Source organism: Actinoplanes sp. NPDC051388, assembly GCF_055586225.1.
Map to the genome: position 1 here is coordinate 56,747 of NZ_JBVJIP010000017.1, position 56,338 is coordinate 113,084.

Genomic DNA, 56,338 nt, shown 5'->3' on the forward strand with positions numbered 1-56,338 from the left:
GCGATGTCGCCGGCCTGCGAACCGATGGTGTCGTTGCACCCGAGGATCACGTCGTCGACAGCGCCGGGATCGACCCCGGTCCGGGAGACGAGCTCCGCGATCACGTGTCCTGCCAGATCCGCCGAGTGCATCCCGGACAGCGAGCCGCCCCGGCGTCCCAACGGGCTGCGGACGGCTCCGACGACGTAGGCCTCGCTCATGGGTGTCCTCTCACGGGTGCTGGCTGGAGACCGAGACGACTTCGCCGGTCATGTAGGAGGAGTAGTCCGAACCCAGGAAGACCATCACGTTCGCGACCTCCCACGGCTCCGCCGCGCGGCCGAACGCCTCGCGACCGGTCAGCTCCGCGAGCAGTTCGTCGGTGGTCACCTTCGCGAGGAAGGCGTGCATCGCGAGGCTGGGCGAGACCGCGTTGACCCGGACGCCGTACGGCGCCAGATCGAGCGCGGCGCAACGGGTCAGCGCCATCACCCCGGCCTTCGCCGCGGCGTAGTGCGCCTGACCCTGCTGAGCGCGCCAGCCGACGACCGAGGCGTTGTTGACGACGACGCCACCGCGGCCGCGGTCGCGCATCAGGCGTCCGGCGGCCCGCACGCACCGCATCGTGCCGGTCAGGCTGACGTCGATCACCCGGTGCCACTGCTCGTCGCTCACGTCGAGGACTGAGTCCGTGCCGCCGAGGCCCGCGTTGTTCACCAGCACGTCGACGCCTCCGTACGGCTCCGCGCCGGCGAGGAGGGCACCGACCTGTTCCTCGACCGTCACATCGCAGACCTGGCCGACCACCCGGTCGGCACCGAACTCGGCTCCCAGCGCCTCGACGGCCTCGCCGAGGCGCCGCTCATGGGTGTCGCCGAGGACGACGGCGCGAGCGCCCTCCTCCAGGACTCGGCGGACCACGGCCGCCCCGATGCCGGCTCCGGCCGCCGCGGTCACCACGACCACCTTGTCGGCCAGCAGGCCGTGGCCGGGGACGTACGCCGGTGTCGCCGGCCGCTGCTGCCGCTCAGTCACTGCTTCGCCTCTCGCGGAAGGCCGAGCACGCGCTCGGCGAGGATGTTGCGCTGGATCTCGTCCGAGCCGCCGTAGATGGTGTCGGCCCGGCTGAACAGGAAGGTGCTCTGGTCGCGGTCGAGCCCGTACGCCGGCGCCACCGTGAGCGCCCCCGCAGCGCGGACCTCCATCGCCAGCTCCCCCAGGTCGCGGTGCCAGCGTCCCCACAGCAGTTTCGAGACCGAGGCCTCTGGACCTTGCGAGCCCGCGTCGTAGGCGCTCAGCGTGCGCAGCGCGTGCACCCGCATCACCTCCAGGGTGAGCCGGGCCCGGGCGATCCGGTCGGCGACGACCGGATCGTCGTACGCCCCGGTGCGCCTGGCTGTCTCGACCACGGCGTCGAGCTCGCGCGCGAAGCCGACCTGCTGGCCGACGGTGGACACGCCGCGCTCGAACCCGAGGGTGGCCATCGCCACCCGCCAGCCCTGCCCGGGCTCGCCGACGACCAGGGAGGCGTCGGTGACCGCGCCGTCGAAGAACACCTCGTTGAACTCCGAAGTGCCGGTGAGCTGGCGGATCGGGCGCACCTCCACGCCGGGCTGGTCCAGCGGGACCAGCAGGTACGACAGGCCGCTGTGCCGTTCGCTGCCGGCCACGGTGCGCGCCACCACGAAGCACCAGTCGGATTGGTGGGCGAGCGACGTCCACACCTTCTGGCCGTCGATCACCCACCGGTCCCCGTCGAGGCGTGCCCGGGTGCGCACGCCGGCCAGGTCGGAACCGGCGCCGGGTTCGGAGTAGCCCTGGCACCACAGCTCGGTGACATCGCGGATGCCGGGCAGGAACCGTGCCCGCTGCCCCGGTGTGCCCAGGGCGATCAGGGTGGGCCCGAGCAGCTCCTCCCCGAGGTGGTTGACCCGGCCGGGAGCGTCCGCCCTGGCGTACTCCTCGTGGAAGATCACTTGCTGGAACAGACTGAGGCCGCGGCCCCCGTGCTCGACCGGCCAGCCCAGGCAGGTCCAGCCCGCCACCGCGAGGTGCTGGTTCCAGGCGCGGCGCTCCTCGAAGGCCTCGTGCTCCCGGCCCGACCCGCCCGTGCCCCGCAGCCCGGCGAACTCTCCAGCCAGGTGGTCGGCCAGCCAGGCGCGCACTTCCTCGCGGAATCTCTCGTCCTCGCGGGTGTAGGTCAGGTCCACCGGCTTGTTCGCCCTCTCGTCGCTGGCCGCAGCGCACATCGTGTGGTCGCTCGGAGGGCGGCACCGGGCACGTTCCACTGACCGGGAGCGCCGGGGATCGCGGCCGCACGGCGGATGACACTCCGGCACCAGGGCGCTCCAGTCGTCAGTGCCCGGAGGAGACGAGAGCCGTGCAGGTGCAGCTCGAGGAGCTCAGACAGTTCGTCGGTGCCGAGGCCGAGCCCTCACGGGTGTCGCGGTACGCGGTCAGTGAGGCGATGATCCGCAACTGGGTCGAGGCTCACGACGACCACAACCCCGTGTACGTCGACGGCGAGGCCGCCCGGGCCACCGGACGCGAGGGCGTCGTCATGCCACCCGCGATGATCTCGACCTGGGTGATGAACGGCTATCGCCGCTGGCGAACGGTGCAGGCCGCGCGCGTCGCGGGCCGGGCCGAGGAGTTCGCCTACTCCCGCCTGCTGAAGGTGCTCGACGATGCGGGGTTCACCTCGGTGGTGGCCACCAACATGGACCAGCGCTACCTGCACGAGGTCCGGCCGGGCGACCGCATCACCTGCCACTTCACGATCGCCGACATCGTCGGACCGAAGACCACAGGCCTCGGCGAGGGCTGGTTCATCACCCTGCACAAGCGCTACGTCGACCAGGTTGAGCGGACGGTCGTGGAGGAGGATTTCCGCCTCCTGCGCTTCCGTCCCGCCACCGACTCCACCCGGGAAAGCTGATGCCGGAGCCCACCACCGCGACACCACGACCGACCTCGGTGCCGCCGCTGATCGTCACCCAGGACAACGAGTTCTGGTTCGCCGGGGCCCGCGAGGGCAGGTTGCTGATCCAGCGCTGCGCCTGCGGGACGCTGCGGCACCCGCCCGGCCCGGTGTGCCCGAGCTGCCGGTCGTTCGAGTGGGACACGCTCGAGTCCGGAGGCCGCGGCACGCTGCACTCGTGGACGGTCGTCCACAAGCCGCAGGACCCCGGTTTCCGCTACCCGCTGGTGGTCGGCCTGGTCGACCTCGCCGAGGGCACCCGCATCGTGGCCGACTTCGACGGTGTGGACGCCTCCGAGCTTTGCATCGACATGCCGGTCGAGGTCGTCTTCGGGGAGCACCCGCACGGCGAGACGCTGCCCCGGCTGCGACTTCCGTCCGAGGAGGTGGGGGCATGACAATCCCCGCGCACGCCGTCGGCTCGACCCTTCCGGACCTGGTCGTCGACCTGGACCGCACACTGATCGTGGCCGGGGCCATCGCCTCCCAGGACTTCGAGGACGTCCATCACGACCCGGGCGCCGCCCAGGCCCGCGGCACCCGCGACGTCTTCATGTCGATCAACACCACCAACGGGTTGATCGACAGGTACCTCACCGACTGGGCCGGCCCGAGCGCCCGGCTGACCTCGGTGAGCCTGCGCCTCGGCGTACCGAACTTCGCCGGCGACACCATGACGATGAGCGCCGAGGTCACCGCGGTCGAGGGCGCCGTCACCACCGTCAAGGTCACCGGCAGCAACTCTCTCGGCGTGCACGTGACCGCCACCGCCACACTGCGGGAGGCCGCTCGATGAGCAGCCGGACGATCGGCGGGTTCTCCCGCCAGGCCGCGATCGCGGGGATCGGTGCCACCGAGTTCTCGAAGGACTCCGGGCGCAGCGAGTGGCGCCTGGCCTGCGAGTCGGTGCTGGCCGCCCTGAAGGACGCGCAGATCGGCGTCGAGGAGGTCGACGGGTTCGCGCTGTTCACGATGGAGACCAACCCGGAGATCGCCGTCGCCCGGGCCCTCGGGATCCCCGAGATCAGGTTCTTCAGCCGGATCCCGCACGGTGGTGGCGGGGCGTGCGCCCCGGTGCAGCAGGCGGCGCTGGCGGTGGCGACCGGGGTCGCCGACGTCGTGGTCGTCTACCGCGCCTTCAACGAGCGCTCCGGTCACCGCTTCGGCCAGGGCCCGCCGTCGTTCGCCTACGTGCACAACACCGACCAGGAGTACCGCAACTGGATCAACCCGTACGGCCTGCTGACCCCGGCCGCGCAGGAGGCGTTCCTGGCCCGCCGCTACATGCACAAGTACGGCGCCACCAGCGCCGACTTCGGCGCGGTCTCGGTGCTGTCGCGAAAGTACGCCGCGACCAACCCGAAGGCCTGGTTCCACGGGCGCCCGATCACCCTGGAGGACCACCAGAACTCGCCGATGATCGCCGACCCGATGCGGCTGCTGGACTGCTGCCAGGAGTCTGACGGCGGCCAAGCGCTCGTCGTCGTCAGCGCCGAGCGCGCCCGTGACCTGCCGCACGAGCCGGTCCTCATCAGTGCCGCCGCCCAGGGCGTCGGTCCGCAGCAGATCTCGATGAGTTCCTACTACCGCGACGACATCGACGCGATGCCCGAGGTCGAGCTGGTCGCGCAGCAGCTCTGGAGTCAGGCCGGGCTGGGGCCGGAGGAGATCGACGCCGCGATCCTCTACGACGCGTTCACGCCGATGCTGCTGCTGCAGCTGGAGGAGTACGGCTTCTGCGGCCGCGGCGAGGCGAAGGATCTGATCGCCTCAGGCGCGCTGGAGATCGACGGCCGGCTGCCCGTCAACACGCACGGAGGCCAGCTCGGCGAGGCCTACATCCACGGCGTCAACGGCATCGCCGAGGGCGTCCGGCTGGTCCGCGGCACCTCGGTGAACCAGCCGGCCAAGAGCATCGGCAACGTGCTGGTGACCGGCGGTTCGCCGGTGCCGCACAGCGCCCTGGTGCTCAGCGGAGACCGGTGATGGGCGCCGCCGCCCCGGTCGCTCCGGTGCCCGCGACCTCGGTGCAGACCTGGCACGACGAGGCCGACGTCGTCGTGGCCGGCTTCGGCGTGGCGGGCGCCTCGGCGGCATACGAGGCCGCGGCGACCGGCGCGGACGTCCTGGTCGTGGAGCGCGCTGGTGGCGCCGGTGGCGCCGCCGCCCTCTCGGACGGCATGGTCTATCTCGGCGGCGGCACGGCCACCCAGGTCGCCGCCGGCGTCGAGGACACCCCCGAGGCGATGGCGGCCTTCCTCCGGTTGGCATGCGGACCGGGCGTCGACGAGGCGAAGATCGACCTGTACGTCGCGCGCAGCCGCGAGCACCACGACTGGCTGGTCGCCCGCGGAGTGCGGTTCCTCGGCGCCGTCTTCCCGGGCAACGTCGGTCCGTCGGCGGGCCGTGGTGAGGGACTGATGCACACCGGCGGCGAGAACGCCGCGCCGTTCGCGGACCAGGTCCGGCCCGCTCCCCGGGCCCATGTCACGCAGGGTGGCCGGCCGGGGGGCGCCCACCTGATGGCGGCACTGGTCGCGGCGGCGACGAAGGCCGGGACCCGGGCGTCCTACGACACTCGCGCCCAGCAGCTCGTGGTGGACGTGGACGGCTCCGTCGTGGGAGTGCTGGTGCGCCGCTACGGGGAGACCCACGCGGTCCGCGCCCGCCGCGGGGTGGTTCTCACCGCCGGTGGGTTCGCCTTCTCCGACGAGATGCTGGCCCGGCACGCACCGGCAGGGCTGCGGACCCCGCACCGGGTCGGGACGGACGGCGACGACGGCACCGGCATCGCGATGGCCACCGCGCTGGGCGCGCGCACCAAGCACATGGACGCCCTGGAGTGGGCCCTGCCCTTCAATCTGACCCGCGGCAACGTCACCGGGATGCTCGTCGACCAGACCGGCCGCCGCTTCATCAACGAGGACACCTACATGGGCCGGGTCGGCCAGGCCGCCATGCATCGCGACCGGGTGCTGCTGATCCTCGACGAAGAGTCCCTCGACCCGGCCCGGTGGCCGCTGCCGATCGCCTGGGCGGCTGAGACCGCCGAGGAGCTGGAGGCCGACGCGGGGCTGCCGGCCGGCTCGCTCACCAGCACCTTGGCCCACTACAACGAGCACGCCGCCGCCGGCCGGGACCCCCTGTTCGGCAAGGCGGCCGAGTGGCTGCGCCCCCTGACCGGACCACTGGCCGCCTTCGACCTGGGTCCGGCGGCGTTTCCCCACCCCATCTTCACCCTCGGCGGCCTCGACACGCTGCCGGGCGGCGAGGTGCTCGCCACCGACGGCACGCCCGTCCCTGGCCTGTACGCCGCCGGACGCACCACCTCCGGAATCGCCGCACACGGTTACTGCAGCGGCCTGTCGCTCGGTGACGGGTCCCTGTTCGGTCGCATCAGCGGCGTCAACGCCGCAGGAAGGACGTAGGGATGTATCCAGATCTCTCTCCCGCCTCCAAGAAACTGCGCCGCGACCTGCGCGCCTACTTCGCCGAGCTCATCAGCGACGCCGACCGGGCCGAACTTAGCCATCAGAACGAGGGCGGCCCGACCTTCGACCGGCTGCTGCGTCAGATGGGCCAGGACGGGTGGCTCGGCCTGGGCTGGCCCGAGGAGTACGGCGGCCGCGGCGAGGACCCCGAGGGCCTCTTCGTCTTCTACGACGAGGCGATCCGGGCCGACGCCCCACTGTCGCTGGTCACGCTGAACACGGTAGCGCCGTCCCTGATGGCGTACGGGACCGAGGAGCAAAAGGCATACTTCCTGCCGAAGATCCTCGCCGGCGAGCTGAACTTCGCCATCGGCTACACGGAGCCCGACGCCGGCACCGACCTGGCGTCCCTGCGGACCCGAGCGGTCGTCGAGGGCGACGACCTGGTCATCAACGGCAGCAAGATCTTCACCTCCGGCGGCATGTTCGCGGACTGGATCTGGCTCGCCGTGCGGACCGACCCCGACGCTCCGCGGCATCGGGGAATCTCGATCGTGATGGTGCCCACCACGTCCCCGGGCTTCTCGGTCACCCCGATCGAGACCGTCGGCGGGCACTCGACGTCGGCGACCTACTACGAGGACGTCCGGGTCCCGCTGACCAACTTGGTGGGCGAGTTGCACGCCGGCTGGTCGATCATCACCGCCCAGCTCAACCACGAGCGCGTCGCCCTGGCCGCCCGCGGGGGGATCGCCAACGAACTGTTCGACGCGACTCTCGCCTGGGCGCGGGAGACCCCGCTGGGCACGGGAACGGTGTACGACGTCCCGTGGGTGCGGGCGCGGCTGGCGCAGGTTTACGCCCTGCTGAGCGCCGGCGACCTGTTCAACCTGCGGCTGGTCGCCGACATCGCCGCCAACACCCTCACCGGCGGTGACTCCGGCGCCGCGAAGGTGGTGGGCACCGAGACCGTCGTCCAGGCCTACGGCCTGCTCCAGGAGGTGCTCGGCGCGGCCGGCCTGGTGCGCCCCGGCTCCCCAGGCGCCGTGCTGGGCGGCCGGGTCGAGGCGCTGGCCCGCCGCTCGCAGAACAACACCTTCGGTGGCGGGACGAACGAGGTGATGCGAGAACTCGTCGCCGCCAAGTCACTCGGCATGACCCTGGCGGCCCGGCGCCGCCCCGAACAGAGTTCGCAGGAGGCGCGCTGATGGACTTCCACCTGGATCCCGACCTGCGTGAGCTCGCCGATCTCGCCGCCAAGATCTTCGCGGACCGGTGCGAGCCCGTCCACGTCCGCACGGTGGAGGCGGCGCACGGCGGCTTCGACGCCGAGCTGTGGCGCATCTTGGCCGGCGCGGGTCTGATCGGGCTCACGCTGGCCGAGGAGCACGGCGGCGCCGGCCTCGGTCCCCGCGCACTGCTGGTGCTGTTGGAGCAACAGGGGCGCAAGGTGGCACCGGTCCCGCTGTGGGCGGTCATCACCTGCGCTGCCGAGCCGATCGCCGAGCACGGCACTGACACCCAGCGCGCCCGGTGGCTGCCGGGAGTTCTGGACGGCTCGCGGTTGGTCACCGGCCACTTCGAGACCGCGGCCGACGGCACGCTCCCGATCGCCGGCACCTCCGACGGCGACGGCTGGATCCTCACCGGTCGCCTCGACTGCGTCGTCGCCGCCCCGATCTCCGGGGCCGTCGTGGTGCCGTTCGGCACCGGTGACGGCGCTCGGGTCGCCGTCGTCGCGACCGACCGGCTGACCGTCCGGCCGATCGACGCCACCGACAAGAACTCCGCGGGCTCGGTGGACCTCAGCGGCCTCCGGGTCGGCCGGGACGATCTCCTCGACGGCGACGGCGACGCCATCGTCGACCGCACCCGCACCCGGGCCCGAATCGCACTGGCCGCGCTGGCAGTGGGGGTCGGGACGGAGGCGGTCGCGATCACCGCGGCGTACACCTCCCAGCGGATCCAGTTCGGCCGGCCGCTCTCCACGAACCAGGCCGTCGCCCTGCGCGCCGCGGACGCTCATCTCGACACCGAACGGATCCGGCTCACCGCGTACAAGGCGGCCTGGCATCTCGCCCGGGGCGAGGAGGCCGAGGCCCGGGTCGCCTCGCTGGTGGCGAAGTGGTGGACGGCGACCGGCGGGCTGCGCGCAGTGCACGCCACCCAGCACCTGCACGGCGGCATCGGCGCCGATCTCGACTACCCCATCCACCGCTACTTCCTGTGGGGGCGCCAACTCGCCTTCACCCTCGGATCCGCGGGGGCCGTCGAGACGGAGCTCGGCGACCTGCTGGCCGACGTCAGCCCGATCGGAGCACCCGCATGACCCATCTCGCCGTCGTCACCGGGGCCAGCCGTGGCCTCGGCCGCGCCATGGCCCGCCGTCTCGCCTCCGAAGGTATCGCCGTCGCCGCGGTCTCACGGACCCTGCACCCCGGCGACGGTTCGCTCGCCGGCTCGCTGCAGGAGACCGTCCAGATCATCGCCGCCGAGGGCGGCACCGCCCGGCACTTCGTCGCCGACCTCGGCCGGCCCGAGCTGGACCGGGCCGCGCTGCTCTCGAAGATCGAGGACGCCTTCGGCGAGCGCATCGACATCCTGGTCAACAACGCCGCCGCCGCCCGCCACCACGGCGCCTCGTTCCTGGACATCGACCGGACCATGTTCCACGACTCGGTCGAGACCAACGTCTGGAACACCTGGGACCTGATGAAGGCCGTCGTGCCGAGTATGCGGGCCCGCGGCGCCGGCTGGATCGTCAACCTGTCCTCCCGTCTCGCCGGCCCGCGGGTCGGGCCGCCGTACGCCCCGCATCCGCTGCTCGGCTCGGTGCTGTACGGATCGACCAAGGCCGCCATCGACCGGCTCAGCACCGGCGCCGCCATGGAGCTGTACGACGACAACATCGCCGTCAACACCCTGGCCCCCAACCGGGGCGTTGCCACCGAGAACGCGAAGCGCGCCGTCCCGCGCTGGCCCTCGGAGCCCGAGGAGACGATGGCGGAGGCCAACCTGCTGCTGTGCACCGCGGACCCCCGCGACGTCACCGGCCGGGTCGCCTTCTCGCTGGGCCTGATCAAGGAGTTCGACCGCCCCGTGCGCACCCTCGACGGCTCGGCGCTGCTCGCGGGCTGGCAGCCCGCCGACATCGACGCCGGCTCGATCCTCCCCGACCACCTGGTGTTCAACGCCGCCCCGCCGGTGCCGCTGGGAGCGGCCCGGTGAGCGGCGACGCGGGCGTCCTCGGCCTGCTCAGCCTCCGCGGCCGGGTCGCGTTGGTCACGGGTGCCGGCAACGGCATCGCGCGGGCCACCGCGTTGCAGCTGGCGACGGCCGGGTGCGACGTCGCGGTCGTCGACATCAACGGCGACGACGCCGCCCGCACTGCCGAGGAGGTCCGCGAGCTGGGCCGCCGGGCGCTGGCCGTGCAGGCCGACGTCACCGACCCGACCGCGCCGGCGCGGATGGTCGCCGAAACCTGCGAGGGGCTGGGGGAGCTCTCGGTGGCGGTGAACGTCGCCGGCGGCACCGCCGGGGTGAACAGGTCACTGCTCGACATGAGTCTCGACGAGTGGCGGCGTCCGCTCGCCCTCAACCTGGACTCCACCTTCCTGTCGGTCCAGGCCGAGGCGATCGCCATGATCCGCAGCGGCCGGGGCGGCTCCGTGGTCAACGTCGGATCGACCAGCGGGATCGCGGCGGCGCCCAACATCGCGCCCTACGGTGCCGCGAACGCCGGCGTCATCCACCTCACCAAGACCGCCGCGATCGAGCTCGCGCCGTACGGCGTCCGGGTCAACTGTCTGGTCCCCGGCACCCATTGGACCGTCGGGACGCGCGCCCACATGAACAACCCCGACGCCCCGGCGTCGGTACGCGAGTTCTTCGCCCGGTCCGCCGCTGTCACCCCGCTGGGCGACCTCGGCGCGCCCGCACAGACCGCCGGCGTGGCGCTCTTCCTGGCCTCCGAACTGTCGTCCTACATGACCGGCAACTCGGTCGTCTCAGACGGCGGCATCCTGCACACCACGGCCCGGCCGGCGTTCGGCGGCGGCACTGTCCCCGACGCGATCAAGGAGTACGTCCGGTGACCGAGCTGACGATCATCGACATGCACTGCCACCTATACCGCTCGCCGGAGCACGGCCGGGAGATGCGCGACTACTTCCTCACCGCTCCGCTGGTGAAGCCCGGGGCGAGCAACCTCGGCACCCTGGCGGAGTTCGAGGAGATGATGGACGCCTGCAGCATCTCCTCGTGCAACGCGTTGATGCTGACCTGGACCGGGCGCTACCACCGGCACGGGCAGTACCTTCTCCCCGACGACCCCGCCGAGCGCGCCGCGGCCGACACCGAGCTGAAGGCCCGCGCGGCGCGGCGCGCCCACGACAACAACACGTGGGCAGCGCGGGTCACCGCCGCGAACGAGCGGTTCAGCTACTTCGCCGGCGTCAACCCGCTGGTGATGGGGCCCGAGGGAGCGGCGGAGGAGGCGGCGGCCCAGCGTGCGCAGGGCGCCCTGGGCGTCAAACTCAGTCCCGGTGACATCGGGGCGCCGGGCGGCGACCCGGCGTACTTCCCGCTCTACGAGTACTGCGTGGCCCATGACGTCCCGATCGTGACCGAGACCGGCGGGCACAACCCGAACGTCCGCCCGGCGGGCTTCACGGAGGCGCTGGCTGCGTACCCGGACCTGAAGATCTGCTTCGCCCACTTCGGCCATGACAAGGCGCTGCGCGGGCCGCTCGACCTGGAGGTGCTGGAGCTGGCCCGGCGCTACGAGCGGGTCTACACCGACACGTCGCTGCGCCTGAACGAGGTGTACGACGGCACCTGGACGCCCGAGGACATGGTCGCCCACCTGCGTGATCTGGGCATCGGGCGCGCGATGTTCGGCACCAACTACGTCTTCTCCGACCTGCTGAACACTCGCCCCGGCCACGTTGCCGCTCCCGACCACGTGGATCCGCGGTTCACGCAAGTGTGGAAATCCGTGGACGTGCTGAAGAAGCTCCCGCTGTCCGACGACGAGCTGGCCGGCCTGGCCGCGGGGAACTTCCTGAGGTTCACCGGCCGCGCGGCATGACCGACCTGCTGGACATGTGCGGCCGGGTGGTCGTGGTCACCGGAGGCAGCCGCGGCATCGGCCGCGGGATCGTCGAGACCTTCCTGGACCGCGGCGCCGTCGTCGAGACCTGCGGACGCGGCGTGCCCGCGCTGCTCCCCCACGTCGGCAACCGGAAGGCGGGCTTCACCGCCCTCGACGTGCGCGACCCGGCACAGGTGCAGGCCTGGGTCGACGGGATCGTCGCGCGCCACGGCGGGATCGACGTACTCGTCAACAACGCCGGCGGAGCCCCGCTGGTCGACTTCTCCGACTCCTCGGTGCGGCTGCTCACGAAAGTGCTGGAGCTGAACCTCACGTCCGCGATCCTGGTCACCCACGCGGCCCGGGACGCGCTCCGCGACGGGTCGGTGGTCCTCTCGATCACCTCCATGTCGGGTGCGCGGCCGAGCCCGGGCTCGGCCGTGTACGGCGCCGCGAAGGCCGGCCTGGACGCGCTGACGGCGTCGCTGGCCGCCGAGTGGGCCCCCCGGGTCCGGGTCAACGCCCTGCGCTGCGGACACGTCGATTCCGCCGGCAGTGATGACCACTTCGGCGACGACGAGTCTCGCGCCCGGATCACCGCGACGATCCCCCGTGGACGGTTTGCGACCCCTGGCGACGTCGGCGGCGTCTGCCTGTTGCTCGCCTCCCCGCTCGCCGGCCATGTCTCCGGGGCCGTCCTGGACGTCGACGGCGGCGGCGAGTGGCCCGCCTTCCTGATGGAGAGCCGGCTGGCTGCTCTCCCCCGAACCGCAGGAGAGAACCCGTGACCGGAGCCGTCATCGTCGCCGCCGCTCGCAGCCCGATCGGCCGCGCCCACAAGGGCTCACTCGCCGGGATACGGCCGGACGACCTGGGCGTCCAGATCGTCGGGGCCGCCCTGGCGCAGGTACCCGAGCTGGACCCGCACACCCTCGACGACCTGATGCTGGGCTGCGCCCAACCGGCCGGTGAGCAGGCCTACAACTTGGCTCGCCTCGTCGGCCTCGGCCTCGGCCTCGACGACGTCCCCGGCACCACGGTCCACCGCTACTGCGCCTCGTCGGTGCAGACCACCCGGATGGCCTTCCACGCGATCAAGGCCGGTGAGGGCCGGGCCTTCGTCTCCGCCGGCATCGAGTGCGTCTCCCGCTACGGCCGCGGCAAGTCCGACGGCATGGAGGACACCAAGAACCCCCGTTACGCCGACGCCATGGCACGGACCGCCGAGCGAGCCGCGGACGGCTCGGGCTGGACCGATCCCCGGCGTTCCGGCCTGCTGCCCGACCCGTACATCGCGATGGGCGAGACGGCCGAGAACGTCGCCGCCGCGTTCGACGTCAGCCGTGCCCGTCAGGACGAGTGGGGGGTCCGCAGCCAGAACCGGGCCGAGGCGGCCGTCGCCCGTGGATTCTTCGAGCGCGACATCACCCCGGTCACGTTGCCCGGCGGCACCGTGGTCGCCACCGACGACGGACCGCGCTCCGGCGTCACCCTGGAGAAGGTCTCGTCCCTGACTCCCGTCTTCCGCCCTGACGGGACCGTGACCGCCGCCAACTGCTGCCCGCTCAACGACGGCGCGGCCGCCCTAGTGGTGATGGCCGACACCCACGCCGCCGACCTCGGTATCACGCCGCTGGCCCGGATCGTCTCCACCGGAGTCTCCGCACTCAGTCCCGAGGTGATGGGCCTGGGCCCGGTCGAGTCGTCGCGCCGGGCCCTGGCCAACGCCGGCCTGTCGGTCGCCGACCTCGACCTGGTCGAGATGAACGAGGCGTTCGCCGCCCAGGTCCTTCCCTGCATCGACGAACTCGGCCTGGACGAGGACGTCGTGAACGTGAACGGCGGCGCGATCGCGCTGGGCCACCCGTTCGGCTCCACCGGAGCCCGGCTCACCACCACCCTCATCAACGGACTCGTGGAGCGCGACGCTCACCTCGGTCTCGTCACCATGTGCGCGGCCGGTGGACAGGGCATGGCGCTGGTGATCGAGCGGCTCAGCTGAGCACGGACGACGACCACGGAGCCGGGCATCCCAGGATGCCCGGCTCCTGCCGCGTGGTGCGGGTCAGCGCAGCATCGCCTTGAGCACCTTGCCCGCCGCGTTGCGCGGCAGCTGCTGCACCAGCCTCACCCGGCGCGGAACCTTGTAGTTGGCCAGTCGCTCGCGCAGCCAGTCCGCCAGCGCCTCCGGCTCGGCGCGCCACCCCGGGCGCAGCACGACATGGGCGTGACAGACCGCACCCATCCGCTCGTCCGGCACACCGACGACGGCGGACTCGGCAACCGCCGGGTGGCGGGCCAGCACGTTCTCCACCTCGACCGGCGAGACGTTGAAACCACCCACGATGACGATGTCCTTGATCCGGTCCACGATCGTGACGCAGCCGTGCTCGTCCAGCCGGCCGACGTCACCGGTGTGCAGCCAGCCGTCCCCGTCGACCGCCCGGGCGTTCCCCTCCGGATCCTCGAAGTAGCCGAGCATGACCAGCGGCCCGCGCACCAGGATCTCGTCGCCGTCGCCGAGCCGGACCTCGATCCCCGGCACCGGCGGCCCGGTCGTGCCGCGGACGTGCTCGAGAGGTTCCCCGTCGCCCGACATCGTCACCAGCACGCACTCGGTGAGACCGTAGGCCTGCTTCACCTCGTCGAAGCCCAGCAGGTGCACCATGTCCTCGAAGAGAGACTCGGCGACGGCCGTCGCCCCGCAGGTGGCGAAGCGCAGTGAGGACAGGTCGAAGTCGGTGCGCCGGGGTTCGCCCAGCAGACCGAGGAACAGGGTCGGCGGCCCCGGCAGCACGGTGACCCGCTGATCCTGCACCAGCTCCATCAGCAAGACCGCGTCGAAGACGTCCACCGGGAGCACCGTGGCACCGGCGCTCAGGGACGCCAGGACTCCGGCCTTGTAGCCGAAGGAGTGGAAGAACGGGTTGACCACGGCGTACCGGTCAGCCGCCGTCAGCCCGGCGCCGTCGGCCCAGGCGACCGCGGCACCGACGGTCTGGGCGTGGGTGCTCATCACGCCCTTCGGGGCGCCGGTGGTACCTGAGGTGAACAGGATGTCGCAGACGGTCTCGGGCGTGACCGCCTCGACAGCGGAGCGGAATGCATGCTCGTCAAAGGCATCGGCAGCGGCCAGGAACTCCTCCCACCTCAGCACCCGGCCGCCGAGGTCGTCGGTCTGCGTCCCCACGAGATCGACGACCAGGGCGAGAGCGGGCAGACCGGGCCAGGCGGCGGGCGAATCCGGTGCGATCTCGGCGCCGGCGTCGGCCAGCATCCGGAGATGATCGATGCCGAGGAAGCCGCGCGCCACCACCAGGGCGCCGGCTCGGGAACGGGCCAGCACCTCGTGCGCCTCATGCCCCTTGTAGCGGGTGTTCAGCGGCACGAGGGAGGCGCCGATGCACTGCGCTCCCAGGAGCGCCGCGACGTACTCCCAGCGGTTCGGGCTCCAGACCGCCACCCGGTCTCCCGGCTCCACGCCCAGCGCGAGCAGCGCCCGGCCGACCCGGTGCGCGGTCGCCTCCAGTTCGCGGTAGCCGATGCTGGTGGCGCCGTCGACGACCGCGGGGTGGTCACCGTGACGGGCGGCGCCGTCCCGCAACAGCTTCGCGACGGTCGTGGCCATGCTCAGCCCCGGACCTCTCGGTCCCGGAGGTTGCCGGGATCGATCACCGTGCGGATCAGCTCCCGCTCCTCCGCGGTCGGTTCCCGGGTGACCGCGTCCGTGGAGACGTCGATGTCGAAGCCGGTGGCCGCCTGCACGTCCTCGGCGGTGACACCGGGGTGGAACGACCGGACCTTCAGCCGGCCGTCCCCGGCGTAGTCGAGGACGGCCAGGTTGGTGATGACCAGGCCGAGCTCGTGATAGCGCAACGCAGTCGAGCGGTGTGCCCGTGCCCGGTCGTTGCCGACCCCGGAGACGATGTCGACGGCCTCGACGAAGACCCGGACGTCGTGCCGGGCCACCCAGTAGTCGACCCGGTGGTTGACGGTGTTGCCGGGGGCGCCGCGCACCCCGATCAGCTGCCGCTTGGGCCGCCGCCAGTCGCCGATGGCGGAGATGTTCTGGTTGCCCCACTGGTCGATCTGACTACCGCCCATCATCGACTGGCGGCGACCCGAGTTGACCACCTCGAAGATCCGGCGGTACGGCGCCCACCCCTCGATCTGGCCGCCGTGGGCGGCGCTGCGGCCCAGCGGCGGCGGCTCGCTCATGAAGAACGACTCGCCGTCGCCGACGACGAGGTCGGGGTTGTGGGTCAGCTTCGCCAGCCGGACGCCGATCGCGGGGATGGTGCCCACCCCGTGTGCCAGCTTCTCGCCGGCGTCGCGCCAGGCGTCCGAACAAGCGACGACGCAGATCTCGGCACGGGTGACCCTCACCGGGAGCCCTCCTTCGCGAAGGCCATGACGGCGGCCTGGTAGTCGGTCTCGGACCCGGAGAGGAACCGGTCGTGGAACGCCTGCCACCCGGCCGCGTCCTTGCCGGAGTCGGCGTAGACCCGCTGGAACGCCTCGTCCCGGCCGTGGTCGGGCTCGCAGGAGGTGAAGTGGGCGCCGTTCGGGGTCTCGATGACGCCGTCGACGAAGATCCGGCTGACCAGCAGCGACTGGACCGGCGCGGTCGCGGTGAGCTCGGCGGTCGGGACCACCTTCTCGACGCTCAGGAACGTCTTGTCCGCGGCCTGGGCGAACAGGTCGTCGAAGTACGGGTCCGCGCCGAGGTACTGACCGTTGCCCGCCGCGTCGGCGCGGTTGAGGTGGATCAACGAGACATCCGTCCGCAGTCCCGGCATCGCCACGTAGACGTCGTCGTCGTAGGGCGACTCGATCAGCCTCAGCCGCGGGTTCATGTCCAGGACGCCGCTCTCCAGGCCGGCGCGGGTCGGGGTGAAAGACAGCCGCGCGGCGCCGGCGCGCAGGCCGGCCAGAAACATGCCCTCGTCGTACTCCTCGACCTCGATGCGGCCGTTCTCACGAGCGGAGCGGAAATGCGGGTCGAGCGGGATGCTGTCCAGCGAAACGAAGCCGTACACCGCCTTGCGCACCTTGCCGGCCGCGCACAGCAGGCCCACCTCGGGACCCCCGTAGCTGACCACGGTCAGGTCCTTCAGGTCGCTGCGCAGGATCTCGCGGATCAGCGCCATCGGCTTGCGTCGCGACCCCCAGCCTCCTACGCCGATGGTCATTCCGGACTCGAGGTGCGTACTGAGCTCCTCGAGCGGCATGGTCTTGTCGGCCACGCCTCCTCCTTCTCTGGTCGGGGTCACGCGGTCGGCGAGCACGGCGGCTCGAGCAGCTCCACCCGCACCCGGTCCGGGTCGAGGACGTAGACGGCCCGGTAGCCGGCAAGTGGGGTCGAGAGGGTGATCGGGGCGGAGAGCGCCGGGACGCCGCGGGCCATCAGCCGGGCCAGCAGCCCGTCGAGGTCGGTCACGGCGAGCGCCACGTGGGCCGCGCCGGCGTGGCCGTTGTCAGGGTCGACCACCATGTCCGAGCCGCCGTCGTACTGGAGCAGCTCGACGACCGCGGTGCCATCGGGCGGGGTCACGAAGGCCTGCCGCACCACGATGCCGGGGTAGCCGGTGACCGCGTCGATGCGCGGGCCGCTGCGCTCGTACGGGCCGTCGACGGCCCCGCCGAGCAGGTCGGCGTAGAAGCGCAGCGACCGGGTCATGTCGCTGACGGTGATCCCGACGTGGTGGATCACGACGGGTCCTGGAAGAGCAGGGCGCGACGGTGCTGCCGGGCCGCACCGAGCAACTGACCGGTGAGGTGGGCGCGCTTGAAGTAGCGGTGCGCCTCGTGCTCCCAGGTGATGCCGATGCCGCCGTGCAGCTGGATCATCTCGCCCGCCACGGCGCTGAACATCTCGGAGCACCAGGCCTTGGCGACCGCGGTCTGCCGGGCGGCGTCCGGGGCCTGCCGGGCGACCGCCCAGGCAGCCGACCAGCTGGCGGAACTGCCGGCCTCGAGGAGCACCAGCAGGTCGGCGACCCGGTGCTTGAGGGCTTGGAACGAGCCCAGCGGGCGGCCGAACTGGTGCCGCTCGGTGAGGTGGCGGACGGTCCGGTCCAGGGCCGCCCGGGCGCCGCCGACCTGGAGAGCGGTGAGAGCCACAGTGGCGTGGTTGCGGAGCCGGCGAATCGCTTGGGGGGCGTCGCTCAGCAGCGTGGCCGGAGTCGAAGCGAGCTCGACGGCGGATACCTCGACGGACTGGTCGAGAGCGGCCGCGGGCCGCCAGCCGGCACCATCGGTGACCTCGAAGAGCGCCGGTCCCCCGGGGGTCGCGGCCACGGCCAGCAGGACGCCGGTGCCGGCTCCGAGGACCAGGCCGACCCGGCCGGTCACGGTCCAGCCGCCGTCCTCTGTCGCGGTGAGCGCGCCCGCCTCGTCGCCTCCGGCACTGGTCAGGCCCGCCCACGCGACCGTGCCGAGCTGCGCTCCCGCCGCGATCGCCGGCAGGATCCGGGCCGCTGCGGTCCGGGCCCGCTCCCCTGCGCTGCCCGGGTGGGCGGCGGCGGCGAGCAGCGCCTGCACCGTCAGCACCCCGGTCGGCAACAGCGGGCTCGGGGTCAGCGGGCCGCCGAGTGTCTCCAGTACCAGGTGGGTCTCGAAACTGCTGGCGCCGGCTCCGCCGTACTCCTCGGGCACCGCGAGGGCGCACACCCCGACCTGCTCGCAGAGCTGTGCCCAGAGCACCTCGTCGTGGGTGTACGGGTCGGCCGGTCCGAGCCCCGCGGAGACGTCGCCCCGCCGGCTCAGTACCTGCCGGACGGTGCGGACCAGTTCCTCCTGGTCCTCGTCGAGGCCGAACCTCATCGCCGATCACCCACCAGGGCGGTCAGCACCCGACCGCGGTGGAAGTCCTGCGTGCCCCAAGCCGACGACAGGGCGCGGACCTTGGTAAACCAGAGGCTGAGGTCGTGCTCGAGGGTGTAGCCAATCGCACCGTGCACCTGGAGCGCCGTGCGCGCGGCCCGCCAGGCGGCGTCGGTCGCGGTGACCTTGGCGGCGGAGACGGCCCGCGGAGCGTTCTCGTCGACGGCGTCGAGGGCCAGGGCGGCGCCGTGGACGAGCGGCGCGGCGAACTCCAGACCCACCTTCACGTCGGCCATCAGGTGCTTGACGGCCTGGAACTCGCCGACGGGCCGGCCGAACTGGGTCCGGACCCGCACGTGGTCGACGGCGTCGGCGAGCAACCGCTCACCGGCGCCGAGCAGCTGGGCCGCGGTGGCGAGCGCGGCGTGATCGACGGCTCGGGCCACGTCGGTTCCGGCGTCCCCGAGCAGGCTCTCGGCGACCAGGTCGGCCGGCGTCCGGGTGGCGTCGACCGACCGGTAGCTGGTGCCGACCGCGGCCCGGTGCACCCCGGTGCCCCGGACCAGCAGGGCGACGTCCGTGCCGCGAGTGTCGCCGGCCCGCGGTGAGAGCTCCTCGACCGCGGCCGCGATCCGGCTGCGGCCCGCGGCGACGGCCCCGAGCAGGTCCCCACTGCCGTCGACGCCTCGCAGCAGCACCGGCGCGAAGCCCGCCGTCTCGGCCCAGGGACCGGGTACGGCGTGCCGGCCGAGGACGCGGAACGCGACCGCCAGGTCGACCGGTCCGGCTGCGATCCCGCCGTGCTCCTCGCCGACCAGGAGGGCCGGCAGACCAAGCGCGCTCAGCTCCCCCCACAGCGCCTCGCCGGGGCCGGTGTCGCCGCTCGCCCAGGCCCGGGCCACCGCGGGCGTCTCGGCGCCCTTGAGCAGGTCGTGCAGGACGGCGGCGAAGGCCCGCTGCTCAGCAGTGGTTCCGAATCTCATCGTGCCCTCCCGCTGTCGCCGCGGGGCAGGCCGAGGACCCGCTCGGCGACGATGTTGCGCTGGATCTGGTTGGTGCCGGCGTAGATCGGCCCGGCCAGGGCGAAGAGGTGGCCGTCGGTCCACGCCCCTTCGGCGGGCGCCTCCGGACCGCGGAGTTCCCCATCGGCGCCCAGCAGGCCCAGCGCGGTCTCGTGCAGGTCCAGGTCCAGCTCGGACCAGAAAATCTTGTTGAGGCTGCCCTCCGGGCCGACGCTGCCGCCGGCCTCGACGTGGGTGACCGTCTGCCAGGTGTAGAGCCGGTACGCCTCGGCGCGGATCCAGGCGTCCACGACCGCGTCTCGCGCGGCGGGCACCGCCTCGCCACGTTCGAGCCAGAGCGCGACCAGCCGGTCCGCCGCGGCGCAGAACCGGCCCGGCGATCGCAGTGAGAGGCCCCGCTCGTTGCCGGCGGTGCTCATCGCCACCCGCCAGCCGTCACCGACTCCGCCGAGCACGTCGGTGTCCGGGACGAACACGTCGGAGAAGAAGATCTCGGCGAAGCCCGGATCGCCGTCGAGCTGCAAGATGGGACGGACCGTGATCCCGTCGGCGTCCAGCGGGAACAGGAAGTAGGTGAGGCCGGCGTGCCGCTGGGCCCCAGGATCGGTCCGGAACAGCCCGAAGCCTCGGTTGGCGAAGGACGCGCGGGAGCTCCAGGTCTTCTGGCCGTTGAGGATCCAGCCACCCCGTCCCTCGTCCCGCACCGCGCGGCTACGGATGCCGGCCAAGTCGCTGCCGGCTTCCGGCTCCGACCAGGCCTGGGCCCAGACCTGGGAGCCGTCAGCCATCGACGGCAGGTACACCCGCTTCTGCTGCTCCGTCCCGTGCTCGAAGATGATCGGGGCAAGCAGCGAGATGCCGTTCTGCGCGATCCGCGTCGGGCAGCCGGCCAGGTAGTACTCCTCCTCGAAGAGCACCCACTCGGTCAGGCCGGCACCGCGACCTCCGTACTCGGCCGGCCAGGAGACCACCGACCAGCCCGCCTCGGCCAGGGTCGCCTCCCAGGCGCGGTGGGCGGCCGCCCCTTCCCGGGTGTCCATCGACGGCAGCCGACCTGGGGAGTTCGCGCGGAGCCAGCCTCTCGCCTCGGCCCGGAACGCCTCCTCCGCGGCACTCAGCCCCAGGGTCATGCCGCACCGTCCGCGGCCTTGTTGGCGCGCGCCATCGCGCGGGCGTCCAGCCCGGCGAGCGAGTCGGCCTCGACCTCGGCGTTGTGGGCATGGGCGGCGTGGTGCAGGCCGAAGACGGAGTCCATACCGGCCCGCATGCCCATCAGGTCCTCGCACTGGTTGATCGCCTTCTTGGTCAGCGTCAGGCCCAGCCGCGGCATCTCGGCGATCCGCTCGGCCATCGCCATCACCGCGTCCTCCAGCTCCGCGCGCGGCACGACGTGGTTGACCATGCCGAGCTCCCTGGCGCGCTGGGCGTCGAAACGACCGCCGGTGTAGAGCAACTCCTTGGCGGCCCGCGGGTTCATCACGAAAGGATGGGCGAAGTACTCCACCCCGGGGATGCCCATCCGGACCACCGGGTCGGAGAAGAACGCGTCGTCGGAGGCCATGATGAAGTCGGCCGACCAGGCCAGCATCAGGCCGCCGGCGATGCAGGCACCCTGCACCATCGCGATCATCGGCTTGGGCATCTCGTGCCAGCGTCGGCACATACCCAGGTAGACCTCGGACTCGCGGGCGAAGCGCGAGTCCACACCTTCCTTGCCGACGTGGTCGTACCAGATCACGGCTTTGCGGTCGAAGGACACGTCGACGTCGCGGTCCGGCGTGCCGATGTCGTGCCCACCGCAGAAGTGCTTGCCGTGGCCGCCGAGCACGATCACCTTGACGGAGTCGTCGTTCACGGCGCGGAAGAACGCCGCGTCGAGGGCATAGGTGACCTTCGAGTTCTGGGCGTTGCTGTACTCCGGGCGGTTCAGCATGACCACGGCCACCGGCCCGCGGGTCTCGTAGGTGACGACCTCGGTCTCGTCGCTCATCGTCTCTCCAGGTCTGCTCGGCTGTCCGCGGGCGCGGGCAGGTGGGCGGTCCGGCCGTGCGCGGCGAACTCACCCTCCAGCGTGTGGCGTTCAGCGGCGGTGAACGGCTGGTACAAGGGGGTTCGCCCGACCCGGACGAACACCGGATCGGAGGTGTCCCACGCAGCGTGGCGCAGCGGCGCCTTGTCGACCTTGCCGCTCCCGGTGAGCGGCAGGGCATCGACGACCCGCAGGAACGTGGGCCACCACTTCGCGCCCATGTCCTGCTGGGCGGCGAGGAACCCGCCGAACTCGACCGGGTCCAGCTCCGCACCGGGGCGCAGCTCCAGGCAGGCCATCACGCGATCCCCGGTGACCGGGTCCGGGACCGCGAAGACCGGTGCACCGGCGACCGCCGGATGACGTTGGAGCACCCGCTCCACCTGCGCGGCGGCGAAGTTCTCCGAGTCCACCCGGATCCAGTCCGAGGACCGTCCGGCGAAGTAGAAGAAGCCGTCGGCGTCCCGGTAGGCCAGATCGCCGGACCAGAAGTCGTCGCCCCTGACCCGGTCGGCGTGGGCCGCGTGGTTCTTGTAGTAGCCCTCGAAGGTGTGCGCGAGCCCGACGGCGACGATCTGACCCACGGCCTCGGGATTGGTAAGGCGCCCGGTGGCGTCGAAGACCGCGCGCGGGCACTCGGTGCCGTCCGCCTCCGAGAGCACCCGGACGTCGGCGCCGCCCGCGGGAAGCCCGAGGGAGCCGGCCGGGGTGTCGGGCGTGCGGTTGATCCGGAAGACGCCCTCCGAGAGGCCGTAGCCCTCCAGCACCCGGCAACCGAACCGGTCCCCGAAGCGCTGTACGTCGGCTTCCGAGGCCTCGGTGCCGAAGGCGAGCTCCAGCCGCGACCCGGAGTCCTCGGGGCGCTCGGGGTGGGCGAGGACGTACGACAGGGCCCGGCCGACGTAGTTGACGTAGGTTGCGCCGAGCCGGACCACGTCGTCGGCGAAGCGCGAGGCGGAGAACCGGCGCACCATCGCGACCTGGGCGCCGACGTACATCGCGGCGACCAGGTTCATCATCAGCGAGTTGCCGTGGAACAGCGGCATGCACAGATAGGTCACCGAGTCGCGACGCAGCTCGACGCGGCCGGTCAGCACCGGAGTGGCCCGGGCCAGGCGACCCTGACCGAGGATGACGGCCTTCGGGGCGCCGGTGGAGCCGGAGCTGTACATCAGGGCGTAGATGTCCTCCGGGTCCGGCCGTACGTCGGGCAGCGCGGCGCCCCGCAAGCCGTCCAGGAGTTCCGCGTACGCCGGGGTGTCGACGTCGTGGATCCGCTCGGCCGGGACTCCGTGGTCCTGGCCGTCCACCAGGTGCCGCCACCTGCCCTCGGTGATGATGAGGTCGACGTCGGCGTGAAGGATGTCAACGGCCAGCTCGGTCGCACTGCGACTGGAGTTGATGCCGACCAGGACCGCTCCGGACAGACCGGTGGCGGCGGCCCAGAACACGAAGTCGGGGACGTTGTCGAGCAGGACCCCGACGTGCACGTGGCGTCCCGTCGGTCGCGGCAGGGACGCCAGGTAGGCAGCGCGGTCGGCCCCCTCCTGGACGATCTCGCCCCAGGTCCAGCGGGCTCCCTCGAAGCGCAGCCCCGCCTTCTCGTCGCCGTGGCGCAGGCGCACGACGTCGGCGAAGGTCCGGAGGTCGGGGTCGGGGTCGGCGGCCACGTCGGTGGTCATTGGGACTCCTGGTTCGACGACGGATGGTGTGCGGCGAACCTAGGAATCCGCCCAGGAACCGTCAGAGGAGTTCCCGCTGGCCGGACACACCGTCGAGCAGCGGGGTCAGCCGCTCGTCGCGCGTGCGGTTCTCCAGCAGCTGGCGCAGCAGCCACAGCCGCAGCACCCGGGTCAGGGAGCCGGTGACGAACAGCGCGGCGCCCACCACTGCCAGGGCCAGCAGCGCGATCGCCAGCACCTGGGTGGACGCGATGTCGCGGGCGTCGTCCTGCGAGAGCGTCACCTGGTACTGCACGAACGCCCCGATGACACCTCCGGTCATCAGCAGCGCCCCGAGCACGAGCAGCAGCTTGTCACCGGACGAGCCGGTCCCCTTCAGGCGGTGCTCGGAGACGGCCTTCTCGAACTCGTCGCGGCGCACCGCGGGCTGCTGTCCGGCAGGCACGGTGGTGGGGGTCTCGGTGGGCATGTCAGCCTCCCAGGTAAGTGGTTGTGAGTGCTTCTTCGAGATCGGCGGGCGCGCCGGTGCGCACCACCCGGCCGTTGACCATGAGCACGGCCGTGTCGGCCAGCGGCAGCACGATGCGCGCGAACTGCTCGGCGAGCAGCACGGTGATCCCTTCGCCCGCCAGGCCGGCGACGACGGCGTACATCTCCGAGACGATCATCGGCGCGAGCCCCATCGAGAGCTCGTCAAGCAGCAGCACGGAGGGGTCGGTGCCCAGCGCGCGGGACAGCGCCAGCATCTGCTGCTCACCGCCGGACAGGGAGCCGGCCAGCTGGCTCCGGCGATCCCCCAGTTTCGGGAACCGGGCGTAGGCCGCCGCCTCCATTTCCGCCGGCGTCGCGCGGTGCCCCGCGGCCACCATGAGGTTCTCCCGGACGGTGAGGTTGGCGAACACGCCCCGTCCCTCCGGGATGGTGCAGACGCCGAGGGCGGCCACCGCCACGGCCGAGATGCCGGTGACGTCGCGGCCGGCGATCCGGAGCCGGCCGGCACTCAACGGCACCTGACCGTTGAGTGCCTTCATCGTCGTCGACTTCCCCGCCCCGTTGGGCCCCAGCAGGGCCACCACCGCGCCGGAGGGGACGGTCAGGTCGACACCGTGCAGGACCTCGATGTCGCCGTAGGCGGCGTGCGCCCCGACGAGCTCCAGCGCGGGCGGTGGCGCGTGCTCGCTCATGCTGTCGCCTCCTGTCCGATGTAGGCCTCGATCACGGCGGGAGATGCCTGCACGTGGGTTGGGTCGCCGCTCGCGATGAGCCCGCCGTGGTCGAGCACGTGGATGGTGCTGCAGGTCTGCATCACCAGAGGAAGGTCGTGCTCCACCAGGCACACGGCGGTGCCGTCCGCGGCGATCTCCCACAGCAGGGCGGCGAATGCCTCGCTCTCGCTCTCGGTCTGCCCGGACGCGGGCTCGTCCAGGAGCAGCAGCACGGGGCTCGTCATCAGTGCCCGGGCCACCTCGACGACCCTGGCCCGGCCGGTGGGCAGCGCGGAGACGTCGAGGTTCGCGACGTCCAGCAGGCCGGTGCGCGCCAGGATCCGTTCGGTCTCGGCCACCACGTCGAAGCGCCGGCGGGTGTTGGCTCGCACGATGTCCCCGGCGACCCGGACGTTGTCCCGGACGCTGAGCGACAGGAACAGCTCCAGGCGCTGGAACGTCCGTGCCATGCCCGTCCGGCCGCGCCGGCCGGGGCTCCAGCGGGTGATGTCCTTCCCCTGGAAGCGCACGCTGCCCGCGGCGACCGGCTGCATGCCGGTGATGACGTTGAAGAGGGTGGTCTTCCCGGCGCCGTTCGGACCGATCAGGCCGGTCACCTCGCCCGGCGCCAGAGCGATGCTCACGTCGTCCAGCGCCAGGTTGCCGCCAAACCTCACGGTGACACCTCGGGTCTCAAGCAGGGACATGGCCCGCCCCCGTCTCGATGCCGAGCTCACGGTCGATGCGTTGCCGCAGCACGGGGGTGTTGGGGGTCGCGATGCCCTCGAGCTCCAGGGGTATCGGCCGCGCCCGGGCCGGCCCGTCCGGGAACCACGTCGCCGCCACGGAGGGCAGCACCGACCAGAGCACCACGCTGACGAACAGCAGCAGCGCCGGCCCGAGCAGACCGCCGTACGCAGCCAGCAGCAGACCGACCTGAGCCGCCACCCCGCCCCAGCGCAGGACCGGCACCCGCGCGAGCCGGCGTTGCCGCTCGAAGACGTCGTGCAGGAACCCACTGGGGCCGTTGGCGACGCCGATGCCGACGAGCGCGGTCGCGACCAGGAGCAGGTGGTTCACGGTCTCGAAGGTGTCCCGGTACTCGGGGTGGGTGATGGCCACGTCGCCCAGCAGGAGATGGATCGACCCGACCCCGGCACCGGCGATCAGCCCGGCGACGAGTGCCCCGGAGACGTAGCCGATGCCGCAGACCACGGTGATCATCACCAGCGACAGGCTGACGGTGAAGCCGAAGGTCTCCGCGGAGACCGAGGTGACGGCCATCGACATGAAGATGCCGCCCAGGCCGGCGATCGCGGTGGAGAGCGCGAAGACGCTCAGCTTGAGCAACAGCAGCCGTTGCCCGAGCATCGCGGCGGCGGCCGGGCTGTCCTTCATCGCCGCGAGCCGGCGCCCGTAGCCGCTGTTGCGCAGCGCGACCACCGCGAGCCCCAGCGCCGCGAACAGCGCGCTGACCACCCAGAGGAAGGTGGAGCCGTCCGCCAGGTCGACGGAGCCCACCTTCAGGGGCGGCATCAGGATGTTGCCGTTCGGAAACACGGTGAAGGTGTGTCCGAACACCGTGCGCGGCGTCGTGTCGCGCAGCAGCATCGCGGAGACGATCCCGCCGAACGCCAGGCTGGCCAGCGCCAGGTACAGCCCGCGCAGGCGCAGCGCGGGCAACGCCACCAGCGTGCCGGCCAGCGCCGCGGCGACGACGCCGGCGACCACACCGATGAGGGAGAGCCGGGCGTCGCCGCCGGACGCATCGCTGCCGACGTGGTACGCCACCAGCGTGGCCACGGCGGCGAAGGCCAACGCGGCGAGGTTCAGCTCCCCGGCGTACCCGGTCAGCAGCACCACCGACAGCGCGATCACAGCGAACGAGATGCCGATCAGCAGCGTCCCCAGCCGAGCATCGGAGATCAAGCCGCCGAATCCGGCCAGCCCGGCGACGCAGACCGCTGCCCAGACGGCCGCGCGACGGATCGGCGGTGTCCGGTAGCGCTCCCGGGCGCGTGTCGCCGCCCCCCGCAAGCGTTCCGGCGGCAGCAGCAGGAGCACGACGAACAGCACCACCATGGGCAGCGCTCGCTGGAAGTTGCCCACCCACGTCCACTCCGCGGGCGCGTAGCCGATCAGCCAGGTGGAGGTGAGGCCCAGCACCACCGCGCCGGCGAAGGTCAGCGGGATGCTGCGCAAGCGACCGAACAATGCTGCGGCGAAGGCGTCGACGACCAGCAGCGTCAGCGCGTTCGCCTCCAGGGTCCCGCCCATCACGGGGGTGACCAGCACCCCTGCCAGGACGGCGAGTGTGGAACCGATCATCCAGGCGGTGCCGGAGATTCGGTCGGGGTCGTGACCCGACAGCTTCAGCAGCTCCGGGTCGTCGACGGTGGCTCGCATCAGCACGCCGACCCGGGTCCGGGTGAACAGCCACCACAGGACGACGGCGAGCGCGGCCGCGATCACCACGCAGAGCAGCTGGTGGTAGCGCAAGGTCACGCCGAGGAGGTCCACGGTGCTGCCGGGGCCGAAGAGCATCGGGGGTACGCGGCCCTCCTGCGGGTTCCACACCCATTGCGAGAGCGACACCAGGCCCAGCAGGACCGCCACCGTCACCACGACTCGGGTGACGATCTCCGTGTCGCTCAGCCGCCGCATGATCAGCGTGTGCAGCAGCCAGCCCATCGTCGGCCCGAGCGCGCCCAGCACCAGCCCGAGGGCCAGCCAGGTCGGTATCCCCCAGACGACCTTGACCTGGTAGAAGGTGAACGCGCCGATCATTGCCTGAGCACCGTGGGCGAAGTTGAAGATTCCGGAGGTGGTGTACGTCAGCACCAGGCCCGAGGCCGCGACGGCGTAGATCGCGCCCACGACCAGCCCCAGGGCGGTGTAGGTGAGGAACATCTCCATGCGGACCCTTCCGGGGTGAGTCGGCCGGCCCGAAAGGCTGTCACCTCCCGGGCCGGCCGTGGAACGGTCACTGCTGCAGGAACGCCTCGAACTTGCGATCCTTGGTGATCTTGATTCCGGAGATCGCGGGGTCCATGTCGATCACGTTCGCGGGGTCGCAGGAGAACTCGCCGCGGGTCTCCGGGTAGACCTGCTTCCAGGTGCCACCGGTGAGTTGCACGAGCATCACGCACTCGCTCGGCAGGTTGGCGCCAGGGTTCGTCGGGGCCTGCAGGCCACCGGCGGTCCAGTTCTCGACCTTCGCCAGGTTCTCCATGACGCAGCCGCGGGTCAGGCCGGAGCCGCACTCCTTCGCGGCGGTGGCCCAGAGCAGGAAGGCGGAGGCGGCGAACTCGCCCGTCATGCCGGTCTTCCCGCCGTTGCCCTCGACGATCTTCTTGTACTGCGCGACCGCGTCGTTGACGTCGGCGTTCTCCAGCGGCTGCACCATCAGGGCCGTCGTGAGCCCGTCGGCGGCCTTGGTCTGTGCGTTCCAGCCCGCACCCGCGACGCCGTACCACTGCGACTCGGCGAACTGCGGCAGCTTCACGCCGGCCTGCTGGTTGGCCTCCAGCAGGCCGAAGATCTGCGGCGACGGCGTGTAGGCGTTGAAGAACGACTTCACGCCGCAGCCCTTGAGCTTCTGGGCCAACGGCGCGTAGCTCGAGTCGCCAGCCATGTGCAGGGTGATTCCGCAGTCCTTGGGGGCGTTGCCCAGCTGGGCGAGCGCGGCGCTCACCTTGTAGTTCGAGACCTGCGTCGCCGGGGCGTCGGTGCCGATGGTGGTGACCGACTCCTTGAGCTCGGGGATGAGCTCCATGGCTGCCTTCAGCCCGCCCGCGTTGTAGCGGTCGGCCGGGTACGGCATCGGCTCGACCTTCAGTTCACCCATGCCAGCGTTGCCGCCCACAGTGAACGCCGGCACGTGCGGCAGCTTGCACGCCACCCGCACCGGGTCACCGGCGAAGTCGTTCGCGAAGCCGTCGCCGACGAGCATGAATTCCTTGCCGCATGCCTCCTTCATGACCGGCACCATGTTGCTGATCGCGGCGTCGTAGCGGGTACCGACGAGCTCACGGCCGTTGATCCCGCCTTGGGCGTTGCACCACTTGACCATCGCGTCCACCGCGTCGCCGACTTCCTGCGACAGCCCGGGGGCGGACACGAAGCCACGGTCGTCGCCGTAGCCGATCGCGATCGACGCATCCGTGACGCCCTGGTCCGTGGCACCGGAGGCGTCACCCTCACCGCACGGGGAGTCGAGGTCGCCAAAGCTCGCGGCGGCGGAGGAAGCAGTGGCGCCGCCGCGGCTCGTGTCCTCGCCGCTGCGCGAAGATGCACAACCGGCGGCGACGGCGACCAGGCTGACGGCGATGACGCCTGCCTTGAAGCCCTTGCTGAGTCTCATCTCTGCTCCTCGATCCCGTGAGATCACGTACCTCTGAATAGGAGCCGCATCGTGGCTGTGAGCCCCACCACACAAAGGCTCGGCTCCCAGTGGCCGGGACTGCGGACGGGAGGCCGGATCGCCCGGTCGCCCCGGAGCGGCCGCGGCTCCCGGCGACCGGGAGCCGCAGGTCACGGCCGCCCGGTCAAGCGGTACGACGAGACGCCGTCCCCGACTCGAAGGAGCCCTCCGCTATGCAGATCGCCGACGTCGCCGCGGTGGCGACCGCGGCCGCCTCGGGCCTCGGGGCCGCCACCGCCCAGACCCTCACCGAAAGCGACGCGCGGGTCTACGGCCTCGATCTGGCAGCCGCGGTCGAGTCCGCCGACGCGGTGCCCGAGGCCGACGGGCAGCGCGGGGTGGTGGTGAACACCGCTTCGACAGCCGCTTCCGACGGCCAGGCGGCGTACGCCGCCTCGAAGGGCGGGGTGGTCGGCCTCGGACTGCCGGCGGCCCGCGACCTCGCCCAGGTGGGGATCCGGCTGAACACCATCGCGCCGGGGATCGTGGAGACCCCGATGCTCGCGTCCGTCTCGGAGGAGTTCCGGGCCGGGCTGGCCGCCGGCGTCCCCTTTCCTCCGCGGCTGAGCCGGCCGGAGGAGTACGCGCGGCTGACGCCCTTCCAGATCAAGGACGACTACCTGAACGGCGAGGTGTTCCGGATGGACGGCGCGCCGCGGATGGCACCCCGATGAGCGGGCCGAAGACATACGCGGTGACCGGTGCCGCCTCGGGGATGGGCGCCGCCGTGACGGCGCAGCTGCGCGCGGCCGGGCACCGGGTGATCGACGTGGACATCCAGCAGTCGACGATCACGGCGGACCTGTCAGACGCCGCGGGCGGCCGGCGAGCGGCCACCGAGGTGCTGGACGCCTGCGGCGGGCGGCTGGACGGTGCTGTGCTGGCGGCCGGTGTCGGACCGGCACCCGGCTCCCACGTGCCGCGGCTGATCCTGCAGGTGAACTACTTGGCCGTGACCGAGCTGCTGGAGACATGGCGCCCGGCCCTGGCAGCGACCGGCGACGCGAAGGTCGTGGTCTTCTCCAGCAACTCCACGACCACGACGCCGATGGTCCCCCGGCGTGCGGTCCGCGCGCTGCTGGCCGGCGACGCCGATCTGGCTCCGCGCCGGGTCGGCAGGATTCCCCAGCTGCGGGCAGCGTGGGCGTACGCCGCGTCCAAGATCGCGCTCAGCCACTGGGTACGCCGTACCGCGGTGCTGCCGGAGTGGGCGGGTGCGGGCATCCGCCTCAATGCGCTCGCCCCCGGAGCGATCCTGACGCCGCTGCTGGAGAAGCAGCTCGCCACCCCGTCGGAGGCGCGCAACATCCGGGCCTTCCCCGTTCCCGTCGGCGGGTTCGGCGACCCGGACGCCCTCGCGTCATGGGCCGTCTTCATGACCACGCCGGCGGCAGACTTCCTGTGCGGAAGCGTGATCTTCGTCGACGGAGGGTCCGACGCGTGGTTCCGCCCCGATGCCTGGCCCCGGCCGGTGCCGGCGCGGGACGTGCCGCGCTACCTGCGGGACATGAAGCGGTTCAGGACGATCTGGAGGGCCGCAGGGCGCGGCTGAAGCTTGTCTCGGTCAGTCGACCGGCTCCAACAGGAAGACCGGGATCGTCCGCGACGCGCTCCGCTGGTGCACCTCTTAGTCGGGTACGCCTCGAAGCTTGGAAGAACGGGCAATTGATAGAACGGGCAGTGGCGCCAAGCCCGCGCCGATGCCGGCCTCGAGTGGGTCGTCCTGGCCCGGTTTACCCCTATCGAGTACGAAACATCATGACCCCACCGGCCAGTCAGGCCGCGTGACTGAAACTGTCACCTATCGGTGCAGCAGACCCGGTCGACCTTTAGAGTGAGGCAGAGGGCTGCCAGGCGTTCGGCGCACATGCCCCCGCCGATACGGCCCTGTTCGATCCGGCCGATCCAGTTCTCGGTCATCGGCTCGTGCTCGCATGAAGCCATGATCGGCTGTTGGTTGGCATGGTCCGCGACAGCCAGCCGAGACAGCCCTAGCGCCTCGCGTGCCGTCCAGAACAGCTTGTTGGGCTCGAAGTCACTCTTTGCCACCGCGGCGCGCCCCCGCCCGACTCATCCCAACAGGACCAGATCGGTCATCATCCCAGTGCGTTCAGTCACAACGCAACCGTCTTGGGTGCCGCTCGGCACACGCCTGCAGCAGCAGAGCTGTGTCGAAGATGTCCGGAATCAAAGCTCGCCATGATCACGAAATGTTACCGAGCTAGCTGCGCGAACGGCGTCCAGCGAGCAGCCGTGTTGCCGGCGCGTATCGAGTCTAGGCGTCTTTGGAACTCCTCAGCTGCGTGAGGCTCGCTCGCGAGCCGGGGCAGTGCACCGACCACCATTTTTAGTTCCCGGGCGTCTCGGAGCAGGGGCCACGCTCGGTCTGTGGTGATGTCGTAGCCATATCCTGTGACAAGTTGAGCGTGGCCTCCGAGCCGGCGGAACCGGGCCTCATTTACCGGCGTGGGGACCAAGTCGACTAGCTGCGGGCCGCGGCAGGTTCCGTCGAAGTCGCACAACAGAACTCGGCCGTCCGTTCCTCGCAGGAGGTTAGCTTGAATAGCGTCGCCGTGGACTAGCCCTATGGGCTGGTCGGCGATGTAGTCGTCGAGGCTCGGTTGGAGGCGGTCGCACCAGTCGAGAAGATAGTCCTTGTCGCCGTCGTCAAGACCCTCGGCGTCTTTGACGCGCGTACGGGTATCCCCGAGGGGGTCCCAAAGAGGTAGTGGTTCGTCCGGCAGGCCGAGTTCATGGAAGTTGCGCAGGACATGCCCGAGTTCAGTGACCGAAGGTTGGGGTCCGCGTGGCTCGACAAGTTGCCAGACCGTCGCTAGCAGTTCTCCGTCGGCGATGGGCTGTGTGATGCCGTGAGCGAGTCGGATGGTTGGTGCGTCGACTAGGGCGAACCAGTTGCCAAGAAGGACGTTCTTATGGGTGCGGTCGCGAAGTCCGAGGCTGCGGTTGATCCGAATGACCAAGCCAGCGGTCGGCAGCGCGAACGCGGCGTTGTTGGCGAGTCGCAACAAGGTGGCGTCGTCGGCGACGGCTCCGATGTTGTCCGCCATGCGACACATCGCGTCCCACATGGCTGTCTCGGTGAATCGGCCGTTTTCGCTCACGCAGCGACTCTAACCGGTTGCGGCAGGCTTGCCAGGAAGTCGTCGACAGCGCTGTTGCCCCGGTAAGCGATCGCATCGCGTCGCAGGTTCGCGATGCGATCGACGACTCGTGGTGAGTTGATTTGGGCAGCGGCATGCAGAACATGGGCGCCTTCAGCAAGGGCTCGGTCCGGATCGCCGGCGAGGAAGTACGAAGAGGCCAGGCCCACGCGGTTGAGGACCATGCTGCGGATACTTGAGGGTCCCAGTTCGGCGATCGCCTTGCTGTTCCAGCGGACGGCTTCCACGCCTTGATCGGGATCGCGCCGCGCCCAGTCTCTGTATACTCGGCCATACTGGGCGTATACCTCGCCGAGGTCGCGGAAGGCGAGACGGTTGGGTTCGTTGCCGGCCACAATGTTTGCGTGCGCTGCGACAGCATCTTCTAATGCAGCGCGGGCGGCGTCGAAGTTTCCGAGAGCTGCGAGCGACGCGGCCTCGGTGCCACGCACGGTCGCGGTGAGCGCTGGCGTCGCCGTCAGACCGCGATGTGCCAGAGCCAGTACCTGCAATGCCTCGCGGTTGTCGCGCTGGTGTTGAAGTTGTTTCGCTTGTCCATAACGCACGAAGGCGAGAAGCGAGCGATCTCCGGACTCGGTCGCGAATCGCTCTGCGGCGGCGAAGTGCTGGCTAGCTCGATCAAACTGCATCGCATCGAAGGCAGTCCAGCCAGCGAGATATCGGAGCTCCGCAAGAGCGACGAACAGTTTCGACTCGACGCCCGGGGCTATCTTATGGTGCAGCAGATTGGGGGCGAGTCGAGCGACGTTGTCAATCTCCTCAACAAATATTCCACCGCCGGCCTGCCGGTCGGCCGTGCGACAGAGAGCGGTGATCGCCGTCAGGTGTTCGATATCAGCAACGCCGATGAGCCTGCGAGGTACCTGCTCAACGCCACTCAGACCCAGCTCAACAGCAAGTGCCCTCAGCGAGTCGAGCAGAGGGCGTCGATTAATTCGAGCAACATCGAAACCCTTATTTGCCACCTGCTCTTCTTGGGATTCGTGCGATATGGGACTGCTTCGCTCGCCTACTAACTCGCGAATTGTTCGGCGCGTATGGGTGGGAGCCAGACGGGTTGGAAGTCTACGTTCGGCAATTAGACCGATATCAGCGGGAGTACCAACCTCGAGAGACCTACAGATAGCCGTAAGCCGTTCGTGGCATATGCCACCACCAATTCGCCCCTGCTCGATCCTGCCGATCCAGTTCTCGTTCATCGGCACATGTTCACAAGCAGCCATGACCGGTTCCTGGTTGGCCAGATCCGCCAACTCGGCCCGGGACAGGCCCGTGCGGAGCCGAGCGCGCCAGAAGAGCTCGTTCGCAATCGGGTTCTTCTTCGGCATCGCCACCCCCACCGGCCAAATCATCCTGACGGGACTAGATCGGTCATCATCTCAGCACCGACCGCGACCGTGCAACCAACCCGGAAGCCGCGTCCTACGCCTGGATGCATGTGAGCTGATCTTGCGCGTTCAGCGCCCGGACCAATACGGCGCCCCGGCCAATGCGGCGTCCAGCTAAAATTTACTGAAGGAATCCGAATGCTCCCTCCTTGATATCGGTCAGGAGTTGACGGAAGGCATCGGGCTCCAGCTCGATGACCGGGCCCGTCGGATACCTCGAGTTCCTCAGAGCGATCGTGCCGTCGGTGGCCGCGCCAACTTCAACACAGTTGCCGCCCCCCGTACTCCGCCCCGACTTCGTGAAGGACTGGTACACCCTGCCCGACGGGCTGGTGTAGGGCGTCATGCTGATCTCCTTGCTGATTGAGACAAACTTTCGGCCTCAGCGACGAGAAATTCCAATGTCTCAGCTGGGCTGAGGGCAGCTGTGCGGAGCAGCCCAAATCGGTGACGATAGGCAGCCGTCTTTGACGGATCCGTGATGAAGAGGTCGGAATCATCAGTCTCTACGGCGACCACTTCGAGACCTTGAAGCTCCTGATAGTGATAGATGGAAAATGATGTTGCCGGGATGGCCTCGTTCGGTAGAGGTGCGCCAAGGCGGAGAAGCCGGACCGAGACTCTGGAGTTTTGGACAGCCATTCCGACGATATGGTTGATCTGATTCTGAGTGACCGGCGCCGCAGCCGCAGCCCGACGAAGGACCGCCTCATCGAGGATGACTTCGTAGCCACGCGCGGCGGAGCCGGACAAGACTTTTTGGCGCAAGGACCGGGCTTCCACGGCTCTTTCTACAAGGAATCGCTTTGAGTGGTAGGTCCGATCTGCCACCGCTCGACCCGTCGCATATTCCTCAGTCTGCAGGAGACCCGGAAACAATGTCTGGCTGAACTCACAGATTGCCGCGCCAGCCTCTAGATCGGCGTACGTCGCTTGGCGTGACCCCATTTCAATGCTGAAGCGGTCCCACCATCCACTTCTTTCTGCCTCAACAGCGGCATAGAGCAGATCCTTTTGATCTTGAGATGCCACCTCTAAGGCACTCAGAATTTTAGATACATCCTGCACACTCGCCTTACGTTCTGCCTTCAAGAGGTAGCTAATCTTGCGTGGGTCTACACCGGCCTTACGGGCTAGGTCGCCGGCGGTGCAGCCCGAGCGCTTGACGAGCTCAGCTAGCTCCGAGGCCAGCCAAAGGCGGCTGGCGAGTGGGCTGATCAATGCGACCTCCGGGTACGGACGCTACATCGCGGCCTCGCCTCGAGGCCTCGGTGGCGGCATCGTATCCCGTCCCTCCAGACTCTGGATGTCGGGTTTTCGAGTGAAGCTAAATATTCCCAGGTAGATCGACTGTGCACCAAGATGTGCACCTTGGTGTGCACTCGCATCTGGCTATACCTGGCTTTGCTTGGTGCATATGACGGTGTAGTTCCCCTGGTTCGCGCTTTCCGCGATTGTTGCAACACGTCAGTGGTCGAGCGCACACAGACGGGTTCACCAGCGTATCTCCGTGATACCAGGGAGGCGAACATGGCTGTACTGAGATTCCAACGTACGGTGCCGTGCTCCGCCTTCGGGAATCAGCCGACCGTAAATGGATTCAAAGGCGCTATTTTCCCTGACCGGCAACCCACCTCTCGCGACCGCTTTTCGACGTATGCATCGACGGATGAGGCATTAGGAAGAAGACCACCGACCGCTCCGGGGCGGGCGTTGCTGCAAAATCGCCGCCCGCCTCGGAGTAAATCGCGAGAAAAGGCTCCTGCACGTCGACTCGAGCTCCGTCCGAACAACCCGACGCAGGCCGAAGGAGGAGTCGCGGTACCCAACGAATGCAGCCGACGGCCTTCTCCGCGGCGACGTCGAGGCGGATCGTCGTGCTCGGTGAGAGGGCAATCAGATCACGCGCCATCAGGCGCTGACGCCGGTGGCGCATTTCATCGTCGGCTCACGCGGCGCCGCGACCGACTCCCAACCCCTACACCGGACACCGGACACCCGGGGTCGCCTGCCCAAGACCTTCATCAATGAGAAAGGGAGTTGTGATGCCGTCAGCGGGGCCGCGGAGGCTCGCCGATGATCTGTGGCTTGCGGCGCACGACAGCGTCAATGGCAAGTCCCAGATTGGTGACTGGCCATTGGGGGTCGGGCTGGCTACCGGGCTGATCGCCGAGCTGGTCCATGACGGATTCGTTGTGCTGCGTCAGGATGAACTGTTCCGTACCACGGTTGAGCTGCCCGATGATCCCGCCCTGCGTCCTCTGTTGATCAAGATGGCGGACGAGGAACAGAACTGGCCGCCACCCCCGCCGACGCGGGCACGAGCGGCGGTGCGGGCGCGAGACGACTTCGACTGGCCACCGGCGGTCTCTGACGGGCGGGGCTGGCCGCCGGTGCAGGAGGAGAACCGGCACCGTAAGCGTGGCCACGAACTCGGCGTGTGGATGTCGTATCTGGCCTACGAGCAACGCGCCGAAGTCCGCGTCCTCGACCGGCTCGCCCGCACCGGCCTGGTCCGGCGTGAACAGCGCCGCCGGCTGCTGGGCGGCACGACGGTCAGCTATCTACCTCTCGACTCCGTGGTCTCCGGAACCCCGGCAAACACGATCACGATCGCCATACAGAGCAGCCGCCGTCTCGACCGGTTGCAACTGGTGCTCGCGGGCCTGTTCCTGGCCACCGGTCTGCACCACCACGCGCTGGCCACGCTGACCCCGTCCGAGCGCTCCCGGCTGGCCGAGGAACTCAAACGGGGTCTGGACGACACGTCACGGGAGTTGCTGCGCGCCGCGGACGTCGCGGTCGGTGAGGCCGCCATGCGCTAACCACACCACCTCCCACCATCCCCTCACCTTCACCACACCCCTTCGACCCCTTTGCAGGAGGAACCCCACGGTGTCCGCATCACACCTCAAAGCGCCGACCAGCGTGACTCACGCGCTGGCCCGTAACCGGCTCGGCCCGTTCGCCATCAGCGCGGCCATCGCCTCGTCGGTGGCGCCGCTGACCGTCGTCGTGTTGGTCGTCAGCAGCGCCCTGGCCGTTACCGGCCTGCTCGGCTTCCCGATCGCCGTCATCGCCGTCGCCGCGATCCTGCTGATCTTCGTCGTCGGGTATCTGGCGATGGCCCGGCACATCCCCAACGCCGGAGCGTTCGGCGCCTACGTCGCGCACGGCATCGGCCGGCCGTTCGGCGTCGGCACCTCCTGGTTCGCCCTGGCCACCTACACCAATTTCCAACTGTGCTGCTACGGCGGGCTCGGCGCCGCGATCGGCGCCCCGCTGCTCAAAGCCTGGTCCGGCTACGACATGCCCTGGTACGCCCTCGCGTTCGCCGCCTGGATCCTCATCGGAGTCCTCGGCGCCAACGAGGTCAAACTCTCCGAGAAAGTCCTGGTGGTCCTCGTCGTCGCCGAAACCCTGCTCGTAGTGCTCTACAGCATCGCCATCATCCTCGGCCCCGGATTCGCCTTCACCGGTGATGCCCTGGCCCTGGACAACCTGTGGGGACCGTCCGCAGGTGTGCTGATCGTGCTCGGGATGACCGCGTTCGCCGGCGTCGAACAATCCGCGGTGTACATCGAGGAGAGCAAAGACCCGAGACGCACCATCCCGGTCGCCACCTACGCCACCGTGATCACCATCGCCGCGGTGTACGTCCTCGCCTCCTGGGTGCAGATCTCCGCCGGCGGCCCGCAAGTCATCGAACGGGCGGGCACCGAAGGCGCAGACCTGTTCTTCAACCAGGCCGCCGTCCTGCTCGGCGACCTCGCCGTCAACGTGGGCCGGGTGCTGCTGTTCACCGGCCTGATCGCCGCTTTGCTGGCCTTCCACAACGCCATCGCCCGGTACACCTTCGCCCTGGGCCGCGAAGGTGTACTGCCGCGCGCGTTCGGCCGCACCACCATCAAGGGTGCCCCGCGTAACGCATCGCTGGCGCAGACCGCGGTCGCGTTCGTCGTGCTCACCGGGTACGCGGTCGCCGGCTGGGACCCCCTGGTCCAGCTGTTCTACTGGGGCAGCACCAGCGGCGGACTGGGTGTCCTGCTGCTCTACACCCTGACCAGCATCGCCGTCATCTGCTTCTTCGCCCGCGATGCACGCGGCGAGAGGCTGTGGCAGCGGCTCATCGCTCCGCTGATCGCCACCGGGATCCTGCTGTTCCTCTCCTACCTGGCGCTGGTCAACCTGCCCACCCTGTACGGCGTCACTCCCGGCACCGGCCCCGCCCAGGTCGTACCCATCGCCTTCCTGGTCGTCTTCGCCGCCGGAACCGTCTGGGGCCTGATCCTGAAACGCACTAAACCCGAGGTCTACCAGGGCATCGGGCGCGGCACCCGCAGCGCCACCGCGACCAACTCTGGCCTGTCCGCCATCCTCTAATACGAAAGGACCATCCACCGATGACCAGCACCACCACTGCCCCTCGGATCGCCGGTCCGGGTGACATCGACACCGTCGCCGACATCGTGGCGGACTCGTTCCTGCACCTGGACGTCATCCGCTTCCTCGTCCCCGACGACCAGCGGCGGTGGCCGGTGTCCCGCGCCTGGTACCGGCTGTACGTCGAGCACGCCATCGCGGGGGCCGGGCAGGTCGTCATGACCGAGGACGCCAGCGCAGCGGCGGTGTGGTTCGACCGCACCGGCGAAGCGAGCGAGCCCGTGGGTTACGCCGAACACCTGGCCTTCCTCGCCGGTGACGACATGCCGCGCTTCGCCGAACTCGACCGGCAGATGGACGCCCACCACCCGAGCGACCCGCACTGGCACCTACTGTTCCTCGCCGTACACCACAAGCGGTGGAACCAAGGCTTGGGCAGCACGCTGATGAACTACACCCACACCCGCCTCGACGCCGACGGCATCCCGGCATACCTGGAAGCCACCAGTGAGCAGAACCGGCGACTGTACAAACGGCACGGCTACACCGACATGAACCCGCCGGTGATCACCCTGTCCGACGCCACGATCCTGCACCGCATGTGGCGACCGGTCCAGCACGACTGACACACCCCAGCCCGACCTGGCGTGGCGACGAGCGTCGCCGCGCCGGCGCTGGCCCTTGCCGCCGCCCGCGTTCTCACCAACCCTCGCCGCCGGAGACCCCGCATGCCTTCCACGACCGACAGCCCACGACGCAGTGCCTTGTTCGAGAGCGGCACGGGGTGGTATCCGCGGCACTATCACCCGTCAACGATCAAACCCGCCGCGAAAGCTTCACCACGGCGCCGGGCCAACTTGTCCGAGGCGAACCGATGAACCCTGAACGTCCACCCGTCGACACCACGGTTGCTGACCCGGCGCGGCGCTACGACTACTGGCTCGGCGGCAAGGACAACTTCGCCGTCGACCGGGCCTCCGGCGACCTGATCGCCGCCCGGTTCCCCACCATCCGGATCGCTGCACGGGAGAACCGGCGGTTCATGTGCCGGGCCGTCACCGCCCTCGCTCAGGCCGGCATCGACCAGTTCCTCGACATCGGCACCGGCCTGCCCACCCGGCCGAACCTGCACGAGGTCGCCCAGACCATCAACCCGGCCACCACAATCGTGTACGTCGACAACTCGCCGCTGGTCCTGACCCACGCCCGAGCGTTGCTGAACGCCGCCCCCGGCAACGGCGACATCGCCTACATCGACGGTGACCTACGCAAGCCGGGCAGCATCCTGGAGCACCCCGACCTGCGCAAAACCCTCGACCTGACCCGACCCGTCGCGGTGATGCTGATCGCCGTCATGCACTTCATCACCGACGACGACTACCCCTACGCCATCGTCGGTGAACTCCTCGACGCGCTACCTGGTGGCAGCGCGCTGGCCATGACCCACGTCACCGCAGACATGCTACCCACCGATGTCGTCAACGACTTCACCGCGATCAACACCGCAGCCGGCATCGCGATGCATTTGCGCAGCAAACGCCAGCTCCACCAGTTCTTCACCGGACTCACCCTCGAAGAACCCGGCATCGTGCCGGTCAACCGCTGGCGCGCCGACAACGAACCCGAACCCCGACCCAGCGACCACGACACCGCCGTCTACGGCGCCGTCGCGAGACTGCCATGAACCGTCCACTACCGCCGCAGGGCTCCGGATCTAACGACCGCCGGCTGGTCGGAGAACGCCCGGCGCGAGGTGTCGGCCGTAGCCGCTGCCCGGTATACCGCTGGGGCGTCGTACGAGACCGTCGCCGCCGAGATCGGCCACAGCTCCGCAACGACACGGAAGCTGATCCTGGAGGCCGGGGTCAAGCCACGGAAAGCAGGCCCGCCGTCTGCGACCGCATCTCTGCCTGAGGACAAGCTCGAATCCCTGAAAGCTGATGCTGTCGCCCGGTACAACGAAGGCTCCTCCATCGAGACGGTCAGCGCAGAGCTGGGCCAGCCAACGTCGGTCATTCGCACACTGCTGAGCGAGGCCGGCGTTATCCGCTCACCACGCCCTCGGATCGATCGTAACCGTCGGGTAAAGCTGCGCGCGAAGGCCGCCGCCGCGTACCAGGCAGGCGTCGAGATGGACGACATCGCCGCTGAGATCGACTACAGCACGTCCGTGGTCCGGGCGCTGCTCGTCGAGGCTGGCGCTCTACGCCCCGCCGAACGTCTGGTCGGTGAGCGCCGGCGCACGCTGCAGGCCGAGGTGGTAGCCAAATACCAGGCCCGCGGTTCCATCCGCCGGGTAGCGGCCGAGCTCGGCCACAGCAACCAGCTTGTACGGGAGCTGCTCATCGAGGCCGGAGCTTTTCGCCCCGCGGAACGTTTAGTCGGTGAGGGCCGGCGCACGCTCCAGGCCGAGGTGGTAGCCAAACACAAGGCCGGCGCTTCCGTACGCCAGGTAGCTGGCGAGGTCGGCCACAGCTACGAGCTTGTCCAGGCGCTGCTCATCGGGGCTGGCGTGGTCCTGTCTGCGCCGACACATTTGACCGGAGAACGCCGGCGCCAGGCCGCAACGACGGCTGCCGCCCGGTACGCCGCCGGCGCCTCGTTGGAGGCCATCGCTGCCGAGATGGGCAAAAGCGTCCCCACGGTCCGAAGGCTACTTACCGAGGCCGGCGTTCAGCCGGTCGATGCCGCCGACCGGCGCATCGCCGACACCACGGGTGCCCAAACATCTGCTGAGCCCAGGCGATGACCGCGCTCGCCGCGGCCGGGACGCGGCAGTGGGTCGATGTGGGGTGCGGTCTTGCCACCGCGTCCGCAGTTGGTGACGCAGATCTTCTTCTCCTCGGCGGGCTGGCAGGACTGGGAAGTCCAACGGAAACCGTTGATTCGGCAGGGCATCAGGCATGCGACGACGACTTGCCGTTCGGCCGCAGGCTCGCCTGGCTCGAGTACGCCCACACCACGCGTGGCTATCTCGCCGTGTCTGACGCGGCGCCGACTCGGCGGCTACGTCGGCGGCGGCCAGGAAGGAGGTGTCTCGTCGCTCGATGCCGGCAGCATCGACGCCACCGAGGACTACCCGTCGCGGGCGGCGTGCTGACCGCCTTACCCGGCTTCGGCACCGCGTTCACCGGCGGTGGTGCCTTCGGTGGCGTACAGGACGGCACCCGCGCGATGGCGCAGGTCGGCGTTGTAGGGGTCAGCCGTTGTCGCGGTGTGCAGGAGGACGGCGGCTTGGGCTGTGTTGGCGTGCGCGGAGAGCAGAAGGCAGACGTCGATGACGTCTCGGCGTAGTTGTTCGCGGACGGGTTGCAGCCATGGCCAGGCGTAGCCGGGGGCGAGGTCTGTGGTGCCGGTGCTGGTGATGGCGTCGATCGCGGTCTCCCGCTGTTCGGAGGTGATGGCGGCCGCTGCTGCGGTGATGGCGTGGCGGAGCTGGTTCAGGTCAGTGTCGATCTCGGCGGTGTTGAGCTGGTAGCGGTCGTTGCGGCGGGTGACGGGCTCGGTGAGCAGGGGGTGCAGTTGGTGGCGGAGTTCGGTGAGAGTGGTGTGCAGGCGTTTGGTGATGGCGCTGGGCGGGTGGCCGGGCCAGAGTGCCTTAAGTAGTTCGCTGGTTGTGGCTCCGCCGGGGTGGGTGGCGAGGTAGGCGAGGATTTGCAGGCCGGCGGTGCGGCGCGGCTGGTTGGCGTGGCCGTTGATGGTGAGCTCGCACGCACCAAGCAAGCGCAACCGGCCCGGTGCGGGAGCCGAGTCACGGGGCGCTGCGGGAGCAACTGCCGGGGGCGCGGGGTTGTGGATGGCGTGTTGTGCTAGGTGGATCAGGTCGGTGCAGGCCGCTGCCGGAAGTACGCACAGCCGGTACGGCCGGTCGGTCGCGGGCCGGCTGATGGTGCCGTCGGCTTCGATGTGCCAGGAGTCGGCTCCGTTCACCGGTGTGCCAACGGTCACGGTGGTCACCAGCGGCGCGAGTGGATCGGTGGTCTGTGTGGCGGCGGGCGGGTTGCGTGCCGGCGCGCCTGGGTGGCGGGTCACGGTGAGGGTGAGCTCCGGGGGGCGGGCCTGGCTACTGTCGGGGCGGATGGTGAGCCCGGTCGGTGCCGGCTCGCTGAGATCGTGGCCGAGCAGCTGGTGCAGGGAGTGTTGGTCGATCGTGATTTGTGTGGTTTCGGCGAGGTTGAGGGCGGCGTACAGCAGGATCGTGGCGAGCAGGCCGCGGGCTGCGTCGGCGGCGCCTGGGCCGGACAAGTTCAGCGGGCCGGCGGGCAGGTTGTCGAGGGCCGCCGGGTCGGTGGGCGGTGGTGGCGGCTGGGGACGGTCAGCGGTGACGGCGGCGGTGATGGCGTCCGCGGCGGGCGGTAGCGGGTGCAGGTCGGTGTCGTCGCGGTGGTGTCCGGGCCGCAAGGCGGTGGTGGTGTAATGCCAGCGGCGGGCCAGCCAGATAAGCGCGGCGACCGCGGTCACTGCCAGAGCGGTCGGATAGGGGACCCAGCCTCCGCCGGGCAGCTCGATACCCCTGATTGCCTCAGCCTTCCGGTGCTCGTACAGCGAGTCGCCTGGGCGTGCTGGCGGTAAGGGATCGGCAACGGTGGCGTCGACGGCAGCGGGTGCAACGGCCGCCGTCGGGGCCGCGACTGCGGCGACACCGGCGACGGTCCCGGCGGTCAACAGGGTTGGTGTCGGCAGCCGCATCCCACGCACGCGCCGGGCTAACGCCACGATGGTACGAAGGGCCCAGCGGATGGCGAGCAGGGCGAGCAGGAGCCAGGCCGCCAGCAGGATCGCTGCCGCGACCGCGCCGAGGAAGCTGCCGGTCAGAGGCTGCTCCAGCCACCTGTCCATCTGGCCCGTAGTGGGCCACGACCATTGCTGCTCACGTATCCACGCCGCGGCGGCAAGCGGCAGGACGGCCAGCAAGACCAGTATCAGCAGCGCCCCTGTGATCTGGTTGAACCTGCGCATTAGCGAACGCCCGCCGCCGGTGCTGCGGGCCGGCTCCGCCCGACCTGGTGGTGGCCGTCGACGCGGCCTGGTGGGTGGAGTCATGGTTGGTGGCTCCAGGCGGCGGGCGGCTGGTAGGTGATCTGCCAGAGGCGTTGCAACCACCAGATCGTGACGGCGGTGAGGTAGACGCCGGCGAGAGCCCCGGTGGAGTTCACGCCGGTGATCAGGCTGGCGAACACGCCGAGAGGCAGGCCGATGACCAGCCGGTAGCGGGCGGGCCGGGCCACGGCAAATGCTGCGGCGACACCAACGGCGAAGCCACCGGCGCGCTGAGTGCCGATGCCCGCCCAGGAGTACCAAATGCTGGCATTGACCAGAAGGATGCCCAGCGCGGCGATGATCGCCGAGCTGGCCGGGAAATGAAGCCAGGCATGCCAGCCCGAGGCGGGCCGTCGCCGCCATCGGGCGATAGCCGCGGCGGCGACCGCGACCGTAAGCGCTGCCGGTAGCAGCGGCGGCAACGCCCAGCGCAGGAAAGGGCCGGGCGGCGCCCCGATGTACTCGGCGGCGAAAACCGCATAGAACGCGGCAATCGCCAACCCGCTGGTGGCGGCGGCCAGCAGCCCGGCACCCATCCAAGTGCCGCCGGAACCGTGCAAATGTGACATACCTGCGTTGATAGGCAGCAGCGACGCGAAGTAGACGGCGGCGACCAGGCAGGTCACCAGCGCCAGCACAGCGGCCATCGACAACTCACCCCAGTTGACCTTGACGACAAAGTCGCCGGGCCCGTATCCGACATCGGCGAGGTTGTAATCCTGGTAGCGGTACACCGCGTCGATCTGCCCGCCGGCGCGCGACTTGGTCGCGATGAAGTCGATGAGCAGCGCGAGCGATGCCAGGCCAGGCACGGCCAGTCCTGCGGCCCGCCGCAGCGGCGGCAGCGGCGGCCCGAGACCACCCGCCGGAGGCGGGGTATCGATCCGGCGCTCGTGGGCGTCCGCGGCGCCGCGGACGGCGGCCAGACCGGGGTCCTGCGGGATCACCGGCGGGCCGGAGACGGCGGCAGCGACCTGCTCGTGCGCCTGCGGCAGCCAGGCGGTGCCCCCGGTCACCACGACCACGCTGAGGTCGGGCAAGGTCAGGTCGGCGGCGGCGACCGCGTCGGGAACCAGTTTCGCGGCCTGCGCCATAACCGGCGTGGCGAGGGTGTGCAGGTCAGCGGCGGTGACGACCTGCGGCGGATGCGGCGCGGGCAGGTTCACCGTGGCAGTCGGGTGCTGCGACAGCAGTTCCTTCGCCGCGCGGACCGCCGCCACCACCCCCGGCGGGTGTTCGACCGGACCGGTGCCGGTCCAGTGGCCGGCCAGCACCGCGTCCAGCCGGCTGCCACCAGCCTCGGGATCGTGCAGAGTGGACAACAACTCGAATCCGGCGGGTCCGCGGCGCAGGACCGACGCTTCGACGCCGCCGCCTAGGTCGCACACGGCCACATACGCGCCGACCGGTACGCCATGAGCCGCTATCGGACTGTCCGCAGCGCCGATCAGATGCCGGGCGACGGCGACCGGCGCCGCCACCACCGCCACGTCACCGCAACCGGCGCGGCGCGCGGCCCGGCGCGCCGTCGTGGTCCGCGCCGGTCCCCACCCGGCGGGAACCAGCAGCCGCACGTCTTCGATCGGGGATCCGGCCACCGCAGTGGCCTGCTCGATAACTCGCTGCAGGACAGCTGCGAGCAGATCCGTGGAGTCCACCTGTACTCCGGACAACACGACCCGCTCGCCGGGCTTACGCCGCAGAGGTTCAGCGTCGAATCCGGCCGGGTCGGCCGCGGCGGCGTGCCAGGCCTCCTGCCCGGTCGTGATCGAGCCGTCCGCGGCGACATACACCGCGCTGGGTAGCCACGGCAGCCCGTCGAATGACACCGGCAGCCATTGACCACCCTGCCATGCCAGCACCGCGGCGGTGTTCACCGCGCCGACATCGATCGCGAGCCGTATCCGATTTCCCGCCATAGCCCCATCCCGGACGCCTCAGAGTCCTCGAAAGGCACGCCGACTACCTGCACCAACGCCTGACTAGCGGCGTCACCATCGCCGTCACGGTGTTCGCCGAGATCCGCGGGCGCGGCTACCGCGGCGGCGCTACCACCCTGCGCACCTACCTGCGGCCGCTGCGGGCCGCCGCCGGTCGGCCACCGGCGACACGACGGCCACCGAAGACCCGCCAGCTGACCAGCTGGCTGCTCACCCACCCAGGCCGGCTCGCCGACGACGACCGTGCTCAACTCGCACGAGCGCGTGCCGCCTGCCCGTACCTCGACGCCCTGGCCAGCTATGTCTCGGCGTTCGCCGAGAGCTTGACAGCACGACAAGGGCAGCGGCTCAACGAATGGACAACCGCGGCCGAAGCCGATGACCAGCCAGACCTGCGCTCGTTCACCGCCGGCCTGCGCCGTGACCACGACGCCGTCGTCAACGGCCTCTCCATGACCGACAGCTCAGGCGTGGTCGAAGGACACGTCAATCGCATCAAGATGATCAAGCGCCAGATGTACGGTCGCGCCAACCGCGGCCTGCTCCGCAAACGGATCCTTCTCGCCTAACGGGTCAATCCCGATCACGAAAAGTGGGTCAGATCCAATTCTTCGGGAGCGTTGACACCGGGCCGGAAGGGTGATTGCGCTGACGGATTCGAACCGTGACGGATGGGTGCGACCTGCGCGCCCGTGTCTGCGTCGGCTCATCCGAACTCGCCCTGATTGGCGCCGTCCAAGAACGCCTGCCACTCCGCCTGTGTGAAGACCAGAACCGGGCCATGGGGATTCTTGCTGTCACGTACCGCGACGCCATGGGGCAGGATGGCGACTTCGACACAGTTGCCGCCGCCGCTGCCGTTGCTGCGGCTGCTTTTGAACCAGAGCGCACCGACTATCTCCGAAGCCATGACCATGGGATTCTCCTCTTGCGACTCGATGGACGTCGGCACCCGTGTCGGATGGCCGCCGCTACGTCGTTGACGGCCGGAGTGGAGCCTGCCCCGGGGAAGGGGCAGGCTCATCACTTACCGGTAGATCTGATTCGACGTGTTGGTGAGGCTGCAGGAACTGAGCTGCGGGCTCCGGCCCCCGCCTGCGCCGTCGAAACTTAGGCATCGATGCTGACCCCACGATTGATAGGCGCCGAAACTCTTCAGCACATTCCTGCCATTGCTGGTGTGGAACACCTCCCACACGTTCCGGCTGCCGGTCGCCGCGCAGGACTGATAGAGGTAGTTGGAGCGGGCATTGCCCAGAACGCCGAGGCACGAGCCGCCTTCGCGCCGGAGGATCAACAGATCGTGCCCGTTGTACGACCCGGCGCCCGTGACCGAGTAGTTCCCGTACTTGGCCGGCGTGGTGCTGCAGGATTTCAGGTAGATGTCGTTGAGCGGATCGCCATACGCGTAAACGCACTGGCCGTACTTCGCCGACTTCAGGTCCCGGTAACTGACAGCCTGAGCGGGCTGAGCAACCCATACCGCGCCAGTCAGTGCCAGCACCGCGACAGCGGCCAGACGCGTGAGCCTTGTCAACATCGACGCTTCCTCTCCTCAGATGACCGATCAACAGAACCGGTGGCCCCGCCTGGCCGAGCGCTTCGGGAGTTCGGCTGAGTTGCCAACTGCGTCGAAAGCAGCACCTCAAACGGCTGCCGTCAGAAAATCGGAAACCGAATCAGGTGTTCCCGTCTATCCCACGGGAAGAGTCGGCGTTAAGCGCCGTTATTGTTCTCAGAAAGCTGGCAGGGCACGCTGCTCACCGGCGCCTGCGGGCCGCCGACGCAGGTGAGCAGCGTCGACCCGTGTCCTGCAACGCGAAGCATCGGACTTCGCATCTCATGCGCAACGGTCGCGGGCCGACCTGGCATTGATGATGGCCCGCCAAAACAGAATGGCGCCAGGTGGCCGTAGCTGACATTTGTTGCCCGCCAATGATTGCTGATGACCTCGGCTGACCCGTATAGACATCTCGTCGCATAAACCCCAACCCCAGGCACGCAGGCTCGCCGTACCAAAGGCGCGCCATCACAACATGAGCAGGGGTCATCCACGGTCATCTGGTAACAGCGGCCGCCCGTGCTGAACACTCACAGAAACACCCGTCCAACTACCCACCTGACTTAGTTGCCTGCCTTCCACGGAAACGACCGGGCCATGGCGCCCCGAGGTAGTCCTTGCGCACGGCACACCCGGTTCAGGAATACGCAAGATGTCGGAGGAGGAGTTAGCGTGCTCATCTCAGCAAACGGGTTCGTGTCGTCGTCTATGGCGTCGGCGGTTACGTCTGCGGTACCCGATTCAAGTCCGGTGCTGGAGATGAAAGCGGGCCGCATCACCTCGGCCTTCCGGGAGTTCACCGCCGCGTTCCCCGGCGTGCGGCCGCACTACGCAACCAAATGCAACCCGGATCCGGGCGTCCTCTCGATCCTGCGCAACGCCGGCTGCAACTTCGAGGTGGCCTCAGTCGCGGAGCTGACAATGCTGTCAAGTCTCGGCGCACGCCCCGAAGACGTCATCTTCAGTAACCCCGTGCGCGCCCGGACGGAGACCGGCAGGGCATTTGCCGCCGGCGTGCGCTGTTTTGCGGCCGACTCGTCGGAGGAGCTTGTACGCACCGCGGAAGCCGCGCCGGGAAGTCAGGTGTACATCAGGCTGGCGACGCAGCCGCGGGAGAGCGTGATGCCGAGTGAGGGCAAGTTTGGGGTGGACGTTCCTATCGCGGTCGAATTGTGTCTGCGAGCTCGCGAATTGGGCCTCGATCCGTGCGGGCTGACTTTCCATGTGGGATCCCAGGCGTTGTCACCGGATGCGCTGGTGCAGCCGCTCGAGGACGCGCGGCAGGTGATGACTTCGGTTGCTGGGCACGGCGTCCAGATATCGGTGGTGGACATCGGGGGTGGCTTCCCGGCGGCTTACGGTGCCGAGGTTCCGCCACTGGCGGCGTTCGGTGAGGTCGTGGCTCGCGGAACGGCGGCGTTGCCGCGGCCCGTGGAGGTGGTCGCCGAACCCGGTCGATGTCTTGTCGCGGCCGCAGGGACGTTCCGCTGCCGGATTATCGGCGTGGCCCAACGGCGTGGCGTGACCTGGGCTCACACCGACCTGGGCGTGTTCAACGGCATGATGGAGGTCCTCGAGTCGGGAGGCACCCTGCGCTACCCGGTGCGTGACAGCAGGGGATCGGTCAGCCAGAGCTTGTATCACCTGACCGGGCCTACTTGTGATAGCCAGGACACCTTCGCCACCGACGTGGCACTCTCCGCTGACCTGCGCGAGGGTGACGACCTTCTGGTGGGGTCCGCGGGGGCTTACACCACGACGTACACGACGGAGTTCCACGGCTTCGCCCGTCCGCGTGTTGTCCTGACTTGAGCTTTCAACAGATGGCGGCCCGATGCGCCCTCCGTGGAAGGCGCCACCGGGCCAGCTGCGCCGACCGTGCCGCACTCGTTCCATCCGGATGGGCGACGGTTACCCGTCGCCCCGATCTCAACGGCGCGCATTCCCTGCACGTAACAGATCGCAGGCCGTGCCGATCAACGGCAAGCACCTCACCGCAGGCGGCTCGTCGCGGTGCCACTCAGGAGAGAACATGCACGTCGACCAGCTTAAGAGACTCGACGAAGCCAGAACCGAGCAGGTGTGGACGTTGTATTCGACGGTGTTCGCCGACATCAACGAACGCGCCGTGCAGAGACACCTGATGACCCAGGATGAGTTCAATCGGGTCTGCGTCAATGAGGCGATCCACAAATACCTTGCCTACGACGACAGTGGCGAGCTGGTCGGCATAGCCACGATCACCAACGACCTGGACAGTTGGCCGCTCATCTCACCCGCGTATTTCGCCAGCCGCTGGCCGCAGAAGTATCAGCAGGGCGCGGTGTGGTACATCGGGTTCGTCGGAGCGGCCCCGAACCAGGTGCATGCCTTCCGCGAGCTGATCGTCGCCATGCTGCCGCTGACCCGTTCCAATGACGGCATTGTGATGATGGATTTCTGCAGCTACAACGCCAAGGTCGTCAAGATTCAGAAGGTCGCGGAGTTGCTGCTGCGACGTCTTACCGGTTTCGTTGTGTCAGAGCACGTCGACTCCCAGGAGTTCTGGCTGTACCGGTTCGGCGAGGCAGCTTGAGAGACTCCGGCCGTGGTGCTGGCGGTTTACGGCCTCAGGCGGACGGTGGCCGCGGCGTGGGGTCCTGTCCGGGACGAGCTACCGGAAACGGTCATGAGCTGGGCCGTTCCGGTCTTGAACGTGGCTGCTGCGATGCAACGGGGTCACGGCGGCCGTGGTCGCGGCGAATCTCGACCAGCGACGCGGCAGGAGGTCGTGGTGGGTCGCCGCGGTCGCCGGCGCCGTGATCTGGCAAAGCGTGCTGGTGTGGATCGTGAAGGGCTGGGGCGAGACCGGGTCGTACATCAGGGATCTGGTGGTGATCCCGATCGCCTCGGGTTGGCGCGCCCGGCAAGGGGCGCCCGGCCCAGATGGAACTCGACTGGTCGCGCATCCGGCGGGCACCGTGCAATGCGGCCGGTGGTGCTCTAGTCCCAACGCCGTTCAGTTAAGGTCCGCCGCGCAACAAGCCGTAGCTTCGCTGATTTGGCTTCGTTGATCTGCTTTGGCGGTCATTGGCGAGGTCTGGGGAGGTCTTGCGGCGAGGTTCCAGGCGATCTTGCGCATCTGGATGAGCGGCAGCGTCGGCTGCTGCTGGGCGCTAAGGCTCGGGCGTTGGGTCACGGTGGGATCCGAGCGGTGGCGCGGGCACCCCACCGGCTCGACGCTCGAACCGCGCGACAGCGAGTCGACGACCAGTCCGGAGCTCGCGGACAGCTGCCCGTTTCGCCGCCGCACGTTGCGCCGAGACCGCCGCCCAACGACGGCACTACCCCACCCCGGCCAAAGGCCGGGATTGGCCGCTAGTCAGCGACGACCTGCTCAAGGTCCCGCAGGTCAACACACTCAACCGCATTGCACCATTCGAACGCGTGTTCTAAGTTGGCGGGCACGGCGGAGCAGGTGGAGCGCTGGTTCAACCGGAGATACAAGCAGAACCGGCGTGACGTGTACCTGATCCGCACCGAGACCGGCTGGCAGGTGAAAGGCCGCGAGGGTGGCGCCGATGGCCGCGAGGTTGTCCACTACTACGACGCCGAGCACGACGCACGCACCATGCTGCGCAGGATGCTCGATGCCGTGGAGCCCGAACTGTCGGACTGGGCGCAGATGACCACTCGCACCCGTCCCAGGTAGCAGACCCGCCTGCAGACGCCCGGCTCGCGGAACGCAGGGACCATGCTCTGCAAGCGAAGGTAATGGATCTCCGGCACACCGCGGCGGGGCTGGACTGATCTACGCGTGGAACCCTGCCGCGCCGCCAGCCAGCCGGCTCATGTCTGACGACCATCGCTCAGCTGCTCGAGCGGCCACCCGAGCGACGTCGTCGACCGTCAGACGGATCACCAGATTCTCGGGGCCACCGGTGGCCAGGCCCCGCCGCCCCTCGAAGACGATCGAGTCGGCCCGCTCGTGATGCAGCAATGCCGCCTCGATCCCGGCCTGAATAGCGTCGTGCAAACTCGTCATGAGCGACACCGTAGAGAAGAGAACACCGTGGTGGGCGGCCCTGTGGACAACCCGCTCCGGGCCGAGCCGCGACGACTTCGACGCTCCGCGTCGGGGTCGCCGATCTCCATGCAGAGCGCGAACTCTCTAATGCTGGCGGGTGGTCCGGCGCGTTCTGTCGTAGCCGTGGCGGCAGGAGGCGTCGTGCCCGCAGTGCGAACCGATGGTTAGGCGCCCCCTGCCCTGCACACGAGGGTATGGGCTCGTGGCCTGCGCCACGGAGAATCCTAAGACGCGTCGGGCATGCAGTGTTCGGTGATCAGCCGGTCGTAGATCCGGTTCACCGTGTGCCGCTGCTTGCGTGGCACGTCCAGATCCGCGCGAACAGGATGAGGTCGGCCAGGGCGTCGCCGATGCCGGAAGGCGGCGGTGCTCCAGACCAGTGCCGACGAGCACGACTAAGTCCTCGCCTGATCCGGACGGGTCACCCGCTCGATACCGGCGACAGCGCTGCGGCCTGTTTCACGATGGGTGATGTAGCGAAAGCTCGCGCAACAGGCACCCATGACGCCAACTCGGCTTCGAGATCGTCGCCCTGCTCCACGGCATGGATGGGCCGGCTCCTCCCCGTGGGGTCCTGTCCGGCCAGGCGCGCCTGCACAGCTCGAGCAAGCTGCGCCGCTTCGATGACAGCCTGGGTCTCAGCCGCGGAGAGCTGTGAGGCCTCAGCGAGCCCGCGCACCTTGCCGTCAAGGGCCGAATCGAAATACGCGCGCAGAGCCAGCACCGAGTCGCGGATCTCGATCACCCGCCGGTAGAGCCGGTAGTCCAGATTCCGTGGGTTGACGGCGTCCAGGAGAGCCGATCGGGGCGGATCGAGAACGACACCGGGAGCAGCGTGCTGCAGCGCCTGCCACAGCGGCCTCAGGCGCCGATACGCCCGCATCCGATCCCAGCGCGGGCCGAGAGCCGCCGCGCAGACTCCGGCGGCGAGGATCGGGTTGGAGAGCGCGGTGGCAAGAATCGCGACGTCGTGCAGCGCCTGCAGATGCCACCCGAACCGCAACCCCACCAGGAAAGCGATCATGGTGAGCGTGTACACGAGGAACATCGCGCCCCCGCAGATCAGAAGGACGATGCCCCGCCGTAGCCAGCGGCGGTCGACAAGCCGGACCGCGCGCAACAGGTGAAAACTGACGTCGGTCCAGGTGAAGGTCATCGCCACGTAGCCGATGAGCACGACGTCACGAAGATAGGGAGTCGTCCCCCACAGTGTCTCCGGCTCCTGCTGATTCGCGACGATCTGCGCTGCCGTCACGTACTTGCCGCCCTGGTAGGCAAGGACGCACATGACGATCAGCGCGATGCCGTAGACCACGATCCGCACTATCACCGTCTTGAACATCTCACGGGGCGGATTGAGCCATAGCACGACTGTCGCCTGCAGGGTCGGTCCATTCGCGACGAGCAGGCCTAGCAGCCAGATGGCCGGGATGCCGCTGGACACCTCCAGATAGGTCAGGACGGCTGGGATGCCCACCGCGGAGGCAAGGGTGGCGAGGAAGATGGCCAGGTAGAGGCTGCGGAGAAACAAGCTCGACGGGTTACGCCAGAGATCCCGGGTCTTGATGATCAACTCACCGGTGAGGCTGATGAGCAGGATCAAGAAGACTGCTGTTCTCATCGCCGCCACTTCTCGGGGGAAGGTTCGAGCGCTTCTCCCATACGTGACCGCATGTCCGCTCCGAGTTCCGGCGTCTCCCAGTCCGGGCGCGGTTTCCAGCGGTTGGAGAGCTCGAGGACCATTGTTGCCAGGGTTTCGGCCACACGTTCCTCCTCAGCGGTGTAAACGGTGCGGTTCAAGACGCGCTTGACCAGGGCCGGGTCGAGGTGAGGGAACAGCAGGCTCTGCATCGAAGGGGCCAGCACCTGTCCATCGCCGTGATCGCCGAGCAGGTGGCCTACCTCGTGCATGATGATGTGTTCCTGGTGCAGGGCCGAGGTGCTCGCCTCGTAGAAGATGAAGTCGCGTTCGTCTGTGGACCACCACCACCCGCAGGGCTCGTCGGGCGGCAACTCGGCCGGACACAGCTCGATCGGACGGCCACGACGAGCCGCCAGCCGGTCACAGAACTCTCGCACGTCGAAAGGGGAGGGAATCTCCAGATCGCCAACGAGATCCCTGCAACGGCGTCGGAGCGCTCTCGAGGTCATGGCACCAACCTGGGTATCGGAATCCTCTACGAATGTTGCTACGCGTCTCGGGCTTCACGAGCGGTCGTCTCTGGACAGTCGTGGCTGCTCGCCGTCGCGCCGGCCGGTAAGTGCTCATCGAACCGAGCCCGGTCAGCAGCGCTAGCTGGTCTCCGGAAGAGGCGCCGCAGCACTCCCCGCCGAAGATGAGCGCCGAAACGGGCCAGTGTTCCCACCGCGACACGTGACACGACGGATGGCCGCAGGATCCCGCGCGGGGAGTCGATCAAATTCGCCACCCGCATGAACGCCGCAGCGACGCTGCGGTCGTGCTCGGCCACCGGAAGCAGCAAACTCAGGTACGCGTTGCCCAGCAGAACCTCGAGTGTCCTCGGACCCTTGATCCAGGGCATGCCCAAGTCACTGGTGACCGACATCGTCCAGGCGGCCGCTCCGGCGGCGGTTATGTCCTTGCGCAGCCGATCGAGATCATCGGCCCCGCGCTGCTCCAGGTGCCGGCGCAATACCAGGGCTTCCTGTGCTGCCACGCTCATTCCCTGGCCGTAGACCGGATTGAAGCTGCTGACCGCGTCACCCAGCACGAGGAACCGTTTCGGGAACCGGGGTAGCCGGTCGTACCGGCGCCGGGTGACGTACGGGACGCGGAACCGTACGGGGTCGCTGGTCGGGTTTCCCCGGAGTAGGGCGTTGTAGATGTCCGGCACGACCAGTTGCCGGGCGAACTCGACGAAGCCGTCCATCGTGATCGGGGGAGGGGTGTCGCGGTAGCCGGACAGCGATACGAGCCAGCGGTTCTTGCCCATGTCGATGAGCCCGGCCCCGCGGGGGTTTCCCGGAGTGGGAGCGACGGCGATACCGAGATCTCCCTCGATGACGTCAGCCGGCATGTCGAAGGTGCAGCTGCTGTAGGCGATGTCGACACGGAGGCGTTCTTCGGCCGGCGCCGGGTAGCCGGCTTCCTCGAGCCACCGGGGGGTTTTTGAGGTCCTGCCGGACGCGTCGACCACGAGGTCGGCGAGCACCGTGGCAGGCTCCGGCTGCCCGTCGGAGACGGCGAGGACGCCGGTCACGGCCTCGCGATCAGCGGAAAGATGCAAGCCGGTCACGGCGGTCTCGCTGATGATCGTCACGTTGGGCAGATCCGCCAGCCGGGCGCGCAGGCTGTGCTCAAGCGTTGGCCGGGACACCATCAGGCCTTCCAGGCCGCTGTGCGCCCGCGCTAGTCGGCATCCTGCGAAGTACGCGCGTGCTTGATTCAGGATGTCCCCGGTTCTGGCGCCGTCGGCGACCAGGTCCTCGACCAGACCCGGGAAGAGATCACGGATGGCTTGCGTGCAACTGGCCAGGACGGCGTGCACGTGCCAGCCCTGTGGCGCGCCGGCCCGAGCGGCGCCTTGGGCAGGCATGGAGTCGCGATCCATGACGCTCACCCGAGTGTACGCATCGGACAAGACCCGAGCTGCGCAGAGTCCCGCGATGCCGGACCCAATGACGATCGCATGCGTCTCGCTCATGGAAGCATCAGCTCCCCGGATGGAGGGCTGGGTGCTGATATCCAGAAAGGCCGGGACGTCATTGCTGGTCATCGGGGTCCTCGGCCTTCTGGGTGTCGAGGCCCTCGATGTCGCGGATGCGTTCCACGATGCTGGCGATGTTGCGCAGGCTGTCCGGGGACAGCCCGCCCAGCCGGGTCGCCACCTGCTTGACCCTGGAGTCGGCGAGGGCGCGGACCAGTTGCAGCTCCTCGGCGATCGCTCGTGACTCAACATCGTCGAAGAAGTACGCCGGGCTCACGGTGAAGAACCGCGCGAGCGCCTCGATGTGCCTCTTCGTCGGGTTGTTTCGTTCACCTCGGCGCAGCAGCGAAATGTACGCGCCGGAGATCTTCCCGTCAGCGCCGTCGCTCATTGAAGCCGCTACTTCGTCGTTGCTGTGGCGTGTGCCGTCCGGTCGCAGAATCGTCTGGAAGAGATAGTTGAGCCTGTCCGAGAAGGTCCAGCTGGAAGTCTCCGCAAGCGTGTCGGACTCGACATCCTTTGTGGCCGGGCTCGCCGCCGGCTCGCTTTCGGTCACTGAATCCCCCTCGCCTTCAACTGGCGATGACCGTATCACGATTACGTCGCTACACCAGTTGACAAAAGCGATGGTGATCACTTTAAGCTGTCGATCAGACACAGCCCGATGATTTCGCGAGCAGGCGCCACGACGGTCCATCGGCGTCTAGCGCTCCACAGGAGGGCCCCGACGGGCTGGTCCCCCGTCGAGGCCGGCAGCCCCGGCACGCCCACTTCCAGGAAGGAGGTCGGAGCTTTGGCAATCGTGGCATATCCACCAGGTGAAGTCAGCCCGCCGACAGAGGACAACTTCGCGAGGCCACCCGCTCCTGACGCTTCGCACCCGCATCTAGGGGCGCGACGCAGGACGCCGTCCCCCAGGACCTCCCGAGCGTGGCCGGGCATGACGCATCGCTGATGCGTGAGGTAGTGCTCGAACGCATCCACATGGAGCTCGGCCCATCGGCTAGCACCGGTCCGCTCGGTGGAGCCGCGCGACGCGCGATCAGGAGCAACCCGCCATGGACTGGCCCCGGCTGTGCAATGCCGCGCGCGTCTCGATGCTGCCCGGCGCTTCCACCAATATCTCCACCACGACTGCTGTCTAGAGCCCCTGCAAGACCTCGGATCACCATGCCAGGCCAGGCCAGGCCGCGCGGCTCGGCGCCCAGCGACTGTTCGAGAGGAAATCTGCACATGATGCCCAGCGCACTGCCCAACTCGCCAAATGCGGCGCGGGTCGCCGGCCGTGGCCTGGCTTCGCCCGCGCCGATCGACGAAACAGAACTCCCGTTCCCGCGGCGACTGCGTCGCGCACGGTTGGGTCGCGGCTGGACCCACGACCAACTGGCGCGGCGAATGCAGGAGGAAGCGGCCAGATGCCGCGGCACCGCGACGGTGCCGTCGCTCAGGACGATGATCTGCAGATGGGAGAACGGAAGGAAGACTCCCGACGAGTACAACCGGCGGTTGCTGGCAGACGCCCTTCACGTCGGGGTCAGCGACCTGGGCCTGACCGCCGACCCCGACTTCCCGTGGCCTCGCCCAGTCGGCCCTGGCGTCGACACCGATCGCTGAGATCCACAGCGAACGCGGTCGCCCGGCGGCAAGGAGCGATGGCCTCGCCGGGAGACGGTTGCGCAGTCCGTGGCCTTCCGCTGGCCCGGGTGTCGACGCTCCCGTAAGACTGGATCTTGGATCTGACCCGCATTCGTGATGGAAGACTGACCCGGCCACTCGTGGGTCCACTGTGTATGGTCGGCCTCCGTGCGAGTTTCTGATCTTGCTGTGGTCCTGCCTCACCTGGGCGGCTGTGGTCATTGAGAAGGTCGAACGTGTGGCGTCTGGGCTGCGGCTACGTGTGCGAGCACGTGCTCGTCGGGCTGCCTGTCCACGGTGTGGCCGCCGCTCGCGCAGGGTGCATAGCCGATACGAGCGCCGCTTGACCGACGCCGCGGTGGCGGGCGCCCCAGTGGAGCTTCGGCTGCGGGCTCGCCGGTTCTTCTGTGACGTAGATTTCTGCCCGGCCCGGACGTTCGCTGAACAGGTTCCGGGGCTGAACAGCAAAGGGGCGCGTGGCAGCCCGCTGATGCGCAGATCGCTAGAGATGATCGCGCTCGCTCTTGCCGGGCGTGCGGGCGCCCGCCTGGCCAGGCAGATGGGCCTTGCCGCCAGTCGCAGCAGCATGCTGCGCCTGATCCGCGCACTCCCGGATCTTGACGATGGTGAGGTGACGGTTCTGTGCGTGGATGATTTCGCGCTGCGCCGGGGCCACCGCTACGCGACCGTGCTGATCGACGTAGGCACCCGCCGTCCGATCAAGGTGCTTGCCGATCGGCGTGCGGAGACGTTGCAGCGCTGGCTGGCTGCGCACCCCGCAGTTCGGGTGATCTGCCGAGACCGTGC

At 69.3% G+C, this 56,338-nt stretch carries 56 protein-coding genes and 1 pseudogene (2 of these 57 cut by a window edge); 25 read left to right on the forward strand and 32 right to left on the reverse strand.

The window, feature by feature from the left end:
* The 3 genes in view from ACZ6TI_RS35165 to ACZ6TI_RS35175 are tightly spaced (at most 10 nt apart) and all read right to left on the reverse strand, a layout consistent with a single transcriptional unit that may run on beyond the window.
* Positions 1–200, reverse strand: the start of a protein-coding gene (locus ACZ6TI_RS35165; protein WP_465349534.1) for an acetyl-CoA C-acetyltransferase. The gene continues 952 nt to the left of window position 1, outside the view; the window shows 200 of its 1,152 coding nt (coding positions 1–200); the start codon lies at positions 198–200; the stop codon falls past the left edge of the window.
* Between the two features lie 10 nt (positions 201–210).
* On the reverse strand, positions 211–1,014 hold the full coding sequence (locus ACZ6TI_RS35170; protein ID WP_465349535.1) for an SDR family oxidoreductase: 804 nt from the start codon (positions 1,012–1,014) through the stop codon (positions 211–213).
* The gene (locus tag ACZ6TI_RS35175) at positions 1,011–2,228 is read right to left on the reverse strand and encodes an acyl-CoA dehydrogenase family protein (RefSeq protein WP_465349536.1); all 1,218 of its coding nucleotides are present in this window, start codon (positions 2,226–2,228) and stop codon (positions 1,011–1,013) included. Before ACZ6TI_RS35175 ends, ACZ6TI_RS35170 begins: the two co-directional genes overlap by 4 nt.
* Before the next feature lie 131 nt (positions 2,229–2,359).
* On the opposite strand from ACZ6TI_RS35175, the gene ACZ6TI_RS35180 reads away from it, so the two are divergent.
* From ACZ6TI_RS35180 to ACZ6TI_RS35235, 12 genes are read left to right on the forward strand one after another with little or no spacing between them, the layout of a single operon-like run.
* The gene (locus ACZ6TI_RS35180; RefSeq protein ID WP_465349537.1) at positions 2,360–2,917 is read left to right on the forward strand and encodes an FAS1-like dehydratase domain-containing protein; all 558 of its coding nucleotides are present in this window, start codon (positions 2,360–2,362) and stop codon (positions 2,915–2,917) included.
* Positions 2,917–3,357: a Zn-ribbon domain-containing OB-fold protein gene (locus ACZ6TI_RS35185; RefSeq protein WP_465349538.1), complete on the forward strand. Its 441-nt coding sequence runs from the start codon at positions 2,917–2,919 to the stop codon at positions 3,355–3,357. Before ACZ6TI_RS35180 ends, ACZ6TI_RS35185 begins: the two co-directional genes overlap by 1 nt.
* Complete coding sequence (locus tag ACZ6TI_RS35190; protein ID WP_465349539.1) at positions 3,354–3,755, forward strand: hotdog family protein; 402 nt, start codon at positions 3,354–3,356, stop codon at positions 3,753–3,755. Before ACZ6TI_RS35185 ends, ACZ6TI_RS35190 begins: the two co-directional genes overlap by 4 nt.
* Positions 3,752–4,945, forward strand: a complete 1,194-nt coding sequence (locus tag ACZ6TI_RS35195) for a lipid-transfer protein (RefSeq protein ID WP_465349540.1) — start codon at positions 3,752–3,754, stop codon at positions 4,943–4,945. The genes ACZ6TI_RS35190 and ACZ6TI_RS35195 overlap by 4 nt, the downstream gene beginning before the upstream one ends.
* Positions 4,945–6,387 (forward strand): FAD-dependent oxidoreductase, encoded by a 1,443-nt coding sequence (locus ACZ6TI_RS35200; RefSeq protein WP_465349541.1) that lies wholly within the window; start codon positions 4,945–4,947, stop codon positions 6,385–6,387. The genes ACZ6TI_RS35195 and ACZ6TI_RS35200 overlap by 1 nt, the downstream gene beginning before the upstream one ends.
* 2 nt (positions 6,388–6,389) lie before the next feature.
* Positions 6,390–7,598, forward strand: a complete 1,209-nt coding sequence (locus ACZ6TI_RS35205; protein WP_465349542.1) for an acyl-CoA dehydrogenase family protein — start codon at positions 6,390–6,392, stop codon at positions 7,596–7,598.
* Entirely contained in the window at positions 7,598–8,719 is a 1,122-nt protein-coding gene (locus tag ACZ6TI_RS35210; protein ID WP_465349543.1) for an acyl-CoA dehydrogenase family protein, read from the forward strand. The genes ACZ6TI_RS35205 and ACZ6TI_RS35210 overlap by 1 nt, the downstream gene beginning before the upstream one ends.
* Positions 8,716–9,618 carry an SDR family NAD(P)-dependent oxidoreductase gene (locus ACZ6TI_RS35215; RefSeq protein ID WP_465349544.1) on the forward strand — a complete coding sequence of 301 codons (903 nt, stop codon included), beginning with the start codon at positions 8,716–8,718 and terminating at the stop codon, positions 9,616–9,618. Before ACZ6TI_RS35210 ends, ACZ6TI_RS35215 begins: the two co-directional genes overlap by 4 nt.
* Positions 9,615–10,484: an SDR family NAD(P)-dependent oxidoreductase gene (locus ACZ6TI_RS35220; protein WP_465349545.1), complete on the forward strand. Its 870-nt coding sequence runs from the start codon at positions 9,615–9,617 to the stop codon at positions 10,482–10,484. The genes ACZ6TI_RS35215 and ACZ6TI_RS35220 overlap by 4 nt, the downstream gene beginning before the upstream one ends.
* Positions 10,481–11,479, forward strand: coding sequence for an amidohydrolase family protein (locus ACZ6TI_RS35225; protein ID WP_465349546.1), 999 nt, complete (start codon positions 10,481–10,483; stop codon positions 11,477–11,479). Before ACZ6TI_RS35220 ends, ACZ6TI_RS35225 begins: the two co-directional genes overlap by 4 nt.
* Positions 11,476–12,270 carry an SDR family oxidoreductase gene (locus ACZ6TI_RS35230; RefSeq protein ID WP_465349547.1) on the forward strand — a complete coding sequence of 265 codons (795 nt, stop codon included), beginning with the start codon at positions 11,476–11,478 and terminating at the stop codon, positions 12,268–12,270. Before ACZ6TI_RS35225 ends, ACZ6TI_RS35230 begins: the two co-directional genes overlap by 4 nt.
* Positions 12,267–13,484: an acetyl-CoA C-acetyltransferase gene (locus ACZ6TI_RS35235; RefSeq protein WP_465349548.1), complete on the forward strand. Its 1,218-nt coding sequence runs from the start codon at positions 12,267–12,269 to the stop codon at positions 13,482–13,484. Before ACZ6TI_RS35230 ends, ACZ6TI_RS35235 begins: the two co-directional genes overlap by 4 nt.
* Before the next feature lie 63 nt (positions 13,485–13,547).
* Here the strand turns inward: ACZ6TI_RS35235 and ACZ6TI_RS35240 are convergent, their stop codons facing one another.
* The 14 genes from ACZ6TI_RS35240 to ACZ6TI_RS35305 all read right to left on the reverse strand — a co-directional run bounded on the left by ACZ6TI_RS35240 (position 13,548) and on the right by ACZ6TI_RS35305 (position 28,608).
* Positions 13,548–15,110, reverse strand: coding sequence for an AMP-binding protein (locus ACZ6TI_RS35240; RefSeq protein WP_465349549.1), 1,563 nt, complete (start codon positions 15,108–15,110; stop codon positions 13,548–13,550).
* Positions 15,111–15,112: 2 nt separating this feature from the next.
* Complete coding sequence (locus ACZ6TI_RS35245; RefSeq protein WP_465349550.1) at positions 15,113–15,868, reverse strand: CoA-transferase subunit beta; 756 nt, start codon at positions 15,866–15,868, stop codon at positions 15,113–15,115.
* Complete coding sequence (locus ACZ6TI_RS35250) at positions 15,865–16,728, reverse strand: CoA transferase subunit A (protein ID WP_465349551.1); 864 nt, start codon at positions 16,726–16,728, stop codon at positions 15,865–15,867. Before ACZ6TI_RS35250 ends, ACZ6TI_RS35245 begins: the two co-directional genes overlap by 4 nt.
* Before the next feature lie 23 nt (positions 16,729–16,751).
* Positions 16,752–17,195 carry a VOC family protein gene (locus tag ACZ6TI_RS35255; protein WP_465349552.1) on the reverse strand — a complete coding sequence of 148 codons (444 nt, stop codon included), beginning with the start codon at positions 17,193–17,195 and terminating at the stop codon, positions 16,752–16,754.
* Entirely contained in the window at positions 17,192–18,307 is a 1,116-nt protein-coding gene (locus ACZ6TI_RS35260) for an acyl-CoA dehydrogenase family protein (RefSeq protein WP_465349553.1), read from the reverse strand. Before ACZ6TI_RS35260 ends, ACZ6TI_RS35255 begins: the two co-directional genes overlap by 4 nt.
* Positions 18,304–19,290, reverse strand: a complete 987-nt coding sequence (locus tag ACZ6TI_RS35265) for an acyl-CoA dehydrogenase family protein (protein ID WP_465349554.1) — start codon at positions 19,288–19,290, stop codon at positions 18,304–18,306. The genes ACZ6TI_RS35260 and ACZ6TI_RS35265 overlap by 4 nt, the downstream gene beginning before the upstream one ends.
* Positions 19,287–20,459 carry an acyl-CoA dehydrogenase family protein gene (locus ACZ6TI_RS35270; protein ID WP_465349555.1) on the reverse strand — a complete coding sequence of 391 codons (1,173 nt, stop codon included), beginning with the start codon at positions 20,457–20,459 and terminating at the stop codon, positions 19,287–19,289. The genes ACZ6TI_RS35265 and ACZ6TI_RS35270 overlap by 4 nt, the downstream gene beginning before the upstream one ends.
* On the reverse strand, positions 20,456–21,319 hold the full coding sequence (locus tag ACZ6TI_RS35275; RefSeq protein WP_465349556.1) for an enoyl-CoA hydratase: 864 nt from the start codon (positions 21,317–21,319) through the stop codon (positions 20,456–20,458). Before ACZ6TI_RS35275 ends, ACZ6TI_RS35270 begins: the two co-directional genes overlap by 4 nt.
* Positions 21,316–23,040: an AMP-binding protein gene (locus ACZ6TI_RS35280; protein ID WP_465349557.1), complete on the reverse strand. Its 1,725-nt coding sequence runs from the start codon at positions 23,038–23,040 to the stop codon at positions 21,316–21,318. Before ACZ6TI_RS35280 ends, ACZ6TI_RS35275 begins: the two co-directional genes overlap by 4 nt.
* Before the next feature lie 61 nt (positions 23,041–23,101).
* Positions 23,102–23,509, reverse strand: a complete 408-nt coding sequence (locus tag ACZ6TI_RS35285) for a hypothetical protein (protein WP_465349558.1) — start codon at positions 23,507–23,509, stop codon at positions 23,102–23,104.
* 1 nt (position 23,510) lies between these two features.
* The gene (locus ACZ6TI_RS35290; protein ID WP_465349559.1) at positions 23,511–24,224 is read right to left on the reverse strand and encodes an ABC transporter ATP-binding protein; all 714 of its coding nucleotides are present in this window, start codon (positions 24,222–24,224) and stop codon (positions 23,511–23,513) included.
* Complete coding sequence (locus ACZ6TI_RS35295; protein WP_465349560.1) at positions 24,221–24,922, reverse strand: ABC transporter ATP-binding protein; 702 nt, start codon at positions 24,920–24,922, stop codon at positions 24,221–24,223. The genes ACZ6TI_RS35290 and ACZ6TI_RS35295 overlap by 4 nt, the downstream gene beginning before the upstream one ends.
* Before the next feature lie 16 nt (positions 24,923–24,938).
* Complete coding sequence (locus ACZ6TI_RS35300) at positions 24,939–27,161, reverse strand: branched-chain amino acid ABC transporter permease (RefSeq protein ID WP_465349561.1); 2,223 nt, start codon at positions 27,159–27,161, stop codon at positions 24,939–24,941.
* A 67-nt stretch (positions 27,162–27,228) separates the two neighbouring features.
* Positions 27,229–28,608, reverse strand: a complete 1,380-nt coding sequence (locus ACZ6TI_RS35305) for an ABC transporter substrate-binding protein (RefSeq protein ID WP_465349562.1) — start codon at positions 28,606–28,608, stop codon at positions 27,229–27,231.
* A gap of 233 nt (positions 28,609–28,841) precedes the next feature.
* Here ACZ6TI_RS35305 and ACZ6TI_RS35310 point away from each other — a divergent pair, with 233 nt between their 5' ends.
* Together ACZ6TI_RS35310 and ACZ6TI_RS35315 are read left to right on the forward strand one after the other, a co-directional pair.
* Positions 28,842–29,342, forward strand: coding sequence for an SDR family NAD(P)-dependent oxidoreductase (locus ACZ6TI_RS35310; RefSeq protein WP_465349563.1), 501 nt, complete (start codon positions 28,842–28,844; stop codon positions 29,340–29,342).
* The gene (locus ACZ6TI_RS35315; protein ID WP_465349564.1) at positions 29,339–30,220 is read left to right on the forward strand and encodes an SDR family oxidoreductase; all 882 of its coding nucleotides are present in this window, start codon (positions 29,339–29,341) and stop codon (positions 30,218–30,220) included. The genes ACZ6TI_RS35310 and ACZ6TI_RS35315 overlap by 4 nt, the downstream gene beginning before the upstream one ends.
* A 245-nt stretch (positions 30,221–30,465) precedes the next feature.
* On the opposite strand, the gene ACZ6TI_RS35320 is transcribed toward ACZ6TI_RS35315, so the two are convergent.
* From ACZ6TI_RS35320 to ACZ6TI_RS35340, 5 genes are all read right to left on the reverse strand, one after another.
* Positions 30,466–30,717: a helix-turn-helix domain-containing protein gene (locus ACZ6TI_RS35320; RefSeq protein WP_465349565.1), complete on the reverse strand. Its 252-nt coding sequence runs from the start codon at positions 30,715–30,717 to the stop codon at positions 30,466–30,468.
* 164 nt (positions 30,718–30,881) lie between these two features.
* On the reverse strand, positions 30,882–31,757 hold the full coding sequence (locus tag ACZ6TI_RS35325) for a phosphotransferase family protein (RefSeq protein ID WP_465349737.1): 876 nt from the start codon (positions 31,755–31,757) through the stop codon (positions 30,882–30,884).
* Between the two features lie 29 nt (positions 31,758–31,786).
* Positions 31,787–33,190 (reverse strand): helix-turn-helix domain-containing protein, encoded by a 1,404-nt coding sequence (locus tag ACZ6TI_RS35330; RefSeq protein WP_465349566.1) that lies wholly within the window; start codon positions 33,188–33,190, stop codon positions 31,787–31,789.
* A 169-nt stretch (positions 33,191–33,359) separates the two neighbouring features.
* Positions 33,360–33,584: a DUF397 domain-containing protein gene (locus ACZ6TI_RS35335; protein WP_465349567.1), complete on the reverse strand. Its 225-nt coding sequence runs from the start codon at positions 33,582–33,584 to the stop codon at positions 33,360–33,362.
* Positions 33,581–34,459, reverse strand: coding sequence for a helix-turn-helix domain-containing protein (locus ACZ6TI_RS35340; RefSeq protein ID WP_465349568.1), 879 nt, complete (start codon positions 34,457–34,459; stop codon positions 33,581–33,583). Before ACZ6TI_RS35340 ends, ACZ6TI_RS35335 begins: the two co-directional genes overlap by 4 nt.
* Before the next feature lie 824 nt (positions 34,460–35,283).
* Here ACZ6TI_RS35340 and ACZ6TI_RS35345 point away from each other — a divergent pair.
* The 5 genes from ACZ6TI_RS35345 (at position 35,284) to ACZ6TI_RS35365 (ending at position 40,370) form a co-directional block, all read left to right on the forward strand.
* The gene (locus ACZ6TI_RS35345) at positions 35,284–36,063 is read left to right on the forward strand and encodes a GOLPH3/VPS74 family protein (protein ID WP_465349569.1); all 780 of its coding nucleotides are present in this window, start codon (positions 35,284–35,286) and stop codon (positions 36,061–36,063) included.
* A gap of 70 nt (positions 36,064–36,133) precedes the next feature.
* Positions 36,134–37,621, forward strand: coding sequence for an APC family permease (locus ACZ6TI_RS35350; protein ID WP_465349570.1), 1,488 nt, complete (start codon positions 36,134–36,136; stop codon positions 37,619–37,621).
* A gap of 20 nt (positions 37,622–37,641) precedes the next feature.
* Complete coding sequence (locus ACZ6TI_RS35355) at positions 37,642–38,247, forward strand: GNAT family N-acetyltransferase (RefSeq protein WP_465349571.1); 606 nt, start codon at positions 37,642–37,644, stop codon at positions 38,245–38,247.
* A 248-nt stretch (positions 38,248–38,495) separates the two neighbouring features.
* Complete coding sequence (locus ACZ6TI_RS35360) at positions 38,496–39,305, forward strand: SAM-dependent methyltransferase (protein WP_465349572.1); 810 nt, start codon at positions 38,496–38,498, stop codon at positions 39,303–39,305.
* Positions 39,306–39,374: 69 nt separating this feature from the next.
* Complete coding sequence (locus ACZ6TI_RS35365) at positions 39,375–40,370, forward strand: helix-turn-helix domain-containing protein (RefSeq protein ID WP_465349573.1); 996 nt, start codon at positions 39,375–39,377, stop codon at positions 40,368–40,370.
* Positions 40,371–40,726: 356 nt separating this feature from the next.
* Here the strand turns inward: ACZ6TI_RS35365 and ACZ6TI_RS35370 are convergent, their stop codons facing one another.
* Together ACZ6TI_RS35370 and ACZ6TI_RS35375 are read right to left on the reverse strand one after the other, a co-directional pair.
* Positions 40,727–42,580 (reverse strand): AfsR/SARP family transcriptional regulator, encoded by a 1,854-nt coding sequence (locus ACZ6TI_RS35370; protein ID WP_465349574.1) that lies wholly within the window; start codon positions 42,578–42,580, stop codon positions 40,727–40,729.
* Positions 42,581–42,660: 80 nt separating this feature from the next.
* Entirely contained in the window at positions 42,661–44,580 is a 1,920-nt protein-coding gene (locus tag ACZ6TI_RS35375) for an Hsp70 family protein (protein WP_465349575.1), read from the reverse strand.
* A gap of 89 nt (positions 44,581–44,669) precedes the next feature.
* Here ACZ6TI_RS35375 and ACZ6TI_RS35380 point away from each other — a divergent pair, with 89 nt between their 5' ends.
* Entirely contained in the window at positions 44,670–45,170 is a 501-nt protein-coding gene (locus ACZ6TI_RS35380; protein WP_465349576.1) for a transposase, read from the forward strand.
* A gap of 137 nt (positions 45,171–45,307) precedes the next feature.
* On the opposite strand, the gene ACZ6TI_RS35385 is transcribed toward ACZ6TI_RS35380, so the two are convergent.
* Positions 45,308–45,517 carry a DUF397 domain-containing protein gene (locus ACZ6TI_RS35385; RefSeq protein WP_465349577.1) on the reverse strand — a complete coding sequence of 70 codons (210 nt, stop codon included), beginning with the start codon at positions 45,515–45,517 and terminating at the stop codon, positions 45,308–45,310.
* 111 nt (positions 45,518–45,628) lie between these two features.
* Positions 45,629–46,141 carry a hypothetical protein gene (locus ACZ6TI_RS35390; RefSeq protein WP_465349578.1) on the reverse strand — a complete coding sequence of 171 codons (513 nt, stop codon included), beginning with the start codon at positions 46,139–46,141 and terminating at the stop codon, positions 45,629–45,631.
* A gap of 780 nt (positions 46,142–46,921) precedes the next feature.
* Between ACZ6TI_RS35390 and ACZ6TI_RS35395 the strand changes: the two genes are divergently transcribed.
* From ACZ6TI_RS35395 to ACZ6TI_RS35405, 3 genes are all read left to right on the forward strand, one after another.
* Entirely contained in the window at positions 46,922–47,974 is a 1,053-nt protein-coding gene (locus ACZ6TI_RS35395; protein WP_465349738.1) for a type III PLP-dependent enzyme domain-containing protein, read from the forward strand.
* A 157-nt stretch (positions 47,975–48,131) separates the two neighbouring features.
* Complete coding sequence (locus ACZ6TI_RS35400; RefSeq protein ID WP_465349579.1) at positions 48,132–48,737, forward strand: hypothetical protein; 606 nt, start codon at positions 48,132–48,134, stop codon at positions 48,735–48,737.
* Between the two features lie 882 nt (positions 48,738–49,619).
* Complete coding sequence (locus tag ACZ6TI_RS35405) at positions 49,620–49,853, forward strand: hypothetical protein (RefSeq protein WP_465349580.1); 234 nt, start codon at positions 49,620–49,622, stop codon at positions 49,851–49,853.
* A 99-nt stretch (positions 49,854–49,952) separates the two neighbouring features.
* Here ACZ6TI_RS35405 and ACZ6TI_RS35410 read toward each other — a convergent pair whose 3' ends face one another.
* From ACZ6TI_RS35410 to ACZ6TI_RS35430, 5 genes are all read right to left on the reverse strand, one after another.
* Entirely contained in the window at positions 49,953–50,186 is a 234-nt protein-coding gene (locus ACZ6TI_RS35410; protein ID WP_465349581.1) for a hypothetical protein, read from the reverse strand.
* 463 nt (positions 50,187–50,649) lie between these two features.
* On the reverse strand, positions 50,650–51,831 hold the full coding sequence (locus ACZ6TI_RS35415) for an MAB_1171c family putative transporter (RefSeq protein ID WP_465349582.1): 1,182 nt from the start codon (positions 51,829–51,831) through the stop codon (positions 50,650–50,652).
* Positions 51,832–51,845: 14 nt separating this feature from the next.
* Positions 51,846–52,379 (reverse strand): hypothetical protein, encoded by a 534-nt coding sequence (locus ACZ6TI_RS35420; RefSeq protein WP_465349583.1) that lies wholly within the window; start codon positions 52,377–52,379, stop codon positions 51,846–51,848.
* A 38-nt stretch (positions 52,380–52,417) separates the two neighbouring features.
* The gene (locus tag ACZ6TI_RS35425) at positions 52,418–53,965 is read right to left on the reverse strand and encodes an FAD-dependent oxidoreductase (protein WP_465349584.1); all 1,548 of its coding nucleotides are present in this window, start codon (positions 53,963–53,965) and stop codon (positions 52,418–52,420) included.
* The gene (locus tag ACZ6TI_RS35430) at positions 53,952–54,554 is read right to left on the reverse strand and encodes a helix-turn-helix domain-containing protein (RefSeq protein ID WP_465349585.1); all 603 of its coding nucleotides are present in this window, start codon (positions 54,552–54,554) and stop codon (positions 53,952–53,954) included. Before ACZ6TI_RS35430 ends, ACZ6TI_RS35425 begins: the two co-directional genes overlap by 14 nt.
* A gap of 1,239 nt (positions 54,555–55,793) precedes the next feature.
* Here ACZ6TI_RS35430 and ACZ6TI_RS35435 point away from each other — a divergent pair.
* A pseudogene (locus tag ACZ6TI_RS35435) lies at positions 55,794–55,931 on the forward strand (transposase family protein); the annotation flags it as partial.
* A 102-nt stretch (positions 55,932–56,033) separates the two neighbouring features.
* Here ACZ6TI_RS35435 and ACZ6TI_RS35440 read toward each other — a convergent pair.
* Complete coding sequence (locus ACZ6TI_RS35440) at positions 56,034–56,306, reverse strand: hypothetical protein (RefSeq protein ID WP_465349743.1); 273 nt, start codon at positions 56,304–56,306, stop codon at positions 56,034–56,036.
* Here ACZ6TI_RS35440 and ACZ6TI_RS35445 point away from each other — a divergent pair.
* Positions 56,220–56,338 carry the beginning of a hypothetical protein gene (locus ACZ6TI_RS35445; protein ID WP_465349739.1) on the forward strand. The gene runs 379 nt beyond the window's last position, so the window shows 119 of its 498 coding nt (coding positions 1–119); the start codon lies at positions 56,220–56,222; its stop codon lies off the right edge, out of view. The genes ACZ6TI_RS35440 and ACZ6TI_RS35445 overlap by 87 nt on opposite strands.

Coding starts and splice junctions, on each gene's coding strand:
- ACZ6TI_RS35280 (WP_465349557.1), bottom strand. CDS start 23,040: ATGACCACCGACGTGGCCGCCGACCCCGACCCCGACCTCCGGACCTTC.
- ACZ6TI_RS35270 (WP_465349555.1), bottom strand. CDS start 20,459: ATGACCCTGGGGCTGAGTGCCGCGGAGGAGGCGTTCCGGGCCGAGGCG.
- ACZ6TI_RS35290 (WP_465349559.1), bottom strand. CDS start 24,224: ATGAGCGAGCACGCGCCACCGCCCGCGCTGGAGCTCGTCGGGGCGCAC.
- ACZ6TI_RS35185 (WP_465349538.1), top strand. CDS start 2,917: ATGCCGGAGCCCACCACCGCGACACCACGACCGACCTCGGTGCCGCCG.
- ACZ6TI_RS35230 (WP_465349547.1), top strand. CDS start 11,476: ATGACCGACCTGCTGGACATGTGCGGCCGGGTGGTCGTGGTCACCGGA.
- ACZ6TI_RS35260 (WP_465349553.1), bottom strand. CDS start 18,307: ATGAGGTTCGGCCTCGACGAGGACCAGGAGGAACTGGTCCGCACCGTC.
- ACZ6TI_RS35200 (WP_465349541.1), top strand. CDS start 4,945: ATGGGCGCCGCCGCCCCGGTCGCTCCGGTGCCCGCGACCTCGGTGCAG.
- ACZ6TI_RS35195 (WP_465349540.1), top strand. CDS start 3,752: ATGAGCAGCCGGACGATCGGCGGGTTCTCCCGCCAGGCCGCGATCGCG.
- ACZ6TI_RS35335 (WP_465349567.1), bottom strand. CDS start 33,584: ATGACGCCCTACACCAGCCCGTCGGGCAGGGTGTACCAGTCCTTCACG.
- ACZ6TI_RS35175 (WP_465349536.1), bottom strand. CDS start 2,228: ATGTGCGCTGCGGCCAGCGACGAGAGGGCGAACAAGCCGGTGGACCTG.
- ACZ6TI_RS35315 (WP_465349564.1), top strand. CDS start 29,339: ATGAGCGGGCCGAAGACATACGCGGTGACCGGTGCCGCCTCGGGGATG.
- ACZ6TI_RS35210 (WP_465349543.1), top strand. CDS start 7,598: ATGGACTTCCACCTGGATCCCGACCTGCGTGAGCTCGCCGATCTCGCC.
- ACZ6TI_RS35345 (WP_465349569.1), top strand. CDS start 35,284: ATGCCGTCAGCGGGGCCGCGGAGGCTCGCCGATGATCTGTGGCTTGCG.
- ACZ6TI_RS35205 (WP_465349542.1), top strand. CDS start 6,390: ATGTATCCAGATCTCTCTCCCGCCTCCAAGAAACTGCGCCGCGACCTG.
- ACZ6TI_RS35190 (WP_465349539.1), top strand. CDS start 3,354: ATGACAATCCCCGCGCACGCCGTCGGCTCGACCCTTCCGGACCTGGTC.
- ACZ6TI_RS35390 (WP_465349578.1), bottom strand. CDS start 46,141: ATGTTGACAAGGCTCACGCGTCTGGCCGCTGTCGCGGTGCTGGCACTG.
- ACZ6TI_RS35265 (WP_465349554.1), bottom strand. CDS start 19,290: ATGAGATTCGGAACCACTGCTGAGCAGCGGGCCTTCGCCGCCGTCCTG.
- ACZ6TI_RS35285 (WP_465349558.1), bottom strand. CDS start 23,509: ATGCCCACCGAGACCCCCACCACCGTGCCTGCCGGACAGCAGCCCGCG.
- ACZ6TI_RS35300 (WP_465349561.1), bottom strand. CDS start 27,161: ATGGAGATGTTCCTCACCTACACCGCCCTGGGGCTGGTCGTGGGCGCG.
- ACZ6TI_RS35410 (WP_465349581.1), bottom strand. CDS start 50,186: ATGACGAGTTTGCACGACGCTATTCAGGCCGGGATCGAGGCGGCATTG.
- ACZ6TI_RS35360 (WP_465349572.1), top strand. CDS start 38,496: ATGAACCCTGAACGTCCACCCGTCGACACCACGGTTGCTGACCCGGCG.
- ACZ6TI_RS35215 (WP_465349544.1), top strand. CDS start 8,716: ATGACCCATCTCGCCGTCGTCACCGGGGCCAGCCGTGGCCTCGGCCGC.
- ACZ6TI_RS35385 (WP_465349577.1), bottom strand. CDS start 45,517: ATGGTCATGGCTTCGGAGATAGTCGGTGCGCTCTGGTTCAAAAGCAGC.
- ACZ6TI_RS35370 (WP_465349574.1), bottom strand. CDS start 42,580: ATGCGCAGGTTCAACCAGATCACAGGGGCGCTGCTGATACTGGTCTTG.
- ACZ6TI_RS35375 (WP_465349575.1), bottom strand. CDS start 44,580: ATGGCGGGAAATCGGATACGGCTCGCGATCGATGTCGGCGCGGTGAAC.
- ACZ6TI_RS35395 (WP_465349738.1), top strand. CDS start 46,922: ATGAAAGCGGGCCGCATCACCTCGGCCTTCCGGGAGTTCACCGCCGCG.
- ACZ6TI_RS35325 (WP_465349737.1), bottom strand. CDS start 31,757: ATGTGGGACGCGATGTGTCGCATGGCGGACAACATCGGAGCCGTCGCC.
- ACZ6TI_RS35355 (WP_465349571.1), top strand. CDS start 37,642: ATGACCAGCACCACCACTGCCCCTCGGATCGCCGGTCCGGGTGACATC.
- ACZ6TI_RS35425 (WP_465349584.1), bottom strand. CDS start 53,965: ATGACCAGCAATGACGTCCCGGCCTTTCTGGATATCAGCACCCAGCCC.
- ACZ6TI_RS35240 (WP_465349549.1), bottom strand. CDS start 15,110: ATGGCCACGACCGTCGCGAAGCTGTTGCGGGACGGCGCCGCCCGTCAC.
- ACZ6TI_RS35305 (WP_465349562.1), bottom strand. CDS start 28,608: ATGAGACTCAGCAAGGGCTTCAAGGCAGGCGTCATCGCCGTCAGCCTG.
- ACZ6TI_RS35275 (WP_465349556.1), bottom strand. CDS start 21,319: ATGAGCGACGAGACCGAGGTCGTCACCTACGAGACCCGCGGGCCGGTG.
- ACZ6TI_RS35310 (WP_465349563.1), top strand. CDS start 28,842: ATGCAGATCGCCGACGTCGCCGCGGTGGCGACCGCGGCCGCCTCGGGC.
- ACZ6TI_RS35420 (WP_465349583.1), bottom strand. CDS start 52,379: ATGACCTCGAGAGCGCTCCGACGCCGTTGCAGGGATCTCGTTGGCGAT.